Raw genomic sequence first — 55,769 nt, 5'->3', positions numbered from 1 at the left:
ACGCCGGGGTGGGCAAGACCCGGGTGCTGGACGAGGTCGCCGGGCGGGCGGCTCGGGACGGGATGGTCGTCCTCACCGGGCACTGTGTCGATCTCGGTGATGTCGGGCTGCCGTACCTGCCGTTCACCGAGGTGCTGGGAGTGCTCGCCGGTGACGAGCGGTTCGCGGACGTCCTCGCCGCGCATCCGGTGGTCGGACAGCTGTTGGGGGGCGGCACGGACGCCGTCAGTGACCGGCTGCGGTTGTTCGAGGGCGTCGCCGGACTGCTGGCCGATCTGGCGGACGTCGCGCCGGTGCTGCTGGTGCTGGAGGACCTGCACTGGGCCGACCAGTCGTCGAGGGATCTGCTGCGGTTCCTGCTGAGTCGTGGCCTCTTGCAGCGGCAGGCGGGTGGGGCGCCCGCGCATCGGTTGGCCGTGCTCGCGTCGTACCGCGCGGACGACCTGCACCGGCGGCATCCGCTGCGGCCGCTGCTGGCCGAACTGGTGCGCCTGCCCGTCGTGGAGCGGCTGGAGCTGCGCCCGATGGCCGACACCGAGGTGGCCCGGCTGGTGCGCGCCGTCCAGGAGCGGCCGCTGCCGGACAGCACGGTCCGGCGGATCGTCGAGCGGGCCGAGGGAAACGCCTTCTACGCGGAGGAACTGGTCGCGGCGACGGACACCGAGGCCGGCGGGGTGCCCAGCGGGCTGGCAGACGTCCTCCTCATCCGGTTCGAGCAGCTGTCCGACACCACCCAGCAGGTGCTGCGTACGGCCGCCGTGGCGGGGCGTCGCGTCGAGCACGACCTGTTGCGGGGTGCCGTGGGGATTCCGGAGGAGGAGCTGGAGTCGGCGCTGCGTGAGGCCGTGGGACGGCAGTTGCTCGTGTCCGGCGACGGCGACACCTACGCGTTCCGGCACGCGCTCGCGCGTGAGGCGGTGTACGCGGATCTGCTGCCCGGTGAACGGGCCCGGCTGCACGGTGCGTTCGCCCGGCTGCTCGCCGGACGCGGCCGGCCGGACGAGACGGCGGCGGAGCGCGCCCACCACTACCGCGAGAGCCACGATCTGGCCGAGGCCCTGGCCGCCTCGCTGGAGGCCGCCGACCAGGCGCACCGGGTCGGCGCGCCCGCCGAGGAGCTACGGCACCTGGAGAGCGCCCTGGACCTGTGGTCGTCGGTGGAGCCGTCCGCGCGCCCGTCGGGCGAGGGCACCGACCGGGTGACGCTCACGCTGCGCGCGTCGGCCGCCGCCGCGCACGCCGGGGAGTCGCACCGCGCGGTCTCCCTCACCCGCTCCGCGCTCGCGGGCGTCGGCCAGGACACGGACGCCGAACTCGCCGCCCGGGTGCGCTACACGCTCGCCGGGAACCTGCTCGGCGTCGACAGCCTGACGGCGGCCTTCGCCTACAGCAGCGAGGCGCTCGCCCTGATCCCGGCGGAGCCCCCGTCGCGGACGTGGGTGTGGGCGGCGGCCACGCATGTCCTGGCGGCCCGCCACGTCGGGGAGAAGGAGACCGCCCTGCGGGTCGCCCGCGAAGCCCTGCGCACCGCCGAGAAACTCCAGGTGACGGACGCCCGGGCGGACCTGCTCATCTCGCTGGCCGTGCTCGAGGCCGGTGGGCGACGCACACCGCAGGGGCGTGAACGGCTGCGCGAGGCCCGGGATCTGGCGCGGCGTTCGGGCAACGCCCCGGTGGAGATGCGTGCCCTCTTCAGCCTCGCCGTCGGCTGCTACGAGTCCGGGGACCTCGAGGAATCGCTGCCCTGGTTGACGGAAGGGCTGGACCGGGCCCGGCGTGCCGGGTTGCTGTCCTCGCTGTATCCGCTGGAGATGCGGTACCTGCGGCTGCTCGTGCTGTACACGCTGGGCCGTTGGGACGAGTGCCTGAGCGTGGCGGCGGCCGACGCCGCCGTGCTGCCCGCGGCGGGCGGATACACGGCCGGTCCCGCGCTGTACGTCGCTCTCGCGCGCGGTGACTTCGCGGCCGTCGAGCAGGCCCACGCCCTGCTGGCGGGTCCCTTCGACTGGATGGGCACCCTCATCGCGGGGATCGCGCTCACCGACGCCGCCGCGTGGCGCGGTGACGTGGAGGCGGCGGTGGAGCGGATGCGGTCCTCGGTCGCGGCGCTCACCGACGACGCGGGGTCGCTTCCCGACGCCACGGTCCGGCTGGCCGCCCTCGCGCTGTCCGCGGTCGGCGACCGGGCGGCCGAGCTGCGCCTGGCCGGTGACGAGGCGGGGCTGCGCCGCTGGGCGGACACGGCGACCGAACTGGTCGAGCAGGCGCGGGCGACGGCCGCACGCGGCGGGGACGGCAGGCCTCAGGGCCCCGAAGGCATGGCGTGGCTGGCCCGCGCGGAGGCGGAGTGGGCGCGGACGGTGTCCGGACCGGATGTGCGGGCGTGGGCGAAGGCGGTGGCGGCGTTCGACTACGGCGACGAGTACGAGCGGGCGCGCTGCCGGTTGCGTCACGCCGAGGCCCTGCTGGCGGCGGACGAGCGCGAGGCGGCGACCTCCGAGGCCCGGGCGGCCCGGGAGACGGCGGCCCGGCTCGGTGCGACGCTGCTGCTGGAGCGCGTGGACGCCCTGATCCGCCGGGGCCGCCTGGCGGACACCCCGGCCGACCGCTCTTCTGTGCTCACGGCACGCGAGCAGGACGTGCTGCGGCTCCTCGCCCTCGGCCGCAGCAACCGGCAGATAGGTGAGGAGCTGTACATCACCGGCAAGACGGCGAGCGTCCACGTCTCCAACATCCTCGCCAAGCTGGGCGCCGCGAGCCGTACGGAGGCGGTGGCGATCGCCTATCGGGAGGGCCTGATCACCCGCGAGGAGGCGGTGGGCTGACGCCCCTCGTGCACGTCAGCGGGTGGTGTCGTCGCAGTCCAGGGCGGTCAGGTCGACGGCGTCGGCCATCGCCTGCATGCCCTTGTCGTTGGGGTGGATGTGGTCGCCGCCGTCGAGGGCGGGCAGCATCCGCGCGGGGTCGTAGGGGCTGCGCAGGATGCGGTCGAAGTCGGTGACGGCGTCGAACTCGCCGCTGGTGCGTATGAATTCGTTGACCTCCTGGCGCACTGCCTCACCGGCCGGGTCCCATTCCAGCCAGCCCTTGTACGGGCCGACGGTCGCGCCGACGACGCACTTGCCGGCCGCGTGCGCCCGGTCGACGATCTCGCGGTAGCCCTCGATCAGGTCGTCGGCCGTGACACCGGTGTGGGCCTTGATGTCGTTCACACCTTGGAAGAGGAACACGGTCCGCACGCCCGGCTGGGACAGAACGTCCCGCTCCAGCCGGTTCAGCGCGCTCTCTCCGGGGCCGTCCTCAAGGACCTTGTTCCCGGAGATTCCCTCGTTGGCCACGCCCTTCACCGCCGAGTCCGAACGTTGCAGCCGGCGGGCGAGGTAGTCGGGCCAGCGGCGGTTCAGGTCGGTGGTGGACTGCCAGCCGTCGGTGATGGAGTCCCCGAGGGCGGCCACCGCTCCGGTGCCCGCGCGGGCGCGCACGGAGACGGCGTCGAGATAGAACCAGGAACCGGTCGGGATGGTCCAGGCGTCGCCGCCCTCCTCGGCGGTGCGGTCGCCCTGGGTCGCGTACGACGACTGCATGGCCATCCAGTGGCCGGTCGCCGGGCCGCCCGCGTCCGGGCTGTGCAGGCTGACGACGAGGTTGGTCGCGGCGGGCAGCCTGCCGGGCAGCGGGTCGCTCCACACGGTCTCGCCGGCCGGCACGGTGACCGAGCGCGCACCGCCGAAACTCAGCCGCCGGTTGCTGCCGCGCCGCAGCTCGGCGCCCTGCTTCTGGATGCCCGCGTAGACGTTGTCGAAGGTCGTCGGCCGGTCCCCGAAGGCGTTGGAGAGGCGGATCCGGGTGTCCGTTCCGCCCACGCTGGTGTGCACGACGAGCCGGTAGCTGCGGCCGGCGACGCCGTCCGCCATGCGGTCGGCGCTCGCCGCCCAGGTGACGACGCCGCTCGCGTCGGCGGTCGCCCCGGCGGGCGGTGACTGGCAGGCGACGACCGTCAGCAGGACGGCGGCCAGCGGAAGCCCGGCCCTCACTCGGCGAAGTCCCTCAGCGTGACCGAAGCGCCGGGCCGCAGGGTGACCGTGCGGGACACATCACCGTACGCGACCGTCGTCGTGCGGCCGCCGACGCTGTGGATCCGGGCCTCGACCGGGCGTCCGTCGCGCCAGCGCAGGTCGACCTCGAAGCCGCCCCGCGCGGGGACGCCCCGCACCTGGCCCGAGTCGGCCCAGGCGCCGGGGAGCGCCGGCAGGAGCTCGATGTGGCCCGGCCGGGAGTACAGCAGCATCTCCACCATCGCGGCCGGGGTTCCGAAGTTGGCGTCGATCTGGAAGATGCCCCGGCCGCGCTCCACCTCGTAGATGTCGAAGAGGTTGAACGCGGTGCCGTTGCTGCCGTCGGTCGACGGACGGAGGTTGTTGACGACCAGCTGGTAGGCGTTGTCCGCGTTCTTCAGGCGGGCCCAGCACAGGCTGCGCCAGGCGTTGGCCCAGCCGAAGCTCTCCATACCGCGCGCGGTGAGCAGGGCGGTGGCGCCGGCGACGATCTCGGCCGGGGTGGAGCCGTCGGGGCGGATGCGGTCGCCGGGGAACAGATTGATCAGCGGGGACAGGTGGCGGTGCGTGGTCTCACCGAGGTTGTCGGGCGACATCCACTCCTCCAGCCAGCCGGTGGTCGGGCTGACCTGCGGCAGGTACAGCTTTCTGCGCAGTGCGGCGATCGTATCCGCGTAGTCGGTGTCCCGCCGGAGCTCGGCGGCCGCGGTGCAGTAGTTCCCGAACAGTGTCCATACGACTTCCTGAGCATAGGTGATGCCCTTGGCGTCCTGCGGGCCGTGCTCGGGAGACCAGTCGCGGTCGTCCACGAGCACCTCCGTCGAGGTGCCGGGGAGGGTGACGGTGAGCAGCCGCGCCTCCCAGAACTCGCACGCGCCCTTGAGGAGCGGGTAGATCTTCTTCAGGTATGCGCGTGACCCGGTGTACTCGTAGTGCTCCCACAAGGTGGTGCACAGCCAGGCGTTGCCCGCCGGATGCCACCACCAGCCGCTGCCGCCGTAGGGGTTGGTGGAGAAGGCGACGGCCCAGCCGGCGTTCTTGCCGCTGGAGTTGCGGTAGCGGTTGCGCGGGTCGTTGAAGAGGCGACGGGTGGTGTCGGTCCAGGAGGAGAGCTGGGCGAGGCAGTAGTCCGTGAAGGCGTCGAAGCAGGGCGACAGGCCGGTGCGGTCGGCCATCCAGTAGTTCATCTGGATGTTGATGTCGGTGTGGTAGTCGCCCATCCAGTCCGGATCGTTGCCGTCCAGCCACAGGCCCTGGAGGCCCATCGGCAGGCTGTCGCGCGAGCTGGTGATCATGAGATAGCGGCCGTACTGGAGGTAGGCCGCTTCCAGTTCCGGGTCGGGTTCGGGATCGCGGGTGCGGGCGTGCAGGCGCTCCCAGGTGTCCAGTTTTCGCTGCGCGTCGGTGGAGGTGCCGAGGGAGAGGCCGAGTCGTCCGTACAGGGCGCGGTAGTCGGCGACGTGGGTGCGCCGCAGGGCGTCGGCTGATTCCGCGGCGGCGGCGCGGACCTTCGTACGGGCGAGTCCCTCCGGGTCGAGGGAGGGGTTGCGGAAGCCGGCCTCGGCGTCGGGGGCGTAGTTCGTGCCGGCGCTGACGACCACCGTGAGGTCCTTGCAGCCGGCGAAGTCGATCCGGGTGCCGTTGACGGAGACCCTGCCGCCGCTGCCGCGGGCCTTCACGGCGGCGCCGTAGCGCAGGCCGTTGGGGAGGGCCGCGCCGAACGACTCGGCGACGGTCGGCTTCTCCCCGTGGGTGCCGGTCAGGGTGATGGAGCCGGTGTAGCGGCCGCCGCCGCTCTGCGTGAAGCGCAGGACGATGACTTCGTCGGGGTGGCTGGCGTACATCTCGCGCCGGTAGGTGACGCCGGAGCGTACGTAGGAGCTGGTGACCAGGCCCTGGGCCAGGTCGAGGGTGCGGCGGTAGCCGGAGACGGCGCCGAGGTCGTGGTCGGGGATGTCGACGGTGAGCCTGGCGAGCAGCGTGAAGGAGCCGAAGTCGGAGCGGCCGTAGGGGAACTGGCCGTCCTGGTCGAGGGTGTCGTTGAGGCCGCCGGTCCACATGGTGGCGTCGGTGATCAGGAGGAGCTCACGGCCGGGGTCGTTGCTCGCGAGGGCGCCGATGCGGCCGTTGCCCAGGGGCAGGCCCTGTTCGATGAGTGAGCCCTCGTCGCCCGGGGCCCGCCACCACAGCCGCTCGCGGGAGGCGTCGGCGGGGAGCGGGACCTCGGCGGGGCGGACGGGGGCGGCGGAGGCGGTGAACGTGGGCAGCGTGCCGAGGGCGGCGGTGAGGCCCGCGGTGGTGGCGAGGGAGAGGAGGGCTCTTCGGCTCGGCTCGTTCGGGCTGGTGTTCATGCGGGGCTCCGGATGCGTCTATGCCGGGGCCCGGCGCGCGGCCGGGCCCCGGCGGAGGGAGGTCAGAGAGACTTCTGCACGTCGATCCGGTCGATGTCCGGCGCGTAGCCGGTCCCGCTGTCGAACGTGATCGTGTTCGCCCCGGCTTTCAGCCTCACCGGCACGTGGACGCTGTTCACCGTGCCCCAGTCGCCCATGGACGCGAACTTGTGCGAGTTGGCGCCGCCTCCGTTGGCCGAGACGGAGATCGAACGGGCGTCACCGCTGACGTAGGCGACCTTGATCTGGTAGGTGCCGGCCTTGGGGACCACGACGTCGCCGAGGGTCAGCTTGCCGCCGGTGTAGAGGTTGCCGACCTTGCGGCCGTCGGAGCAGGCGGAGCAGTCGGCGACTGAGGCGTTGCCGCTCAGGGTGCCCGCCTCGGCCTCGTGGGCGGTCCAGGCGAGATCGGTGCCGCGCGGGGTGACGGTGAACAGGCGGGAGCCGTGCGCGGGGAGAGCCTGGGTGATCTTGTCGGTGTGGAAGCCGAGGTTCTCCTTGTTCCACACGTCGCGCACCGAGGCCTTGCCCTTGAAGCCGAGGGTCGACCAGTTGGCGGTGACCGAGGCGGGAGCGTCGGAGAGGTTGAACAGCGCGACGGTGTAGGTGCCGTTCGGGTTCTTCGCGGCCCACACCTGCTGGGGGTCGGAGGCGGTGACGGGCTCGGCGGGCGGGGCGCTGCTCTGGTTGATCGCGATGACCTCACGGTTGGTCAGCAGCGACAGGCCGTAGGAGTCGAGCCTGGTGAGGTCGTCGCCGGTGAACAGCGGGGACTTGGCTATCGCCCACAGGGTCGCGTAGCTCTGCCGCTCGGCCTTGGTGAGGCCGTCCATCTCGCCGTTGCCGACGTTGAGGGAGTCGAGGTCGTTCCAGCCGCCGGGTCCGGCGTGGGCGGTCCAGGCCGGGGCGTCGTCCCAGCGGTCGTCGACCGAGTTCTCCCAGGTGACCAGGGTGTTGCAGTAGCACTCGACGTCGGTGTCGATGCGCCAGCCGTTGGAGTACTTCTTCCAGTCCTCGACGTGCCCGTGGTCGAGGGACCAGGACAGCTCCAGGTGGATCGGGCGGCCGGCGGTCTTGATGGCCTTCTGCCAGGCGGCGACGTCGGCGACGTTGTTGTAGTTGTCGCCGCTCTTGAAGGAGCCGGGGCCCACGCCGTCGAGCTTGAGGAAGTCGTAGCCCCAGTCGGCGAACATCTGCGCCTGGGAGTCGATGTACTTCTGGGCGCAGGGGTCCGAGAAGTCGATCTTGTAGGCGCTGTCCCAGCCGTTGGTGGTCCGCAGGTCGTCGTAGACGATGTCGCCGGTGGTGCAGCCGTCGGCGTTCCAGATCGGGTTCTTGCCGTCGTTGTACGCCCCCTTCTCCAGGCCGACCGGAAGGTAGATGCCGGGCTTGAGGCCCTTGGAGTGGATGCGGTCGGCGACGGCCTTCATGCCGCTGGGGAAGCGCACCGGGTCGGCCTTCTGGCGGCCGTACTCGTCGAACTGCGACTTCCAGGACCAGTCCATCCACCAGCCGGCGTCGATGTTGACGTACTCGTAGCCGTACTTCTTCAGCTTGGCGGCCATGGCGTCGGTCTGCTTGGTGACGTTCGCCTCGGACAGGTAGCTGTAGTCGCCCTTCGGGTTGAGGCCCGGGTACTTCGACGACTGCATGGTCCAGCTCGTCCAGCCCATGTAGGGCTTGGCGGCCACGGTGGAGGCCGAGGCGGCCGGAGGCGTGGGCGTCTCGGCCTGTGCCGCGGGGACGGCGGCCGTGACACCGGCGGTGAGGGCCAGGACCACCACGGCTCTCAGGGCGCGTGCGGGCATGACGGAGTACGAGGATGACCTCATGGGTCGTACCTCCCGGGGTTGGTTCAGCGGTTCTGGGGCTGGTCGTCGGCTCTGATGAAGGACTGGATCGCGGTGGCCGCGGCCCCGCGCGCCCACTCCTCGAAGGGCAGCGGGCGGGTCTGTACGTCGCACCGGTCGGCGGAGCCGAACGCGGCCGCGGCGAAGGCGTCGCGGATCTGTTCGGCGAACAGGTCGTAGGCGGCGAGTCCCTCGCCGGAGATGATCACCCGCTCGGGTCCGAGCAGGTTGGCCACGGTGGCGATGCCGCGTCCGATCGCCTCGCCGGCGCGCGCATAGGCCTCGCGCGCTCCGGCGACACCGCGGTGGGCGAGGGCCACGGCCTCCGCGGTGTCGGTGACCTCGACGCCGGTGGTCTCGCGGATCCGCCGGACGATCGCGGCGTCCCCCGCGATGGCCTCCACACAGCCGCGGTTGCCGCAATGGCAGGGCGGGCCGGCCGGGTCGACGGTCACGTGCCCGATCTCCCCGGCCACACCGTGCGCCCCTGCGACCACCCTGCCGTGCACCACGAGGCCGCAGCCGATGCCGGCTCCGACGGTCACCACGGCGAAGTCGGAGAGCCCCACACCGGCGCCGAACCACTGCTCGGCGACGGTCAGGGCCCGTACGTCGTTGTCGACGGTGACCGGCAATCCGGTGGTCGCGGCGGCGAGTTCGGCGAGGGGCACGTCCCGCCACTCCAGGAACGGGGAGTAGCGGACCACTCCGGCGCCGCGGTCCACGTCACCGGAGACGGCGATCCCGACGCCGAGGACCGGGACGCCCGAGTCACCGGCCTCCGCGAGCAGTCCGCCCGCCAGCTCGGCGACCGAGGCCAGCACGCGCTTGGGCTCCCGGTCCGGGAGCGGGGCGTGGCGGGCGACGCGGATGCGGCAGCACAGGTCGGTGAGGACGGCGATGACCTCGTCGCCGGTCACCTTGATGCCGATGAACAGCGCCCGTCCCCCGTCGACCCGCACGGGGTTCGCGGGGCGACCGAGCGCGGGCCGGGCCGGTTCGTCCGCGTCCTCCACCAGGTAGCCGGCCTCTATGAGGGGCCGGACCGCCTTGGTGACGGCGGCCGGGGACAGTCCCGCGCGCCGGGCCACCTCCAGGCGGGTGAGCGGCCCATGGCTCAGGACGGTGGTGAAGATCTGCGAGGCGGCCGGCGTGTTCGCCGGGAACGTCTCGGCACGGCGGATCGAGGACATGCCCGGAACCTAGAGGGGTTATTTTCCGCCGTCAATAAAAGAAGCAGGATTCCCTGAGGAACCCATGAAGGACTCCCACCCGGTGATCCCCGCCTGTCCAACTGTGCGTCGTCTGTGGCGATCTGACGTGATGCGAGAGGGTTGCCCCGCGCGAAGCTGATCGTTCTCGTATGAGCAGCACATCGACAGAAACGTGAGGAATCCGGATGGTCTCAACAACGGTGGTCACAGGTACGGCGGTGGCGGCCCTGGTGTCGCTCCTGGCGGTTCCCGCCCACGCCGCGCCCGGGCAGCCCGGCGCCGCCGCGGCCGACGCCAGGGCGGCGGCCCTGCCCGCCCCGGACGTCACCGGCATCTGGAAGGTCCTGCGCACGGCGCGGCAGCAGGGCGCACCCGGTGCGATCGCGCGCCTCGACGACGGCGACTCCGCCCACTGGGCGGCGGTGGGCGTCGCCGACCGCAAGTCGGGGCGGGCCATCAACAACGCCGACCGGTTCCGCATCGGCAGCGTCACCAAGACCTTCTCGGCCGTCGTCCTGCTGCAACTGGCCCAGGAGAAGAGGCTGCAGCTGGACGCCCCGGTCAACCGCTACCTGCCGGGGCTGCTGCCCGACGGCTCCATCACGGTGCGGCATGTGCTCAGCCACCGCAGCGGCCTGCACGACTACACCAACGAGATGTTCGCGCGGACGGTCCCCGGCTTCGAGGCGGTCCGCACCAAGGTGTTCACGTACCGGCAGCTGGTGAACCGGTCCCTGAGCAAGCCGCGGACCACGAAGCCGGGCGGCGCCTACTCCTACTCCAACACCAACTTCGTCGTCGCCGGGATGCTCATCGAGAAGCTGACCGGGCATTCCGTGGGCACCGAGTACCGGAACCGGATCATCGAACCGCTGAAGCTGCGCGACACCTTCTACGTGCACCCCGGCAGGAAGATCCCCGGGCGTCACACCCGCGGCTATCTCACGCCGGACACGGCCGGCGCGGCGCTCGTCGACGCCACCGAGCAGACGGCGTCCTGGGCGCAGAGCGCGGGCGCGGTCATCTCCAGCACGCGGGACCTCAACACGTTCCTGTCGGCGCTGCTCGGCGGCCGGCTCACCTCCCGGGCCCAGCTGGCCCAGATGCAGCGCTGGGTACCGGCGGGCGGCGTGCAGTCGTACGGGCTGGGGCTGCGGCGCCGCGATCTGTCGTGCGGGGTCTCCGTGTACGGCCACACGGGCGCCGTGCAGGGCTACTACACGTACGCGTTCGCCTCCGAGGACGGCAGGCGCAGCCTCGCCGCGCTCGCCAACACCTCCAACAACGGCACGGTCCTCAACTCCATGATGGGCACGCTGGAGTCCGCGTTCTGCGGCAAGAGGACGAAACCGCAGAAGCGTGCCGCCGTGGTCGAACGGCACGAGGACATCGAACCCGGGATCCGGCTCCCCCTGGGCCCGAACGCCGGCTGAGGACGCGGGCGGGTCGGGAACCCGCGAGATCCGGTGGACGTTTCCTGGACAACCCCACCGGCATCCCACCGGATCTCGTACGACCCACCAGGACGGCCCGATGAGCGAGTTGGTTCCCGGGGGCAATCTGCCCCTCCCGGGCGGCAGCGTGACCGTCCGGGTGCCCGGCCCGTTCGACGTGTCCGCGCTCATCACCGACGACAGCGGCAAGGTCCGCGGCGATGCCGACTTCGTGTTCTACAACCAGCCGTCCGCGCCCGGCGCCCGGCTCCGCGGCGACACCCTGACCGTCGACCCGCCACTCCTGCGCCCCGGGGCCACGCGGGTCACCGTGGTCGTCAGCCCCGCCGACCACGGCACTCCCCTGGGCCGTCTGCCGGCCCCCGTGCTCCAGGTGAGCGGCCGGGACGGACGCACGATCGCCCGGTTCGCCCCGCCGCGCCCACGGCAGGAGACCTTGCTGCTGCTCGCGGAGATCTACCGGCGTGGCGAGGGATGGAAGCTGCGGGCCCTGGGCCAGGGGTACGCGGACGGGCTGGCGGGGCTGGCGCGCGACTTCGGGGTGGACGTCATCGAGGATGCGACGCCGAGCCCGGCGGCCGCGGCACCCGCACCGATCACTCCGGCCGGACCGACGGCTCGGTCCGCGATGCACACCCTGTCCGCCGTAACCGTCCCGCACGCCCCCGATCGCGACGGCTTCCTCGGCCTGGTCAACTCCGCGCGCGCCAGTGCCGGTTCACCGCCTGTCACTCTCGACGCGCGTCTGGCCTTCGCCGCGCAGGCCCACGCCTCCGCCATGGCAGCGGCGGGACAGCTCGGCGTCGAGGGCCGCGACGGCGTCTCCGTGTACCAGCGCATCACCGCCGCCGGGTACGCGTATGTGACCGTCGGCGAGCACCTGGTCTCCGGCCCCCGCACCCCGGCCGAGTTCGTCGCGTACTGCCTGCGCACCGAACAGCTCCGCCGCACCCTGCACGACCCGGCCTTCACCCACGCCGCGTCGGCGCACGTCACGGGCGGCCGCTCGGGCGACACGTACTGGACGGCGCTGTGGGCCAGGCCGCTGACCCCCGGCGACCTGTCCCGTACGGCGGTGGAGGTCGTCGATCTCACCAACCGGGAGCGGGCCCTGGCCGGGCTGCGTCCCCTCGCCGTCGATGCCGCGCTCGGCACCGCGGCGCAGGCCTACAGCGCCGACATGGCGGTCCGGGCCTTCTACTCCCACACCTCGCCCGAGGGAAGCCAGCCCTGGGACCGGGCCGCCGCCGCGGGCTCCCGCATGCGCTCGATCGGCGAGAACATCGCGTGCGGCCAGCGCTCCCCCGCCGAGGTCGTGGAGGGCTGGATGAACAGCCCGGGCCATCGCGCCAACATCCTCAAGCCTGATTTCACCCACATTGGGATCGGCTTCGCGGGCGGCGGGCCCGCCGGCACGTACTGGACTCAACTCTTCGGCGCCTGAGGGTCCGGGGAATCCGACACGCCGCGATCTAGGCAGAACGGGAGCCTCCGGGACAGGATGCCCGCATGAAGGGTGACCTCTTTTCCAACGAGCACATGGTCCAGCCCGCCACGGCGCCGGGCATGACGATCGAGAACGCCAAATGCATCAAGTACGCGGTGAACGGCGAGATGCACGCCCGCCAGGGCGCGATGGTCGCCTACCGCGGCAACCTCCAGTTCGAGCGCAAGGGCCAGGGCATGGGCGGCATGCTCAAGCGGGCGATGACCGGTGAGGGGCTGCCGCTGATGGCGGTGCGCGGGCAGGGCGAGGCCTGGTTCGCGCACGAGGCGCAGAACTGCTTCGTCGTCGACGTGGACCCCGGCGACGAGTTCACGGTCAACGGCCGCAACGTCCTGTGTTTCGACGCCTCGTTGTCGTACCGGATAGCGACGGTGAAGGGCGCCGGCATCACCGGCGGCGGTCTGTTCAACAGCGTCTTCTCGGGGCAGGGCAGGCTGGGCCTGGTGTGTGAGGGCAATCCGCTGGTCATCCCGGTCTCGCCGCAGTACCCGGTGTACGTCGACACGGACGCCGTCGTCGGCTGGACCGCGGGCCTGGACACCTCGCTGCACCGCTCGCAGTCCCTCGGCTCGATGCTGCGCGGCGGTTCCGGGGAGGCCGTGCAGCTGATGCTGCAGGGCCAGGGCCATGTCGTCGTTCGGCCCAGCGAGGCGACACCGCAGAAGTCCCAGCAGCACTGATACCGCCGCCGTGAGGTGATCTGCGCCTCACGAGCAACCCCGTCCGTCTTGCCGACGTCTTGATCGACAACAAGTGAAGCCCTGGCCGCCCTTTCCGGCCAGGGCAGGTTTTCAACGCTCTATACACGCCATGTATACTCATCACGTATACGCATTGCGTATACATAGAGAGTAGAGATGGCGTGTATATCGATCGAGAGGCATCGATGTACGGCAAGGCATTCGCCCCGGAGTACCAGGGAGCCCTGACCAAGCTGTCCGTGAACTCCTCGCTGACCGACGTACTGGCCGCCGGCACCGAGCAGTTGAGAGCGGCCGAGCAGGCCGGGCAGCACGGCGAGGCGGCACGTTCGGGGCTCGCGGTCGCCGAGGCGCACCGCCGGCTGGGGCAGATCAGGGACGCGGACCAGGCGTGGAAGGCGAGCTACCGCGCCGCCCGGGAGGCCGACGACACCGCGGCGATGGCCTGGGCGCTGTGGAGCGGCGGCACGCTGGCCCGCCAGCGCGGGTCGTTCGCCCTGGCACGGCGGCTGCTGCAGATCGCGGCGGACTTCGGCGAGCGCGGCGGCGACATCGTCGTACGCGGCTACTCCCTGGCCGGTCTCGCCGAGACCGGCCGCATCCAGGGTGACTACGACGCCGTCCACAAGCTGCACGAGCAGCTGCTGGCCGAGGCCCGGCGGCGCGGCGAGGCGCGGCACACCGTGTGGGCCCTGGAGGGCATCGCCCAGATCCACCGCAACACCGGCTCGTACGACACCGCGTACGACCTGTTCGAGGAGGCGGCCGGGATCGCCGCGGGCGCCGAGGACCGGCGTGGCCATGCCTGGGCGCTGCGGGGGCTCGCCGACGTCGTCTCCGTGCGCGACGGCGACACGGAACGGGCACTGGCCCTGCTCTCCGAGGCGGAGACCACGTGCCGGGCGATGAAGCTGTCCAGCGCGCTGGCCTACAACCACAAGATGCGCGGCAACGTCCTCTACCGCGCCGGGCGTTACGCCGAGGCCCGGGACCTGTACGAGCAGGCGCTCGACGAGTTCCGCGCCATGAGCGAGCCGCGCGGGGAGGCGCTGTCCCGGCTGGGGCTGGCCAGGTCGCGCGCGCAGCTGGGGCGCGACCGTGTCGAGACGGCCGCCGAACTGGCCGAGCTGGCCGGGGTGCTGGAGCGGATCGGGCTGCGGCACGCGCGGGAGATGGTGGCGCGGGCGCAGGAGGAGTTCGGCGTCGGCGAGGATGCCATGGCGGGCGCCGGGACGGGGGTCGTACGGTGACGGCTTCCCCTTCCGCTCTTCGAGTTCCGTCCGGCATCGCGGAGCCCCCTTCGTCGGTTCAGGCTGCACCGGACGCGCGCCAAGTCCTCGACCGCTGCCGCACATTGGTGCGGCCCGCGCTGCGGGAGGCCGTGGGTCGGACGCATCCGTGGGTGGGTGAGATGGCCGCGTACTCCTTCGGCTGGTGCGAGGTGGGCGGGGCGCCCGCCGCCGCCGCCGGCGGGAAGGGCGTACGGCAGGCGCTGGCCGTGCTCGGTGCCGAGGCGGCCGGCGCGTCCGGGCGGCTCGCGGTGCCCGGGGCGGTCGCGGTGGAGCTGGTGCACGCCTTCTCCCTGCTGCACGACGACATCATGGACGGCGACACGTCCCGGCGCCGCCGCCCCACCGTGTGGAAGGCGTACGGCACCGGACCCGCCGTCCTCGCGGGTGACGCGCTGTTCGCGCTCGCCGTCGAGACGCTGGCCGCCGCACCGGCCGGACCGCGGGCCGTACGGCGGCTGTCCGTGGCGTTGCAGGACCTGGTGCGCGGGCAGGCTGACGACCTGCTGTTCGCCACCCGTCCGTGGACGGGGCCGGAGCGCGTGCGGCCGGACGAGTACCGGACGATGGCCGAACACAAGACCGGGGCCCTGCTGGGCTGCGCGGCCGCGCTGGGCGCCCTGCTCGGCGGTGCGCCGCCGGCGACGGTTGCCGCCCTCGACCGGGCCGGCCGGCATCTGGGCATCGCCTTCCAGGTGGTCGACGATCTGCTGGGCATCTGGGGCGACCCGGCCGTCACCGGCAAGCCCGTGTACGGCGATCTGCGGGAGCGCAAGAAGACGTTCCCCGTGCTGGCGGCCCTCGACTCGCCTGCGGGCGGGCGTCTCGCGGCGCTCCTGGACTCGGCCGCGGACCCCGCCGAGGTGGCCTCGCTGATCGAGGAGGCGGACGGCCGCTCGGCCGCGCTCGCGGAGGCCCGGCGCCATGTGACCGCCGTGGAGGCAGCTCTGGCCGACGTACCACTGAAGGCCGGGCCCGCCGGGGAGCTGCGGTCGCTGCTCGGCTTCCTGGTGCGGCGCGACCTGTGAGGGACCGGCTCGCAGCAGGGCGGTGATCGTTCGAGTCACCGTGCCGCCCGCGGCGAGCCCGAGTTGACCGGCGTCGCCTCTCGCGTCAGGGTGCCAACGGCGTGGACCCCGCCCCCACGCCGGAAGGGTGACTGCCTTGATCGGGATCTCCGACGTCGAAGCCGCGGCCGGCCTCATCGCCGGCCACGTCGTCCACACACCGACCGTACCCAGCCCCGGACTGTCGGCCCTGCTGGGCGTACCGGTGACGGCCAAGCTCGAACTGCTGCAGCGCACCGGCTCGTTCAAGGCCCGTGGGGCGACGGCGAAACTGCTGTCGCTGACCGAGGCCCAGCGCGCGGCCGGGGTGGTGGCGGTCAGCGGCGGCAACCACGGGATCGCCCTTGCGATGACGGCCGCCGTCCTCGATGTGAAGGCCACCGTGGTGATGCCGCGTTCGGCGCCGGCCCGCGCCGTGGAGATCGCCCGGGGCGCCGGGGCGTCGGTCCGGCTGACGGACGACATGGGCGGAGCGTTCTCCCTTGTCACACGGCTGCGGGACGAAGGGCTGACGCTCGTCCATCCCTTCGACGACCCGTTGGTGATCGCCGGCCAGGGCACCGTCGGGCTGGAGCTCGCCGACGACGCCGGGGAGCTCACGGACGTGATCGTCAGCGTCGGGGGCGGCGGACTCATCTCCGGCGTCGCGGTCGCGCTGCGGGCCCGCCGTCCGGACGTACGGATCTGGGGCGTGGAGACCGAGGGCGCCGAGGCGATGTCCGAGGCACTGGCGGCGGGCGGGCCGGTACCGGTGGCGCTGTCGTCGATCGTGTCCACGCTGTGTGCTCCGGCCGCGTCCCGGCTGACGTACGACCATGTGTCCGCCCTGGTCGACGAGGTGCTCGTGGTGCCGGACCGGGAGGCGGTGCGGGGTGTGCTCGACCTCGCCGAGCACGCCAAGGTGTGGACCGAGCCGGCCGCCGGCTGTCTGCTGCCCGCGGCCCGGCGCGTCCTGGAGCGCGTCGGGGACGGCGCGCGGCTCGGGCTGGTGGTGTGCGGGGGCAACGCGACGACGGGGGATGTGCTGCGTTGGGCGGCGGATTTCGGTGTTCACTGAAACGCCGGCTCGAATTCCTTACTTTTTCGTCAGGTTACTCACGCGTAAGAAGCAAAGGAAAGGAGAGGCCCTTTAGTTGAGGTTTTCGTTGAACGCTTCCTGTCCCGTCTCTCGTACTTCCTGTGAGAAATGAGAATCAGGGGTTCAGCGAGGGATGGCCATGGTCAAGGCGCGCGTCTCCACTTCCGAGTTGGTCGCCGGGAGGTACCGGCTCGTCGATGTCGTGCATCGCGAGACGAACCGCGTCAGTTACTACGGCGAGGACATCGAAACCGAACGCCCGTTCCTCCTGATGCAGATCGGGCTCCCCGACGACCCCAATCCGGACGACAGTCGCCGGACCACCTCGCGCCTCCTGCGCACGTCCGAGCGGATAGGACTGTTGCGCCCGGACGCGGTCGCCACGGTCGTGGAGGCCATCGAGGACGGCGGGAACCTGTGGATCGTCACCGAATGGATCGACGGCACGCCCCTCGGTGAACTCCTCACCCAGCAGGGCACGTTCAACTATGTGCGGGCCGCGCGCATCGGCCTCGAACTGCTCGACGTACTGGAGGCGGCGCACGTCGCCGGCATCACGCACGGCGAACTGAGCCCCGGCCAGGTGATCGTGCGCGGCGACGGCACCGTGGTGGTCACCGGCTTCGGACTGGCCGGCGCCACGCTGGCGCCCCGGGTCGCCGCACCGTCGTACGCCTCACCGGAGCAGGCCCGCGACGAGCGCATCGGACCGGCGTCCGACCTGTGGGCGCTCGGCGCGATCCTCTACGCCATGGTCGAGGGGCGCCCGCCGTATCGCGAACGGGACCGGCCCGAGGCCACCTTGAAGGGCGTGGACCGGCTTCCGCTGCGCGCCCCGGTGCGCGCCGGACCGCTCACCCAGGCCGTGCAGGGACTGCTGCGCAAGGACTCCCGGGAGCGGCTGAGCAGACCCGTGGTCCGCGACGCGCTCGTGCGCGCCCTCAACGAGGATCCCGAGACGCCCCTGCCGGCCGAGCCGCGCCCCCGGCTGCGCGGTCTGTACGCCGTCGGGCCGGGCTGGGGCAGGCGCGCCATGATCGCCGGCACCGCGCTCGCCGTCGTCACGGTCGCCGCGGCCGTCCTGCTGGTGACCAGCGACGGGCCGGACGACTCGGACCCCTCGGCGGCCGGTACGGCACCCAGCCCGTCGGCCTCCGCCGAGGAGCCCACGACTCCGGCTCCGACCGCTGCCCCCACGAAGAGCGCGCCGGAGACCGCATCGCCCACCCCGACCCCCTCGGACACGGGGCTGCCCTCCGGCTTCCGGACGTACACCTCACCGGAGGGCTTCACCCTCGCCCTTCCCCAGGACTGGAAACCCCTGAGCACCACGCGCGCCTCGGACCTGGCGTACCGGGTCGTGTTCGGGGCGGAGGGCGATCCGCGTACCCTCGCTGTCACCTACAGCGAACGCGTCGGCCCGGACCCCGTCGCCGTGTGGCGCGACGACGTCGAGCCCGGACTGAAGCAGGCCGATGCCGACTACGAACGCATCGGCGACATCGAGGCGACCACGTACCAGGGGTACAAGGCCGCCGACATCGAGTGGCTCGCCGACGTGGACGGCACCCGGGTGCGCACCTTCGGCCGCGGCTTCCTCATCGGCGACCACCTGGGCTACTCGCTGCGCTGGACGACCCCGGCGGACGACTGGAACGACGCCGACAACCAGGAGGCCCTGGACACCGTCCTGCGCACCTTCCGGGTGCCCGAAGCCTGATCAGGCCGGCACGCGGGGTGCGGACATCGCCCGCAGCGGCAGGCGGTGCAGCGGTTCGGTCCGCCAACGCGTCGTGAAGGTCCGCTCCTTGAGCGAACACGTCACCTCCAGGTGATGCGGGGTCTCCAGGAACGCGATGTCCACGACGAGGGTGTCCGCGTCGGTCCAGCCACCGCTGACTGCGGCGGGCACCGCCCCCTCGGTGACGGTCCAGCCGGCCTCCCCGAGCCGCAGCCGAAGCGGATGGCCGCCCTCGGTGAGCGTCAGAGCCCAGCCGTCTCCGTCCGGCGCGAGGTCGATCGCGGTCAGCCTGGACAGGTTCCCGTCGACCTCGCCGTACGGGGTGAACGCGGCGGCGGACCAGGCCTCCGCCGGCTGGGGTGGCGCGGGCTCGCCGGCAGCGGGCGGCAGCGCCAGACCCGCCAGCCGCTCGGCCAGGGCCACGTCCGCCGCCTCGCCGCCCGTCAGGGGAGCGGGGCGGAACGCGGGCAGCAGATGCTCCCAGACCAGGTCCAGGAGACCCTGCATGTTCCAGGTGTCCGCGGTCGTCGCGATCACGGCGTCCTGCTCGGGCAGCACCAGGCAGAACTGACCGAACGCCCCGTCGCCGCGATAGCCGTGCCGGGACATCCAGAACTTGAAGCCGTACCCGTGCTGCCAGTCGTCCCCGGGCATGACACCGGAGTTCGAGATCTGCGGGCGGGTCGCCTCGGCCACCCACCACTCGGGCAGCAGCCGCTTGCCGTCCCACACCCCGCCCCGCAGGTACAACTGGCCGAGCCGGGCGATCGCGTCAGTCGTGGCGTGCAGTCCGCTGAACCCGAGCTCCCGGCCGTCGCGGTAGCGCAACCACGCGACCTCGCCGATGCCGAGCGGGTCCAGCAGGCGCGGCCGGAGATACTCGGTCAGCGACTGACCGCTCGCACGCTGGACGACGGCGGCGAGCGTGAAGGTCGCGGGCTGGTTGTAGGCGAAGACCGTGCCCGGGTCGCGGGTCGGCGCTGTCAGCAGGAACCCGCGGACGAGGTCCTCACGGTCCTGTGCGCGCGCCTCGTCGAGTGCGTCGGCCTCGTGCCCGCTGGCCATGGACGCCACATGTCGCACGAGCATCGCGCGGCTGCGCGGATCGGTGATGTCGGCGTCGAACTCGGGGAAGTACGAGATCACCGGGTCGTCGAGGCGGATGAGCCCCTCGCCGGCGGCGATCCCGGCCGCGGTCGAGGTGAAGCTCTTGCTGATCGAGTAGAGCAGGTGCGGGCGTTCGGGGGTGTACGGCGCCCACCAGCCGGAGGCGACGAGCCGGTCGTGGCGCAGGATCATCAGGCTGTGCGGCTCGATGTCGGGGGCGGCGTCGAGGGCGTCGAGGAAGGCGAGGACACCGGAGGCGTCGACGCCCTGGGCGGCGGGCGTACTCGAAGGCAACGGGCGAACACTCATACGAGCATCCTCTCCGATACCGAGGCTATGGCAGAGGCATTCCCGCCCGGAGTCCGCACCCCGTCCCGTCCGTCCCGTCGATCCCGTTTTCACCACCCGTGTCCGGGGACTCGGGCCGCATGGTGCAGATCGGATACACGATGATGACCGAGCAGGCCTCCCCTCGTGACCTGGTGGACCACCTGGTCCGTGCCGAGAAAGCCGGCTTCGACTTCTCTGTGACCTCGGACCACTACTTTCCGTGGCTGCGTTCACAGGGTCACTCCCCGTACGCGTGGAGTCTCCTGGGCGCGGCCGCCCAGGCCACGTCGCGGATTCCCCTGATGACCTACGTGACGTGTCCGACGTTCCGGTACCACCCGGCGGTGGTCGCGCAGAAGGCGGCCACGATGCAACTGCTGTCCGAGGGAAGGTTCCGGCTGGGCCTCGGCTCCGGCGAGAACCTCAACGAGCATGTCGTGGGCGGTGGTTGGCCGTCCGTGGACGTGCGGCACGAGATGTTCGAGGAGGCCGTGGAGATCATCCGCGCGCTCTTCCAGGGCGGCCATGTGAACCGTCGCGGCACGCATTTCGACGTGGAGTCGGCCCGCCTGTGGGACCTGCCGGAGCAGCCGCCGCCCATCGGTATCGCCGTCTCCGGTGAGCAGTCCTGCGAACTCGCGGGCCGGCTCGGCGATCTGGTGATCGCCACGGAACCCAAGGCGGAACTGCTGGCGGCGTTCGAACGGCACGGTGGCGCGGGCAAGCCGCGCGTGGGGCAGCTGCCCGTGTGCCACGACCCCGACCGGGACACCGCGATCAAGCGCGCCCACTCCCAGTTCCGCTGGTTCGGCGGCGGCTGGAAGGTCAACGCTGAGCTGCCGCACCCGGACTCCTTCGAGGCGGCGACCCAGTTCGTCACGCCGGACGACGTCGCCGACGCGATCCCCTGCGGCGACGACGTGGATTCCTTCGTCGAGGCCGTCCGTCCGTTCGCCGCGGCCGGCTTCACCGAGGTCGCCCTCGTCCAGATCGGCGGCGCGGAGCAACGGCCCTACATCGACTGGGCGGAGACAACACTGCTCCCCGCGCTGCGGGACGCGCTCGGCTGACGCGCGCGAGCACACGCGCACCGCACCCGGCGGCACCGGGGACCGCGCGAGTCTCGTCCGCGGGTGCCATAGGCTGCCGGTCGGCACCTGAGCCTTCCCGGCGGTGCCTTCCGAACAGCCCCAACAGGAGAGTCATCCGTGACACTGGCGTTCGTCCCGCCCGAGACGTCCCCCGCGCCCCAGCCCCCGCTGTCCGATCTCGTCGCGCGGGACGCGCGTGAGTTCGGCGTCTACGCGCGGACCGGAGGGTGGGCCTTCGGCCTCATGGTGGCGCGCAGCGTACGGCCCGGCGGGCAGGGCGCGGGCGAGACGCCGAAGGTCTCCGCGAAGGAGTTCGCCGAACTCGCCGGGTGCTCCCCCGACCGCGTCATGCGCTACTACAAGGCCTGGGACCGCGCCGCCGACGACGGTCTCGTCCCGCACTTCGAGACGCTGACGCCGGGCGACGAGGTGGAGCTGCCCGACGCCGAGGTGTGGCTCAGCTACTACGTCTCCCGCAACAGCGCCACCTCGGAGCGGGGCACCGCCATCACCGAGGCCGCCGAGGCCGAGGGCATCCGTCCGACGAAGGCGCTGGAGGTCGCCGAGAACCCCACCGCGCTGCGGGCCGCGATCCTCGCCGACCCCTCGACGGCCCGCGCGGCCCGCCAGGCGCTCCTCGACCGGGTCCGCGAGGACCCCGATCTGCAGGCCGAGTTGGCACGGGACGTCGTCCGCACCGACGACCTCAAGAAGGCCGTCGCCACCGAGAGCCGGGCGGCCGACCGGATCGGGTACGTCCGCCAGATCGCCGAGTCCGGCCAGTTCAGGACGCCGGCCGGGCAGACCGTGGACGCGCCCGTCGACCTGCGCCAGGAGGCCGAGCGGCACCTGTCGCTCATCGACGAGCTGGAGGACGAGCAGGACACCGGTGAGTGGGCCACCGAGGCCTACGACACCATGAAGTCCCTCGTCGCCGAGACCGTGGAGGCCGACCCCGAGCTGCGGGTGCAGGAGCGGCGGACGAAGTTCTACAGCAGCCTCCAGCGGGCGACGAAGGTCTTCGAGGAGCTGACCTTCGACGATGTGCAGGAGTTCGTCGAGGACGACATGGTCCAGCAGCTGGAGGACCTCCAGCAGGCCATCACCACGTGCATCACCGCGCTGCGCGGGGCCCGGTCGGCCCCCGGGCCGGAGCAGTAGCCGCTCACGTCTGCGTGCCGCCGCCGCTTCACTCCGTGTGGCGGCGGCGTGCCCACAGCGGCAGCACGAACCAGCACAGCAGATACCAGAGGACCACGCCCGTGACCAGCCAGGGGACGTAGTCGTCGTGGGTGGCGACCCGCAGGATGAGCAGGAGCGAGGACGCCGTCGTGGCGAGGAGCAGGAGCAGGCCGACGAAGGTCAGCCGGGAGGCCCACTGCACGGCCTGCGGCTTGATGCGGCGACCCGACACCAGACGGTGCAGGGACACCGGGCCGATCAGGGCTCCGGTGGCGGTGGCGCCCAGCACGACCGTCACGATGTAGATCGTCTGGTCCGTGTCGCTCAGCGTGTCGTACTTCGACGTGAAGACCACGGTGAGCAGGAAGCCGAACAGGATCTGGACGCCCATCTGGGCCACCCGGACCTCTTGGAGGAGCTCGCCCCACATCCGGTCGGCGCGCTCCTCCTCGCTCTCGTCGCGTCCCGTCCGTCTTTCATGCTCGGTCATGCGCTACGAGTAACCGCAGCGTCGAGCGCTCAAACGGCGTGGTTCCGGGAGCAGTCGGGTGGTCACCGCCGCCGCAGCGCGTCTACCAGCGGCCCGCCACCTGGTCCTGGATCCGCCGGTCGTAGAGGTCCCGGATGGCGGTGAGCGTGTCCCGGGACAGCTCCGGCAGTGCGGCCGCGGCAGCGTTGGCTCGGGCCTGGTCGGGCGTCCGGGCGCCCGGGATCACGGTGGTCACCCCCAGCTGCTGGATGATCCAGCGCAGCGCCAGCTGGGCCGGGGTACAGCCCTCCGGGGCCAGCTCGGCGAACTCGGCGGCGGCCTCGACGCCGGTGGCGTAGTCGACGCCCGAGAAGGTCTCGCCCTGGTCGAAGGACTCGCCGTGCCGGTTGTAGGTGCGGTGGTCGTTCGCGGCGAAGACGGTGTCCTTGGTGTACTTGCCCGACAGCAGGCCGGAGGCCAGCGGCACCCGGGCGATGATGCCGACGCCGGCCTCCTGCGCGGCGGGCAGCACCTCGCGCAAGGGCTTCATGCGGAACGGGTTGAGGATGATCTGCACGCTCGTGACACCCGGGCGGGCGATCGCGGTCAGCGCCTCCTCACAGGTCTCCACGCTGACGCCGTACCGGGCGATGCGCTCCTCCGCCACCAGGGTGTCGAGGGCGTCGAAGACCTCGTCCGTCGAGTAGACGGGGGTCGGCGGGCAGTGCAGCTGGACCAGGTCGAGGCGGTCGACGCCGAGGTTGCGCCGCGAACGGTCGTTCCAGGCGCGGAAGTTGTCGAGGACGTAGTTCTCGGGGATCTGGTCGACGCGGCGGCCCATCTTGGTCGCCACGAAGATGTCCGGCTCGGGCCTGGCGCGCAGGAACGTGGCGATGGTCTGCTCGCTGCGCCCGTCGCCGTACACGTCGGCCGTGTCGAAGAAGGTCACTCCCGACTCGACCGCCGCCTCCAGCACCGCCAGGGCTTCCTTGTCGTCGACGTCTCCCCAGTCGGCGCCCAGCTGCCAGGTACCGAGACCGACGACGGATGCCCGCTGACCCGACCTACCGATTACGCGCTCGTCCATGGCGTCAGTGTGTCATTCGTCATCCATGTGCGCGGAACGGGCCCCTCCGCCTCGTTACCTGTGAATCCATCACTCACACGGGTGAATCAAATCGACAGGCGAGCGGTGCCTGTCAAGGCGGTCCCTAGCGTGAGCCCGTGACCGACGACTTCAGCCGCAGGGGCTTCCTGCGCACGGCAGCCGCGCTGACGGCCGTACCGACTCTTCTGCCGGCGGATCCGGCCGCCGCGGCACAGGAGTTGCCCGACTTCCCGGCCGATGTTGCGCTCTACCGCTCGGCGTACCGCAACTGGGTCGGCGAGATAGCCGCCGACGGCCTGTGGGCCTGCGCACCGGCCCGCGCCGAACGGGTGGTCGCCGTCGTCAACTGGGCCTGGCGGCACGGTTGGAGAGTCCGTGCCCGAGGTGCGTCGCACGGCTGGTCGCCCCTGACGATCACGCAGGGCACCCCGTCGGACGCGCCGGTCCTCCTCGTGGACACCGCCTCCCATCTCACCGGCCTGTCCCTGGAGTCGCCGACGGCCGTCCGCGCCGGCACCGGCGTCACCCTGGAGGCCCTGCTCACCTACCTCGAGGAGAACGGCCTCGGCGTCACCGCCGCGCCCGCGCCCGGCAACCTCACCCTGGGCGGCGCCCTGGCCGTCGACGCGCACGGCACCGCCGTACCGGCGCACGGCGAACAGCCGCTGCCCGGGCACACGTACGGTTCGCTGAGCAATCTCGTGCTGTCGCTGACGGCCGTCGTCTGGGACGAGGCCAGTAGTGCGTACGTGCTGCGGACGTACGGCCGTGACGAGGCGGACTGCGCCGCCCTGCTGGCCCATCTCGGCCGCTCTCTGGTCACCGAGGTCGTGCTGCGCGTGGGCGCGAACACCAACCTTCGATGCGTCAGCCGTACGGACATCCCGGCGAGCGAGCTGTTCGCGGCGCCCGGCACCGACGGACGCACCTTCGCGAGCTTCCTGGACCGGTCCGGGCGGGTAGAGGCGATCTGGTTCGCCTTCACCGAGTTCCCCTGGCTGAAGGTGTGGAGCGTCTCCCCCACCCGGCCGCCGGCCTCGAGGCGCGTGACGAGGCCGTACAACTACCCCTTCTCCGACAGCGTCCCGACCCCCGTCGCGGACCTGGTGGGACACATCGTGTCGGACGGTGCCTGGTATCTGGCACCGGTGCTCGGCAACGCGCAGTACGACGTGGCCGCGCTCGGACTGGTGGCGACGCTGTCGGCGGACATCTGGGGGCCGTCGAAGAACACGCTGCTGTATCTGCGGCCGACGACGCTGAGGATCGCCACGAACGGCTACGCGGTGCTCACCGGCAGGGCGCAAGTACAGCGTGTCGTGGCCGAGTTCACGGCCTTCTACCGGGAGCGTCTCGCGGCGTACGCCGACCGGGGGCAGTTCCCCGTCAACGGGTCGGTGGAGATCCGGGTGACCGGCCTCGACGATCCGGCGGACGCCGGCCCGGACGGGGCCCGGACCCCGCTGCTGTCGGCGCTGCGCCCACGCGACGACCGCCCCGAGTGGGACACCGCCGTCTGGCTGAACATCCTCACGTTGCCCACGACGCCGTACGCGGAGGCCTTCCTGAGCCAGATCGAGCGGTTTCTGCTGCGCACCTTCGACGGCGAGTACGCCATGACCCGCGTCGAGTGGTCGAAGGGCTGGGCCTATACCAAGGAGGCCGCCTGGAGCGACGGCGAGGTGCTGGGCACGGTCGTGCCCGGCACGTTCGGAGAGGGCGTGTGGGGCGAGGCTTCCGGTGTCCTGGACCGCCTCGACCCCCACGGGGTGTTCGGCAACGCCTTCCTCGACCGGCTGTTCCGGTGAGGCCCTAGCTGCGTGATGCCAGGGCCCTGGCGTGCACGGTGCGTGCGACCTTCGGCCCGAGCCAGCGCTTGAGGCGGCGCATGGTCTCCAGTTGTCCCGCGGCCCTGTCGATCTTGTAGTACAGCTGCGGCGGCACGTGCGGCAGCAGGGGTGAGTGGCGCTGGCCGAGCAGGGCGAACATCTGCTCCGGAGGCAGCTGGAGGTAGCGGTCCAGGTCCTCGTACCACTGGGCGCTGTAGCGGGCCGCGCTCTGGATGGACAACAGGGCCTGCTTGCGCTCCCGTTCGTAGTGGGCGAGCGCCTGCGCGAGGACCGGGTGCTCGTGCAGGGCGTCGGCGAGGGCGATGGCGTCTTCCAGGGCGAGGGTGGTGCCGGCCCCGATGGAGTAGTGCGTGGTGTGGGCGGCGTCGCCGAGCAGGACGAGGTTGTCGTGGTGCCAGGTGTCGTTGGCGAAGGTCCGGAAGGGCCGCCACCGGTCGCCGCCGTCGGCGCCGGAGCGGCCGATGAGGGGGTGGCCGTCGAGGACGCCCGCGAAGAGCCTCTCCAGCAGGGCCACTCCGTCGGCCTCGCTCGTGGTGTCGAAGCCCAGGCCGGTCCAGGTCTCGGGGGCGCATTCGACGACGCAGGTGCTGGCGTCGGGGCCGTAGCCGTACCCGTAGCACCAGATCCAGCCGTGGGCGGTCTCGACGAAGGCGAAGGTGAACGCGTCGAAGACCTTGCTGGTGCCGAGCCAGAGGTAGCGGTTGCGGCCCGCTCTGGCCTGGGTACCGAAGTGGTCGGCGTACTGGGTGCGCAGGGAGCTGTGGACGCCGTCGCCCGCGACTACCAGGTCGGCGGCGGGAAGGTTCTCCGGCGTGATCTCGTGCTCGTAGTCCAGCCGTACACCCAGTGCCCGGGCGCGTTCGGCGAGGATCTCCAGCAGCCGGTGGCGGCCGATGCCGTGTCCCGAGTCGCTGGGCCGACGGGTCGTCACGCCCCGGACGTGGGCGACGCCTTCGTCCCAGCGGACCGAGCTCTCCTCGATGGCGCGAGCGGACACGGGGTCGTGCTCGTACAGCTTGACGAGCAGTCCGCGCCAGTACGTGACGCCCCAGCCGTAGGTGGAGCCCTCCGGATTGCGCTCGTGGACGGTGATGTCGTGCGACGGGTCCCGCAGCTTCAGCAGGATCGAGAGGTAGAGGCCGGCGGGCCCGCCACCGACACAGGCGATCTTCACACATACCCCTTGAAAATACGCAAATCGGCCATATCTGCTCGGCAGAGTAGCAGGAGGAACACCCCATCCCGCGGCATTGCGGATCGCGCCACTTTCCGCGCGTGAGGTGGACCACGCGCGCCGGCTCCGCCGACGAAGGACCATCCGGAATGCGATCTCCCGGGGGAGGAATTTCCCGTTCCGGGGCGTCACGGCCGCCGCCGCGGCAAGATCACCTTCATTCAACCTTGCACGACATGTAGTTACTTGTCCGGATCGGGGCCAACCACCGCCGAGCGATTTCTTCCGCTCTCGTCCGGCCCGATAGGCATGCGGAGTCGTCAACCCAACGAACTCGGGAGGTCCGCATGCCGGAACTCAGCCGTCGCCGTGCGCTCACCGCCGCGGCCGCCCTCGCCACCGTGGCCGGTGTCCAGACGGTCACCGCCCCCACCGCCACGACCGCGTCCGCCACCCCCACCGCGTCCACCGGGTCCCCTGGATCCACCGCCGGACACGACCACCACGCCCCGGCCCCGTCGCCCTTCGACGAGGTCTACAAGGGCCGCCGGATACAGGGCGGGCCGGCTTCGGGCGGCGGTCACGAGCACCATGGCGCCGGATACGCCGTGCTCGTCGACGGGGTGGAACTGCATGTGATGCGCAATGCCGACGGCAGCTGGATCAGCGTCGTCAGCCACTACGACCCCGTGCCCACGCCTCGCGCCGCGGCCCGCGCCGCCGTGGACGAACTGCAGGGCGCCGCCCTCCTCCCCTTCCCCACCGGCTGACCCGTCGGCTGACCCGCCGACCGACACACCGGCCGACCGCCGACCGACCCGCCCCACCCGCACTTTGGAGCACCAGCAACCATGACCGTCCGCAAGAACCAGGCCCTGCTCACCGCCGACGAGAAGCGGCGATTCGTCTCCGCGCTCCTGGAGTTGAAGCGCAGCGGCCGCTACGACGAGTTCGTCACGACCCACAACGCCTTCATCGTCGGCGACACCGACAACGGCGAGCGCACCGGACACCGTTCGCCGTCCTTCCTGCCCTGGCACCGCAGATTCCTGCTCGATTTCGAGCGCGCGCTGCAGGAGGTGGACGCCTCGGTCGCGCTGCCGTACTGGGACTGGAGCACCGACCGCTCGATACGGTCCTCGCTGTGGGCGCCCGACTTCCTCGGCGGCACGGGGCGCAGCCGCGACGGCCAGGTGGCGGACGGGCCGTTCGCGGCGTCGACGGGCAACTGGCAGATCAACGTACGCGTCGACGGGCGTACGTTCCTGCGCCGGGCGCTCGGCGCCGGCGTCCGGGAGCTGCCGACCCGGGCCGAGGTGGAGTCGGTGCTCGCCATGCCTACGTACGACATGGCGCCCTGGAACAGTGGGTCGGACGGCTTCCGCAACCACCTGGAGGGCTGGCGCGGCGTCAATCTGCACAACCGGGTGCATGTGTGGGTCGGCGGACAGATGGCGACCGGCGCCTCGCCCAACGACCCGGTGTTCTGGCTGCACCACGCCTACATCGACAAGCTGTGGGCGGACTGGCAGCGCCGGCACCCCGGCTCCGGCTATCTGCCGACGGCCGGGACGCCGAACGTGATCGATCTCAACGACACGATGAAGCCGTGGAACGACGTGCGCCCCGCCGACCTGCTGGACCACACCGCGCACTACACCTTCGACGCGGCCTGAGCCCCGTAGGGCTCATCGTCATGCCTCGGCGGTCCGGCACTCCGGATGGCCCCAGCCCTGGGCGTTCTTGGCGATGGACTCGCCCGCCGCATAGCCGCGGCCGCAGAGGCAGCGGCCGGGGAACTTGGCCTTGATGGTGCGCGAGGAGCTGCCGTTCTTCCGCGGCGCCGCAGCCTTGCGGCGCGGCGCCGACTTGGCCTTCGGGGTGTCCGGGGAGGACGGCGGCACCGGTGAGCCGAGTCCGCTGCCCGCGGCCTCCTGCACGGTCGCGGCCTGGCTTGCGGCGCGGTCGGCGAAGTCGTTCAGCGGGTCGCCGTCGACCTGGTGGGCGGGAACGTAGCGGAACTCGACGGTGCGGCCGTCGAGCAGTTCGTCGATGCGTACGACCAGATCCTGGTTGGCGACCGGCTTGCCGGCGGCCGTCTTCCAGCCGTTGCGCTTCCAGCCCGGCAGCCAGGTGGTGACGGCCTTCATGGCGTACTGCGAGTCCATGCGGATCTCCAGCGGTACGCCGGGGTCGGTCGCGGTGAGCAGCTGTTCCAGGGCGGTGAGTTCCGCCACGTTGTTGGTGGCCCTGCCGAGCGGTCCCGCCTCCCAGCGGGCCGGGGTCTCCGTCTCGTCCGCGACCACCCAGGCCCAGCCCGCCGGTCCGGGGTTTCCCTTCGAAGCCCCGTCGCACGCGGCCACTACACGTTCACGCATGGGCCCGATCATGCCATGGGCGGGCCGGGTGCCCGGTCGCGGAGTCGGTCAGGAGACGTCGCTGATCTTGGGCATGTCGCCCTCGGTCGTGCCGGTGTCGATCACCGAGAAGTTCGCGCCCTGCGGGTCGCTCAGCGCCGCGAACCGGCCGAACGGGCTGGTCATCGGGCCGAAGCGCAGCACACCGCCGAGCTTGGTGGCCTTGGCGACGGCGTCGTCGCAGTCGGGGACGTTGAAGTAGACGTTGATCCACGGCGGGACCTCGGGCGGGAAGTCGTCCGTCATCTTCATCCGGCCCAGGGCCATGTCCCCGCCGAGGGTGTAGAGGCGGAAGTCCATCTCTCCGTCCTCCATCTGCTGCTGCCCATAGCCGAACAGGGCGGGGAAGAAGGCGTCGGACTTCTCCGGCTCGCGGGTGAAGATCTCCGACCAGCAGAAGGCGCCGTGCTGGTCCATCTCCGTCTCGAAGCCCTTGTGGGTGCCGGGCTGCCAGACACCGAAGACGACACCGCCGGGGTCCCGGGCCAGGCACATGCTGCCGAACTCGCCGACCGCCATCGGCTCCATCAGGATCTCGCCGCCGTTCTCACGGATCTTGGCGGCGCTCGCGCCTGCGTCGGAGGAGGCGAAGTACAGGCACCACTGCGACTGGCCCTCCTGGCCGGGCATCGGCGGCACCACCGCGGCGGCCGCCTTGCCGTTCGCGTAGGCCTGGGTGTAGTTGCCGAACTCCGTCGACTCCTCGCCGAACGTCCAGCCCAGGACGTCGCCGTAGAAGCTCTTCGCTCCCTCGATGTCACTGAACATCGCGTCGGCCCAGATCGGGGTTCCTTCAGGTTTCACGGCCATGGTTGCGGCCCTCTCCCGGATCGCTGAGTTGTCCGGATTCTTACGCTAGCCACCCGGTCCTCCTGCCGCGCGCCGAATGGCCGCTTCCGCTCCAGACTGGGGTGGACGGCAGCCGGTCGGCGAACGGGACACGGTATGGCGGACAGGACGATGCGCGCGTGGTCCGTGGTCGAGCCGGGCCCGGTCGAGTCGGGGTCCCTGCGGCCGGTCGAGAAGCCGGTGCCGGTGCCGGGGGACGAAGAGCTGCTAGTGCGCGTGCTGGCGTGCGGGGTGTGCCGTACGGATCTGCATGTCGCCGAGGGTGATCTGGAGGTGCACCGGCCGGGCGTGACGCCGGGGCACGAGGTCGCCGGGGTGGTCGCGGGCTTCGGGGCGGCCGTGAGCGGCTTCGGCATCGGGGAGCGGGTCGGGGTGGCCTGGCTGCGGCGGACCGACGGCTCGTGCGGATACTGCGCGCGGGGCGCCGAGAACCTGTGCCCGGCGTCGGCGTACACCGGCTGGGACGCCGACGGGGGGTACGCCGAGTACACGACCGTGCCGGCCGCGTTCGCGTACCGGCTGCCCGCCGGCCTGGACGACGTGGCGTGCGCGCCGCTGCTGTGCGCCGGGATCATCGGGTATCGCGCCCTGCGACGGGCCGCGCTGCCACCGGGCGGGTGGCTCGGGCTGTACGGCTTCGGGGGCAGCGCCCATCTGTGCGCGCAGGTGGCGATGGCCGAGGGCGCCACCGTGCACGTCCTCACGCGCGGGACGGCCGCGCGGCGGCTGGCGCTCGATCTGGGCGCCGCCTCGGCGCGCGACGCGCAGGAGATGCCGCCGGAGCCGTTGGACAGCGCGATCCTGTTCGCGCCGGTCGGCGAGCTGGTCCCGGTCGCGCTGCGCGCCCTCGACCGGGGCGGCACGCTGGCCGTCGCGGGCATCCACCTCTCCGACGTCCCGGCTCTGCACTACGAGACCGAGTTGTTCTACGAGAAGCAGCTGCGCAGCGTCACCTCCAACACGCGCGCGGACGGCCGTGCGTTCCTGGCGCTCGCCGCCGAGCACGCCGTGCGCGCCACGACGCACACGTATCCGCTCTCCCGTGCGGACGAGGCGCTGCGTGATCTCAAGGCCGGGCGCTTCGACGGGGCGGCCGTGCTGGCGAACGACGTCTCCTGAGCCTCGTGCGGCCCGCGCGCCGGGCGGGACACGAAGCGAGAGCCGGCAGGTCGCGCGCCCCTCGCGCCCGCACGTCGGGGCGAACGCGACCGGCGTGCAGGCACCGGCGCGTGTGCCCTCTGCTTCCAGGGAGAGTTTGCGCCACCCAGGTGATCAAACCGCCCCCTTCACGCCGTACCGACCCCACCACCTGCGCTGTTTGGCTTGTCCCTGCGGCGCGTGCGGCTCACCAGTTCCACTGGGCAGCCCTCATCACGCGCCCGCGGTTGCCGTCGTCACCGACCACTTCGCTCACGCCCGATCACCCTCTAGGGAGATACGTGTCCGTACCCGACAACGCCACCGGACCCGCCACCGACGACTCCGCCCTCTCCGCCGACGGACAACTCACCAGTCTCAGCACCCATGCGGCGCGCCAGCTCACCACGACCACCAAGTCCGAACCGCAGATGCAGGCCATCTCCTCGCGATGGCTGCTGAAGATGCTGCCGTGGGTGGACGTCAAGGGCGGCACCTACCGGGTCAACCGGCGCCTCCAGCTGCGCGTGGGCCGTGGCCGGGTGCAGTTCGAGCAGAACGGCGCCGACGACATCAAGGTCATCCCGCAGACGCTCACCGAACTGCCCACCCTGCGCGGCTACTCCGACATCGATGTCCTCAAGGAGATCGCGAGCCGTTTCCGGGTGCGCGAGGTCCGGGCCGGCCAGGTGCTCGTCGCGGCCGGGCAGTCGGTCACCGAGGCCTACCTCGTCGTGCACGGCCGCTTCACCCGCTTCACCGAGGGCAAGTACGGCGAGGAGGAGATCGTCGGGGTCGTCACCGACGGCGACCAGCTCGGCGACGAGGCCATCGGTCAGTCCGAGCCGCTGTGGCGGAGCTCGGTGCGCGCGGAGACGGCGGGCGTACTGCTGGCCCTCCCCTGGTCCGTGGTCGCGGAGATCGTCGACCGGGTGCCGTCCCTCGCGGCGCACCTGGAGGCGTACGGCGAACGCCAGAAGCTGCCCATGAACCGCAAGGGCGAGGCCCACGTTCCGGTGCAGGCCGGCCACATCGGCGAGCCGACGATCGACGGCGGCTTCGTCGACTACGAACTCGCCCCGCGCGAGTATGAGTTGTCCCTCACCCAGACGGTGCTGCGCGTGCACACCCGGGTGGCCGACCTCTTCAACGACCCGATGAACCAGACCGAGCAGCAACTGCGCCTCACCATCGAGGAGATCCGCGAACGGCAGGAATGGGAACTGGTCAACAACCGGGAGTTCGGACTGCTGGCCAACGCCGACCACGGGCAGCGCGTCAGCACCTTCACGGGGCCGCCGACCCCCGACGACATGGACGAACTGCTGTCGATGCGCCGCAAGACCAAGCTGTTCATCGCCCACCCGAAGGCGATCTCGGCCTTCTTCCGGCAGTGCAACCGGCGTGGTCTGGTGCCGGGCACGGCGAACGTCGACGGGCACGAGATCCCCGCCTGGCGCGGTGTGCCGATCTTCCCGTGCAACAAGATCCCGATCAGCCCGCAGCACACCAGCAGCATCATCGCGCTGCGCACCGGGGAGGGCGACCAGGGCGCCGTCGGGCTGTATCAGACGGGCATTCCGGAGGAGTACCAGCCGGGCCTGAACGTGCGGTTCATGGGCATCGACGCCAACTCGATCATGCGCTACCTGGTCACCGCCTACTACTCGATGGCGATCCTCGTCCCCGACGCGGTCGGAATCCTGGAGAACGCCCAGATCGGCCGGACGGCCGAGTGACCGCGTGGAGCACCCGATGAGCACGCCCTCCCCCGCCTCCGGCTTCGCACTGCCGGGACCGCCGAACATCGCGGGCTCGTTCCGCACCCAGCGGCGCACCGGGGCGATCCCCGGACTCCGGTACCGGCAGGTGGCGCCCGCCGACCCCGTGAAGGCCGCGGAGGTCGACCGCAGGCTGGAGGAGTGGGCCCGGCAGCTCGATCTGTTCCCCGAGGCGTGGAAGGGCGACTTCTCGGGGTTCCAGTTCGGACGGGCCGTGGTGCTCCAGCATCCGGAGGCGCTCGATCTGGAACGACTCACGGTCGCGGGCGAGTTGCTGCTCGCCGAGAACGTCGTCGACTCCTGCTACTGCGAGGAGGACGAGGGCCGGGGCGGCGCGCGCCGGGGCCTCGGGGGCCGGCTGATCATGGCCCAGTCGGCGCTCGACCCGTACCACGGCATTCCCGAGCTGGAGGAGGAGTGGCGGCACGGCGTGCGGGCCGACGGTCCACTGCGCTCGTACCACTTCGCACTCCAGGACTACGCGGCCTTCGCCACCCCGAGCCAGACCGACCGCTTCGTCCACGACATCGCCCGGCTGCACCTGGGCTATCTCGCCGAGGCGGCCTGGGCGGAGACCCGGTACGTCCCGCAGATCTGGGAGTACCTGGTGATGCGGCAGTTCAACAACTTCCGCCCCTGTCTGTCGATCGTGGACGCCGTCGACGGCTACGAACTGCCCGAGGTGGTCTACGCCCGCCCCGAGATCCAGCGGATCACGGCGCTGGCCTGCAACGCCACCACGATCGTCAACGACCTGTACTCCTTCACCAAGGAGCTGGCCAGCGACCCCACCCATCTGAACCTGCCGCAGGTCATCGCCGCGAACGAGCACTGCGGTCTGAAGGCCGCCTACCTCAAGGCCGTCGAGATCCACAACCGGATCATGGAGTCCTTCGAGGAGGAGTCGGCCCTGCTGTCCGCCACGTCACCGCTGGTCGAGCGGTACGCCCGAGGCCTGTCCGACTGGGTGGCCGGCAACCACGAGTGGCACTCCACCAACACCCACCGCTACCACCTGCCCAACTACTGGTAAAGCGCGATCGAATGACAGAGCGTCACAAGCACCAGCACGAGGAGTCACAGTTGACCATCGCCCCCGACGCAGGCACCAAGGCAGCATCGGTGCCGACCCAGTCCACGTACCAGACCCGCGTCGCGGACTACTGGAACGCCGAGGAGAACCCGGTCAACCTCGAACTCGGAAAGCTCGACGATCTCTACCACCATCACTACGGCATCGGAGCCGCCGACCGCTCCGTGCTCGACGAACCCGACCCGGACCTGCGGCGGGAGCGCATCACCACCGAACTGCACCGGCTGGAGCACGCCCAGGCCGAATTCCTCGCCGAGCGGCTCGGCCCCCTCTCCCCCACCGACCGCGTCTTCGACGCCGGCTGCGGGCGCGGCGGCGGCAGCGTCACGGCGCATCTGCGGTACGGCTGCCACGCCGACGGCGTCACCATCTCGCAGAAGCAGGCCGAGTTCGCGAACGCGCAGGCCCGCAAGCGGGGCATCGACGGCCGGGTGCGCTACCACCACCGCAACATGCTGGACACCGGGCTGCAGACCGGGGCGTACGCGGCCTCCTGGAACAACGAGTCGACCATGTACGTCGAGCTCGACCTGCTGTTCGCCGAGCACGCCCGGCTGCTGCGCCGCGGCGGCCGCTACGTGACCATCACCGGCTGCTACAACGACACCTACGGCCGCGCCTCCCGCGAGGTGTCCCTGATCAACGCCCACTACATCTGCGACATCCACCCACGCTCGGAGTACTTCCGCGCCATGGCCCGCAACCGGCTCGTCCCGGTCCATGTGGAGGACCTCACCGAGGCGACCATGCCGTACTGGGAGCTGCGCCGTGAGGCCGAGCACCTGGTGACGGGCATCGAGGACACGTTCCTGAGCGCGTACCGCAACGGCAGTTTCCAGTACCTGCTGATCGCGGCGGACCGCGTCTGACCGACCGTCGGGCTCGCGTCGGCCATGGGTGGGTCATGGCCGACGCGCGTCTTCCGCCTTGCGTCCGGCTGTGCTTGCCTGGGGAACCGTTTTCGGTGCCCGGGGCGGGAGTTGCCGTATGCGCAGGCCGTGGATCGTGGGACTACTGCTGGCCGTCGTGCTGCTCGGCGCGTGCGGCGATCCGGCGTCCGAGCCGGAGGCAGCGGCTCCGCCGGTCGTACCGCAGGCGTCGGTGACCACGCAGCAACGGGCGCCGGCCTCGCCGAGCGCGAGCACCGCCACGGACACCGGCACCGGCACCGGCACCGGCACCGGCAAGAGCGCCCCCGCAAAGGGGCCCACCGTGCTGTACCTGGGCGACTCGCTGGCCATGGAGGCCCAGGACGTGCTCGGGCAGGAGCTGCGGCGCGAGCTGAGGGCGACGTACACGAGCGCCCCGTACTCGGGGACGACCCTGTGCGACTACCTGGAGGGCACCGGCGAGCGGTCCCTCGTGCCGGTCGCGGACAAGGCTGCCGCCCTGGTACGCAAGGTGCGGCCGGACTTCGTGGTGCTGCAGTTCTGGGGCAACGCGTGGGGCTACACACCGTGCATGGACGGGATCACCCATGACGCCTCGCCCGAGAAGTACTTCAAGCGGTACGAGGCCGACCTGAAGCGGCTCACCGACCAGATCGCCGCGGCCGGTGAGACACGGATCGTCTGGGTGCTGCAGGGCCCGGACCCGATCACTCCCGACCGGGTCCGGCGCGTCAACGCCCTGTACGAGGTGCGGGCCGGCGCCTCGGGCGGCCTGCTCGCCGACGCGGGCAAGGCGCTGAGCGCTGCGGGGGCCCGCTACTCCTGGGTCCAGTACCTGCCGTGCACGGCGTACGAGCGCGAGCACGCCGAGTACTGCACCCAGCCGGACCGCGACCGCACCGCCCTGCACCGCGACGACGACTATCTGCACTTCTGCCTGGCGCCCACGACCTCGAAGCCGAAGCCGTGCCCGGCCCGCTCGCCCGGGATCCTGCGGATCGCCCGGGAGATCACCCGGGTGATCGGCACGCACGCCGCCGGTTGATCGCGGGGCCGGTTCCCTAGCCGACGTAGGCCTTCTCCAAAGCGGCGATGTCGAACTTGCTCATCTCCATGAAGGCCTTGGTCACGCGGGCCGCCTTCGCCGGGTCCGGGTCGGTGACCATGGCGTCGAGACGGTCGGGGACGACCTGCCAGGACAGCCCGAACCGGTCCTTGAGCCAGCCGCAGGGGCCGGGCTCGCCGCCGCCCTCGGTGAGCTTGGCCCAGTAGTAGTCGATCTCCTCCTGGTTCTCGCAGAAGATCATGAACGAGGTCGCCTCGGTGAACTTGAACTGGGGGCCGCCGTTGAGCGCGAGGAACCTGTGGCCGTTGGCCGTGAACTCGACGGTCATGACGGAGCCGGCCGGCTGGAACGAGCCCTCGGGGTAGCGCGCGATCTTGCCGATGGCGGAGTTCTTGAACACGGAGACGTAGAAGTTGGCGGCCTCCTCGGCCTGGCCGTCGTACCAGAGACACGTCGTGAATCCGTCGGTTGCCATGGGTACCTCCTGGGCGTGCGGAACGCTGTCACCTGTACCGACCGATCCTCGCCCCGGAACTCATCGGTCGCGCGGCCGGCCAATCCACGTGGCCGTTACACCGTTCGGAACTAGCATCGCCGCCATGACGCCTTCGTCCGCCGCCAACGGCATCCACCCGTTCCGCATCGACATTCCGCAGAGTGACCTGGACGACCTGCACGACCGCCTCGACCGCGCCCGGTGGCCCGACGAACTGCCCGGGGTCGGATGGACCTACGGTGTGCCGACGGAGTACCTGCGCGAGCTGGTGCGCCACTGGCGGCACGAGTACGACTGGCGGGCGGCGGAGGCGCGGCTGAACGAGTGGCCGCAGTTCACGACCGAGATCGACGGCGCGCATGTGCACTTCGCGCACATCCGCTCACCCGAACCCGACGCCACCCCGCTGATCGTCACGCACGGCTGGCCGGGTTCGATCGTGGAATTCATGGACATCGTCGGTCCGTTGACGGACCCGGCCGCGCACGGCGGCGATCCCGCCGACGCCTTCCACGTGGTCCTGCCGAGCATTCCCGGGTTCGGGTTCTCCGGGCCCACCCGGGAGCCCGGCTGGGAGGCCCGCCGGATCGCCGACGCGTGGGTCGAGCTGATGACACGCCTCGGCTACGAGCGGTTCGGCGCCCAGGGCGGCGACTGGGGTGCGGCCATCTCCCGCGAACTGGGCCGCGTCCACCCCGACCGGGCCATCGGCATCCACCTCAATCTCCTGCCCGGCGCTCAGGCGGCCACCGAGCCGACTGCGGAGAAGCTGGCGGCGCTGAGCCCCGAGGAGCGGGAGCGGACGCTCGCCTCGTGGCGCCGGTGGGCCAAGTGGTTCCGGGACGGGACGGGCTACTTCCACCTGCAGTCCACCCGGCCGCAGACCCTGTCGTACGCGCTCACGGACTCGCCGGTCGGGCAACTCGCCTGGATCGTCGAGAAGTTCCAGGAGTGGACCGACTCGGAGCAGTTGCCGGAGGAGGCCGTCGACCGGGACCTGATGCTCACCAACGTGATGCTGTACTGGCTGACGGGCACGGCGGGTTCGTCCGCGCGGGTGTACTACGAGCGCGCCCATGCCAAGGGTGACCGGGTGGCCGCACAGCACGAGCCCTCGACCGCCCCGACCGCGGTGGCGTGCTTCCCCGGCGACCCACAGATCCCCCTGCGGCACAAGGCGGAGCGGACGGAGAACATCGTGCGCTGGACGGAGTTCGACCGGGGCGGGCACTTCGCGGCGATGGAGGAGCCGGATCTACTCGTCGGGGATGTACGGGCGTTTTTCCGGCAGGTGCGCGAGAAGGGCTGACGCCCGCTCTGCCGGTAGCGAATCTGCCGCGGGCAGAGAATCCGCATTCCGGCATCATCCGAGGTCAAGAGTGGAGTCGAAGGCATTCCCGCCACCACGAGGAGAACCGATGACTCCACTCACGACGCTCGCGCCGCGGGCCGAGGAGGGCGACACCGCGCCCACCCGCTTCGACGACCAGTTGGCCGCCCAGCTCCTCGGCCAGCGCATCGTCCTGCTGGGCACCCAGGTCGACGAGGTCTCCGCGAACCGGGTCTGCGCGCAACTGCTGATCCTGTCCGCGGAGGACCCGCGCACCGACATCAGCCTGTACATCAACAGCCCGGGCGGCTCGGTGCACGCCGGCCTGGCCATCTACGACACGATGCGGCTGATCCCGAACGATGTCGCGACGCTCGCGATGGGTTTCGCGGCCAGCATGGGCCAGTTCCTGCTGAGCGTGGGCAGCGCGGGCAAGCGGTACGCGCTGCCGAACGCGCGGATCATGATGCACCAGCCGTCGGCGGGCATCGGCGGCACCACCGCGGACATCGAGATCCAGGCGGAGAACCTGGAGTTCACGAAGCGGACCATCGAGCGGATCACCGCCGAGCACACCGGCCAGACCCCGGAGACCATCTCCCGGGACGGTGACCGCGACCGCTGGTTCACGGCGGAGGAGGCCAGGGAGTACGGCATGGTGGACCAGGTCGTGGAGTCCCTCACGGATGTCCGCCCGGCCGCCTCCAAGCGACGGATGGGGCTGTGACATGGGGAACTACACGATTCCGTACGTCGTCGAGCGGACCGCGCACGGCGAGCGGTCGTCCGACGTGTTCAGCCGGCTGCTGTCGGAGCGGATCATCTTCCTGGGCACGGAGATCGACGACGGCGTGGCCAACGTCGTCATCGCGCAACTCCTGCATCTGGAGTCTTCGGCTCCGGAGAGCGAGATCGCGATCTACCTCAACTCCCCCGGCGGCTCGTTCACTTCGCTGATGGCGATCTACGACACGATGACGTTCGTGCAGGCGCCGATCTCCACGTTCTGCGTGGGGCAGGCGGCGTCCACGGCGGCCGTGCTGCTGGCCGGCGGGGACCCGGGGCGGCGGTTCGTGCTGGAGCACGCGCGGGTGCTGCTCGGTCAGCCCGCCTCCGGCGGCAGCCGTGGGGTGGTGTCCGATCTGGCCCTCCAGGCCAAGGAGATGGTCCGGATCCGCTCGCAGGTCGAGGAGGTGCTGGCCCGGCACACCCACCACGACATCACGACGCTGCGCGCGGACATGGACCGCGACAAGGTGTTCACCGCCGAGGAGGCCGTGGCGTACGGCCTGGCCGACGAGGTGCTGAGCCGGCGCCTGGTGGGGGTCTGAGGCGCCGGCGCGACCTCACGCCGCGAGGCACATCCCGTCGTGGCGTGAACCGGCCCTGGTCCGGCTGCCGGTCGGAGCCCGGTGGCCGGTGAGCCGGACGAGCTCGCCCTGCGCCTGCGACAGCAGGTCGGCGAGGCCGAGGCCGAGGGCGTGTGCGGCGGCCGCGAGGACCTCCGAGGAGGCCTCCTTGCGGCCGCGCTCCACCTCCGAGAGATACGGCATGGAGATCCGGGCCGCGTCGGCCACGTCCTTCAAGGTGCGCTCCTGGGCGAGGCGCTCGCGGCGCAGGACGTCGCCGACGAGGTCGCGCCACAGGGGTTCCCTGGGCGCCGGGGCGGGCTGTGTGGCTGCGGGCGCGGGTGCCGGGGTGGCAGGGCGTTCGGACGCGGGGCGGGTCGTTCCCGGGCGGGCGGCGGGCGGCCGCAGAGGAATGACGCGGGCTTCGTTCGGCGCTTGTTTGCTCACCTTCCCAGCCTATGAGCGTGCGGCGGCAGGGGAAGGGGCCGGCGTTCCGCCCTGGGGGAAACCGGGGTTACGAACCGGCACGGAACTCCCGGCCGGCCGTCACTCGTCGGCCAGCCGCATTACCGCCCGCACCCGCTTGCCGACCGGCACCCGTTCCACGGCGACTTCGGCGGCCAGCGCGTGGACGATCTCCAGTCCGTGCCGGCCGACCCGCTGCGGATCCCTGGGGTAGCGGCGGGGCAGCGCGGCGCTGCTGTCGTACACGCAGACCGTCACCGCGTCGTCGGTGCCCTCCAGATCCAGGATGTACGGGCCGTTGCTGTGCCGGTCGGCGTTGGTGACCAGTTCGCTGACCACCAACAGCACCTTGTCCTCGGCCGGCTGCCCGATCGTGGCGCACCACTCGGTCCTAAGTCGCCCGAGGAACAGCGCCGCGAAGGACCGCGCCTCGGCGATGCATCCCTGTTCGCCGCTGTAGTGCGCCGCCCGCCGAAGCGGTTCCACGGGCACGTCGAAACCAGTCGGAATCACTGCCCCGTCCACGTGCTCGATCATGCGTTTCTCTCTCGGAAGCCGGCCCCGGCCGGACGCTGCTGCACCAGTCCTGTTACCCAGCGCGGCGCCGCGCAGTCCCCGTGCAGGTCGCGCCGTACGTCACAGCGGCGGCGACTGCGATGTGTCCTCCGCGGGCGCCGACTGGGACGTCGTGGTCGTGTCCTCGTCGGGCGGCGGGACGGAGGTCTCCGACGGCTCGGGCTCGGTGGTCGGAGGTTCGGAGGTCGAGGTTTCCGGAGTGGGCGATTCCGGGGTTGACGTCGGCGGGCTGGACGGGGAACTCGGCGACGTCGGCGTCGAGACGCTCACCGTCGGGGAGGGCTTCACCGGCCGGTCGGTCTTCCTGTCCTTGTCGCCGTCGTCGCCGCGCTCGCGGGCGACCCACTCGTCGCGCTCGTCGTCGAAGATGACGAACACCTCGACGATCGTCGTCGAGGGCACGACCACGACGACGTTCGAGGAGCGGTACGACGGCCAGGAGTCTCCCGTCCGCTTGAGTGTGCCCTGCTGGGCGACCGGCGGGGTCAGCGGGTTACCGCAGGCGCAGCGCACCCGGGGCACCCCGCGGTCGTCGACCATGACCGCCGTGCCGCTCTGGAGGACGGCCTGGTAGCCGTCGGCGGCGCCGTCGCGGTAGCCGTGGTTGGTGACACGGGTGTCCATGCGCAACTGGACCGGCGTGAGCGAGCGCAGATGGGCGGGGACGTCGGAGGGGGCGACACGGGCGACCGAGGCGAACGCCCTGTTCTTCTCCGGAGCGGCCTGAAGGTACTCGATCTGCTTCTCGACGTCGCATGCGGCGGCGTTGCGGCTGCCGCCGTACAGGCCGGGCGCGCCGCCGTCGACCCCGCGTACCGCGTTCGACGGTGCCGACTCGGTGGCCGCGGTAGGGGTGGCGGGCGGGGCGGAGCTGTCCGTGGCGGTGGATTCGGTGAACGGGTCGGGTCCCGTCTTGCCGGCGGCCTGGAGGAAGACCTCGCCGTCGGCGGTCGTGCCGTTGCCGCCGTCACCGCGGGAGAGGACGACGGCGAGAATCACTGCCGCCACGACCACGACGGCGATCGCCGCGATGCGGGGCGCGGACCGCCACCAGGGGCGGCGCGGTTCGGGGCCGGGTGCTCCGGTGCCGTCGGCAGGCGGGGGCTGCGAGGGCGGGCCGGAGGGTGGCTGGGAGGGGCCCGACAGGGGGCCCGAGGGCGGTCCTGTGGGGCGGCCGGACGACGGAGGTTCGACGCTCACGAAGCCTTCTTCCCAGCGTGCTGGATGGCGCTTTCGCCGCGCACCCTTGTCTCTGGTGCCTGTCTCTTTTGTCGCTTCTCTGCGTTGAACCCATTCTGTGCTCCGGTGCCGCGCCGCCCGCAAGCCGACGCGGACGGACCTCCCGGCGGGCGGGGCGGTGAGGCGCTGCTTAGCGTGGGCAGGGTGAGCGCGCTGACCCCCTCCCGTCCGGCCGTGGCCGCCCATGGCTGGGTGCATGCCCTCCTCGCGGTGCTGGCCGGGCTGGTGGCGATGGGGGTGGTCGCCACGCTCGGGCTGTGGGCGGCCGGGGCCGCCGACCTCCCGGACAACGCCTTCCCCCGTGTCGTCGCGGCGACCGTCGTCACGGCGGTCGGCGGCACGATCGAGCTCTCGGGGAACGCCGGGGGGCTGGCCGAGTCCGACGCCGGTCTGACCGTGATCCCGCTGTCCGTCACGCTCACCGGTGCGCTCGTCCTGGCCGCCGGTTTCCTGCGTCCGCTGCGGCACCGGGCGGTCGCCGGCGCCGGGGAGCTGGCCGGCTGGGCCGCCAGGATCGCCGCACTGTGGCTGGTCGCGCTCCTGGCGCTGTCCCTCGCCGCCAGCCAGACCTTCACCCTCTCCCTGCGTGACCTCGGGGAGGACGCGCTCGGCGACCTCGGCGACCTGTTCGGCATCTCGCCCGAGGTCGGCTTCACCACCCACGTCCCGGCGACCTTGTTCTTCGGCCTGCTGTGGCTGGCGGGCGTGCTGGTGCTGGCCCTGCTGGTCTCGCGCGGGGCTCCGCTGCCGGGCCGGCTGCTGCGTTTCCAGGAGTCGGTACGGCCGGCCGCGTACGCCATGGTGGCGCTGCTGCTCGCCTATGTGGTGCTGGGTGTCGTCATCGGCCTGGTCGTGGCGGCGACGCGCGGGCACGCGGCCGAGACGTTCGCGGTGATGCTGCTCGGACTGCCGAACCTGGTGTGGCTCGCCCTGACGATCGGTCTCGGCGCGACCTGGAACGGGCGGGTGGACGGGCCGTTCGGGCTGCCCATGCCGCATGTCCTCGACGAAGTGCTGCGCGGCCGGGAGGCGGCCGAGCTCAATCTGGGCACGCTCACCGAGCACGACGGCAGGGTGTGGTGGCTGGTCGTCGTCGACGCGGTGCTGCTGCTGGCCGCCGCCTTCGTGATGGCGAGACGTTCACCGGCCCGGATGCGCGCCTGGCAGCACGCCGTGCACATGGCGGTCGCGCTGGCGCTGACGGTACTGATGATCTGCCTCGTCGGCCGGACGTCCGCCCACTACGGCCTGTCGGTGCTGGGCATCGGTGACCTCGGCGGGGATCTGGGCGGCGAGCTGTTCCTGCGGCCCGAGGTGTGGGGCGCCATCGGCCTGGCACTGCTGTGGGGGCTGGTCACCGGTTTCCTCGGCGGGCTGTCGGCGAAGCGGGTGCGGCACCGGGGCGAGGTGCCGACGCGCGCGGAATGATGAGCCGCCGCACCGGCCCCGGTCACCGCCGGAAGACCGGCTCGGCCCAGCGGGGCGGCGGTTTCGGCTCGCCCTTCGCGGACTCCTTCGCCCGCTCCACGACCCTCAGGTCCACCTCCGTCGGAGCGTGCCCCTGTGCCGTACCGCCCGCGACCGCGGCGCGCAGGTCGGCGACGAAGGCGAGGCAGGAGTCCTGCCGGTCGTCGGGGCTCTTGGCCAGCGCTCTGGCGAACACGGCGTCCACGGCCGCAGCGAGGTCCGGGCGTGCCTCGGTCAGGGGCGGTGGTTCGTCGTACTGGTGGGCCCACAGCAGGGCCATGTCACTGTCGCGACGCAGCGGCGGGTGGCCCGCAAGGCACTCGTACACCACGCAGGCGAACCCGTAGACGTCGCAGCGTGCGTCGACCGGCTTGCCCGAGATCTGCTCAGGGGCGACGTAGTCGAGGGTGCCGACGAACTGTCCGACGGTCGTGAAGCCGGTCAGGGACAGCGACTTCTTCGTCAGACCGAAGTCGGTGAGGTACACGTGCTCGGGGTGATCGCTGTCGGTGCCGCGCGCGACGAGGATGTTGCCGGGCTTCACGTCCCGGTGGACCAGGCCGTGATCGTGCGCCGCGTCGAGGGCGGAGGCGACCTGCGCGGCGATGCGCAGGGCCGTCGGCGGCTGCAAGGGGCCCTGGCGGTCGAGGAGATGGCGCAGGTCGCTGCCGGAGACGTAGCGCATGGCGATGTAGAGGACGCCGTCCGTCTCGCCCGCCTCGAAGACGGGCACGATGTGCGGATGGTCGATCGCGGCGGCGGCCCGGGACTCGTGGGTGAAGCGGCTCCGGAAGGTGTCGTTGCGGGAGAGTTCGGGAGCGAGGAGCTTCAGGGCGACGGTGCGGTCCAGGCGGAGGTCGCGGGCGCGGTAGACGACCGCCATCCCGCCGCGGCCGATCTCGCGCTCGATGCGGTAGCCCGCGATCTCCCGGCCGATCAGCTCCGAGGGACGGCCGGAGAAGAGGCTGGTGTCACGGACCATCGGGTGTCACGACCTGGGTCGGGGCGTGGCCGGGATCGGTGGCGGCGCTGGGGCCGTCGTCCGTGGCGTACGTGCTCAGCCGGGTGCCGTCCGCGTACGCCCACCGGCCGTGCTCGGCGTCGTAGAGCCACATCGACTCACCGTCGACGACGACCCCGATGCGCAGCCCCGACGTACGGACGCGGAAGGACTCGCCGTCCAGGCCGCCGGCCGCGAGGTCCTCGACCGCGGACCGGTAGCCGGCCAGCACCCGCTCGACGCGGGTGAGCAGTGGGCGCGGGTCGGCGGTATTTGTGAGCGGGCCGCCGTCGGCGGTGGGCGGGTCCCGCGGTACGGCGACCAGGTGGCGGCTGTCGACCCAGGCCGACCAGCCGTTGGCGCACAGGATGTGCCCCCAGTCGCCCTGCCGCTCGACGAGCTGGACCGGCAGGAACGCGTCGAGGGGCACGGTGGGCCGGGCGGGGTCGGGTGTTTCCCAGGCGGGCATGCCGTGCTGGGGGACGACGTGGGTGGGCCGGAAGCCGGGGGACGCCATGGGCTCTCGCCTACTTCCGCATGACGACGGGTTCGCGGCGGCGCAGCAGCCGGGTGACGACGTAGCCGAAGACCGCGGAGAGCGCGACGAGCATGGCCACGTTGAGCAGCCACACGCCGGCCGAGTGCTCGAACAGCGGATCGCCGGTCAGGTCGCCGGGGACGAGCCGGGACAGCTCCAGGGTGCCGGCCATCGCGCCGAGCGCCCACCGGGAGGGCACGACCCAGGACAGCTGCTCCAGGCCGGGTACTCCGTCGAGTTTGAGCAGTGCTCCGCAGAACACGACCTGGACGATGGCGAGCAGCACCAGCAGCGGCATCGTCACCTCCTCCTTGCGCACCAGCGCGGAGACGACCAGACCGAGCATCATCGCGGTGAACGCCAGCAGGGCGACGGCGACGGTGATCTCGACGAGCGGCGGCATCAGCACACCCTCGCCGCCGGGGGCGTTGAGGTCGACGCCGAGCAGGGCCACCAGGGTCAGTACGACCGCCTGGAGCACGGTGATCGTCCCCAGGACCACCACCTTGGACATCAGGTACGCCGATCTGGACAGGCCGACCGCGCGCTCGCGCCGGTAGATGACGCGCTCCTTGACGAGCTCGCGCACGGCGTTCGCCGCGCCCGTCAGGACGCCGCCGACGCACAGGATGAGCAGCGCGTTCATCGCCGTCTCCTGGGTCAGCCTGCTGCCGGCCAGGGCCCGGGCCATCGCGCCCATCACGAACGGCAGGGCGATCATGATCGCGATAAAGGTGCGGTCGGCGGCGAGCGCGGTGGTGTAGCGGCGGATCAGTGTGCCGAGCTGGGCGCCGCGGCTGCGCGGCCGGGGCGGCCGGGCGATCACGACCGGGCCGGTGCGGGGCTGCCGGGGCTGCCCGGTCGCGTCGGAGATGTACTGCCGGTGGTAGAGCGAGCCTCGGTAGTCGCCCGCCCAGTCCCGCTCCTGGTCGCGTTCGAACGCCTCGAAGGCCTCCGGCCAGTGCTCGAACCCGAAGAAGAGCAGGGCCTCCTCGGGCGGGCCGTAGTAGGCGATGCGTCCGCCGGGGGCGAGCACGAGGAGCCGGTCGCAGATGTCGAGGCTGAGCACGCTGTGGGTGACGACGATGACGGTGCGGCCGTCGTCGGCCAGGCCGCGCAGCATGTTCATCACCGAGCGGTCCATGCCGGGGTCGAGCCCGGAGGTCGGCTCGTCGAGGAACAGCAGCGACGGCTTGGTCAGCAGTTCCAGGGCGACGCTCACGCGCTTGCGCTGCCCGCCGGAGAGGCTGTGCACGGGCTGCCCGGCGCGCTGCCCCAGGCCCAGTTCGTGGATGACCTCGTCGACCCGGGCCCGGCGCTCGGCCTTGGCGGTGTCCTGGGGGAAGCGCAGTTCGGCGGCGTAGGACAGGGCGCTGCGGACGGTGAGTTGTGCGTGCAGGATGTCGTCCTGCGGGACCAGGCCGATGCGCTGGCGCAGCTCGGCGTAGTCGCGGTAGAGGTCGCGGCCGTCGTAGAGCACGGTGCCGTGGTCGGCGGGGCGCTGGCCGGTGAGGGCGTTGAGAAGCGTGGACTTCCCGGCGCCGCTCGGGCCGACGACGGCGAGCAGGCACTTCTCCCGCACCGGGAAGGAGACATGGTCGAGGAGGGTCTTGCGGCCGTGGTCGACGGCGACCGCGAGATCCTGCACCTCCAGGGAGACCTCGCCGGTGTCGACGTACTCCTGCAGTTGGTCCCCGACCAGGCAGAACGCGGAGTGGCCGATGCCGACGATGTCGCCGGGGCCGATCGGCGCGGTGGTGACCGGACTGCCGTTGAGGTAGGTGCGGTTGTGGCTGCCCAGGTCGGCGATCTCGTAGGTCCCGTCGGGCAGGGCGTGCAGTTCGGCGTGGTGGCGGGAGACGACCAGGTCGTCGATGACCAGGTCGTTGTCGGCGGCGCGGCCGATGCGGACGGCGCGGGTGGGCAGGGGTCGGACGGAGGTGGGCCGGCGGAAGGTGCCGGTGAGGCCGGGCATGGAGATCGCCGAGGGGCGTTCCGGCGCGGCGGGCGGGCCCGGGCGGTCCAGCAGCACCGCGCGGGGGCCGTCGGACGGGTTGCCGAAGCGGATGACGGTGCCTGGTCCCACGTCCCGCTCGCGGATGCGGTGGCCTTCGGTGTACGTGCCGTTGGTGCTGTTCTCGTCCGCGAGGGTCCAGTGGTCGGCGCCGGGCCGCAGTACCGCGTGGTGCCAGGAGACACGGGCGTCGTCGATGACGATGTCGCTGAGCGGGTCGCGTCCGACGCGGTAGTGACGGCCGGGGGTCATCACGGTGGAGCCCGACTCGGTCTCCAGGACCAGTACGGGCGCAGTCGGTGCGACCGGCCGCTCCGCCATGCCAGGATTCTATCGATCTGCCCATGTATGTGCTGCCCGCGCTCACGGCGTCCGTCCGCGCTCGGGACGCGTTCCTTCGGCAGCCGGGGGTTCAGCCGACGGGGACGACCAGCGCCGGGACGGTCCGCTGCATCCGCAGGGCGTCGATCGACTCGGCGAGCAGTTCGTACTCGGTGGTCTCGTCGCTCACGGCGATCCGCACCAGCCGCCCGGCCGCCAACTCGTCGGCCACCAGCTCCTGTTGATCGTCGTCGCCGCACCATGCGCGCAGCACAGCCGGCACGTCGGGCACATTGTCCGCGACCGGGACGAGCGCACTCGCGGGGAAGTGCGCGGCATCCGGTCGCGGGTCTAATCGCTCGGCCATCCAGGAGGCCCGGTCACGTAACCACCACAGCGCGAGGGCCAGGGTGGGTGCCCGGTAGGTTCCCAGAGGTACACCGATGCGCCGACCTCCGCAGACGCCGTATGCGGTGACATGGCAAAGGAACTCGTCGTGCACGTGACCTCCCCCGTGTTGCCGTGTTCGCCTGTCGGCGGACCTCGCTTTCCATACGGCTCGTGAGCGGTGCGTAAGGGCGCCGTCGCCCCATGTGAGGCACCCTCGTAGTTGAGTATGTTCACTACTGAAACACTGTCACCATGACTTTCCGGCCAGTCTCCTGGCATATTCACAGCCGGTGTTGGCCGAAACGCGGCGGGAACACGTCAACCAGGTGCGTGACCGGGCATTACCTCGGGAGTAATCGAGCTTTCCGCCGTCGGCGGGCATCGTTGCGGTACCGGGTCACCGCGAGCGGGATCCGGTTTCCACCCGTGCCGACCTCGTTGGAGGCTGATCGCCCATGTCCGCGTCCGTGCCCGTGACCACCGACCGCTACGAGATCGCCGTCGCCCGCTACTTCGACGCCTGGAACACCCGCGAGCCCGATGCGCTGGCCCGGGCGGTCGCCATCGCGTGGTCCCCGCAGGGCGGCTACACCGACCCGCTCGCGGACGTCCGGGGCTATGAGGGGATCGTGGCCGTCGTCGCGGCGGCGCACGCACAGTTCCCCGGCTTCGTCTTCCGCCGGACCGGCTCCGTCGACGGCCACCACGACACGGCGCGCTTCTCCTGGGAACTGGTGAGCGAGGTCGACGGGGCGGCGCCGGTGGCCGGGTCCGACGTGATCACGCTGGACGCCGAGGGACAGATCCAGTCCGTCCTCGGATTTCTGGACCGGGTGCCGGCCGGGGCGTGAGTTCCGCGATGAGTTTTCGGGCTCGCGGTGGTCTCTTCAGTACGTGACCACCGCGAGCGGAGGGACCATCATGACCACCACCGCCAAGCTGGACGAGGAGTTCACGGCCGTCCTGCGCAAGAGTCCGAGCGAGGGCGGCTGGACGTATCTCGTCTGGCCGAGGAGCGTCGAGTTCTTCGGCACCCGCGGGCTCGTCAAGGTCCGCGGCACGATCGACGGGCAGCCCTTCCGCAGTTCGTTCATGGCCATGGGCGACGGCACGCACAAGCTGCCCGTGAAGGCCGACATCCGCAAGGCCATCGGCAAGGCGGAGGGCGACACCGTGACCGTGCGTCTGGAGGAGCGGATCAGCTCCCAGCGGCCTCCCGACAGCGCCGGGGCGCGACGCCCACCGCCCGCCTGAAGGCGGGCCACTTCCAGCTGGTCGCCCGCCTGTGGCCCGCCCTGGCCGCCGCCGGGGCGCGGGTCGTGGCCGTGTCCTCGCGGGGCATCCGATTCGGCGACGTCGACTTCGACGACCTGCACTTCGAGCACCGCCCCTACGAGCCGTTCGCCGCCTACGGCCAGTCCAAGACGGCGAACGCGCTCTTCGCCGTGGAACTCGACCGGCGCGGGCGGGCCCAGGGGGTGCGGCCCTTCGCCGTGCACCCGGGCACGATCATCGAGACCGGCCTCGCCAAGCACGTCTCCGCGGACGTGGTCCGGGCGGCGGGTGTCCTCGACGACCACGGGCGGCCCGTACGGGACCCGTCCCGCCAGCTGAAGACGCTCGAGCAGGGAGCCGCCACCGGCGTCTGGTGCGCCACCAGCCCGCAGCTGACCGCAGTGGGCGGGTCTACTGCGAGAACTGCGACGTCAGCCCCCTGGTGGCCGAGGCCGACGAGGCCGAGTGGCGCGCCGGAGCGGAGACGCCGGGCGTGCTGTCGTACGCCGTGTACCCAGAGGCGGCGGCCCGCCTCTGGGAGGTCAGCGAAACGCCTTACGGCTTGAGGATCGCCTCGATACGGGCCAGCTCGTCGGCGTCGAAGTCCAGGTTGCGGGTGGCCGCGACGCTGTCCTCGATCTGCTGCGCGCTGCTCGCACCGACGAGCGCCGAGGTCACCCGGCCGCCGCGCAGCACCCAGGCCAGGGCCAGCTGGGCCAGGGTCTGGCTGCGGGACTTGGCGATCTCGTCGAGGGCCCGGAGCCTGCCCAGCAGCTCGTCGGTGATCGAGTCGGCGTTCAGGAACGGGCTGCCGCTCGCGGCCCGCGAGTCCTTCGGAATGCCGTCGAGGTAGCGGGAGGTCAGCTGGCCCTGTGCCAGCGGGGAGAAGACGATCGAGCCGACCTGGAGCTCGTCGAGGGCGTCGAGGAGTCCCTCCTCCTCGGGGCGGCGGTTCAGCATCGAGTAGGCCGGCTGGTGGATGAGCAGCGGCGTGCCCAGCTCTCCCAGGATGCGGGCGGCCTCGCGGGTCTGCTCCGCCGAGTAGTTGGAGACGCCTACGTACAGCGCCTTGCCCTGCTGCACCGCCGAGTGCAGGGCGCCCATCGTCTCCTCGAGCGGAGTGTCCGGGTCGGGGCGGTGCGAGTAGAAGATGTCGACGTAGTCCAGGCCCATCCGCTTCAGGCTCTGGTCGAGCGAGGACAGCATGTACTTGCGCGAGCCCCACTCGCCGTACGGGCCGGGCCACATCAGATAGCCGGCCTTGGTGGAGATGATCATCTCGTCCCGGTAGGGCGCGAAGTCCGCCTTCAGCGCCTCGCCGAAGGCCGACTCGGCGGCGCCGGGCGGCGGGCCGTAGTTGTTGGCCAGGTCGAAGTGGGTGACGCCGAGGTCGAAGGCTCGGCGCAGGATGGCCCGCTGGTGCTCGACCGAACGGTCCGCCGGGCCGAAGTTGTGCCACAGGCCGAGGGACAGCGCGGGAAGCTTGAGTCCGCTGCGGCCGGTGCGCCGGTAGGGCATGTCCGCGTAGCGGTCGGTGTGTGCGGTGTACAACGCGACTCCAGAGGGGTTGGCACAGGGAGGACGGCTCCGAGGAACCGGTGTTCCAGTCGCCGTCCACTCTGTCGTGACCTGCTGGCAGTGGTCCAACAGGTAAATCAGATGGGATTCAGCGGCTACGCTGCTCAATCATGGAACTGCGCCATCTCCAGCATTTCGTGGCGGTCGCCGAGGACCAGCACTTCACCCGGGCGGCCGAGCGCCTCCTGGTGTCCCAGTCGGGCCTGTCGGCCTCGATCCGGGCCCTGGAACGGGAGTTGCAGACCCCGCTGTTCGTGCGGACGACCCGCCGGGTGACGCTCACCCCTGCCGGCCGGGCGCTGCTGTGCGAGGCGGAACGGATCCTGGCGCAGGTGCGGGCCGCCCACGAGGCGGTGGCGGCGGTGCAGGGCGTGCTGCGCGGGATGCTGGCGCTCGGGTCCGAGCAGTGCATCGCCGGGGTGCATGTGGCGGGACTGCTGGCGGCCTTCCGGCGGGCACATCCGGACGTGGAGATCTGTCTGCGTCAGGCGGGCTCGGGCGCCCTCGCGGAGGAGGTCGCGGCCGGACGCCTCGATCTGGCCTTCGCCGTACGGACCGCGCAGGAGGACACCGACCAGCTGCGGGTCGTGCCGCTGACCGGCGAGCCGATGACCGTCCTGTGCCATCCGAGCCACCGGCTCGCCACCGCCGGCGCCGCCGTCACTCCGGAGGAGCTGGGCGGCGAGGTCTTCGTCGACTTCCACCCGGACTGGGGGCCGCGCCGCACCACCGACGCCGTCTTCGCCGCCGCGGGCGTACGCCGGACCGTCGCCCTGGAGGTCAACGACGTGCACAGCCTCCTGGACCTGGTGGACGAGGACCTCGGCATCGCCGTCGTACCGCGCCACTTCCGGGACAAGCGGCGCTCACTGACGGCACTGCCGGTGAAGGGCACCGGCGAGACGGTCTACGAGACGGTCGCCCTGCTGCCGCCCGCGCAGGCCACCAGCCCGGCGGCCCGGGCGCTCATGGCGCTGCTGGAAACGGAGGGCGCATGACGGACGGGTGCGCGATGGTGGAGCCATGCATGCGAAGGACATCCTCATCGACGGGTACAACCGCATCCAGGAAGAAGTCCACGCCGCCGTCGAGGGCCTCGACCCCGACGACCTGCACGCCCGCCCCTCCCCCGACGCCAACTCCGTCGCCTGGCTGATCTGGCATCTCACCCGGGTCCAGGACGACCACATCGCCGACGCCTTCGGCCTCGACCAGGTGTGGCTGACGCAGGACTTCCAGAAGACCTTCGGGCTCGACCTGCCGCGCCACGACACCGGCTACGGCCACACCTCGGCGAAGGTCGCCAAGGTACGGGTCGACTCGGGCGACATGCTGACCGGCTACTACGACGCCGTGCACGCCCAGAGTCTGGGGGCGCTGCGGGAGGTGGCCGCCAAGGATCTGGAGCGCATCGTGGACGAGCGCTGGGATCCACCGGTCAGCCTGGGCGCACGGCTGGTCAGCGTCCTGTCCGACGATCTCCAGCACGTCGGACAGGCCGCCTACGTCCGCGGGCTGGTCGTGGGCTCCTAGCCCGCGGACCAGTCCGGACCGGCGCTCAGAGCGCGGACGCGTAACCGGGCAGGACGACGTCCTCGATGAGGGCCTTGCGCTCGTCGAACGGGATGAACGCGCTCTTCAGAGCGTTCACCGTGACCGTGCGCAGGTCCTCGACCGTCCACCCGGCCTGCTCGACCAGCAGGGACATCTCGCGCGTCATCGTCGTACCGGACACCAGACGGTTGTCGGTGTTGAGGGTGACGCGGAAGCCGAGGTCCTTCAGGGCGGTGATCGGGTGCTCGGCTATGGACGTGGCGGCGCCGGTCTGGAGGTTGGAGGTCGGGCACATCTCCAGCGCGATACGGCGGTCGCGCACCCAGCCGGCGAGGCGGCCGAGCTTGCCGTCCACGATGTCGTCGGTGATGCGCACGCCGTGCCCGATGCGCTGGGCGCCGCACACCTGGAGGGCCTGGTGGATGCTGGACAGGCCGTCGGCCTCACCGGCGTGGATGGTGAAGGGCACGCTCTCGCGGCGCAGGTGTTCGAAGGCACCGACGTGGTCGGCGGCGGGGAAGCCGGCCTCGGCACCGGCGATGTCGAAGCCGACGACACCGGCGTCCCGGAAGGCGACGGCCAGGTCGGCCGCCTCGCGCACCCGGTCGAACATCCGCATCCCGCACAGGAGAGTGCCGACGCGCACCGGGGTGCCGGCGGCCGCGGCCTTGGCCATGCCCGCCGCGAGGCCCTCCTGCACGGTCTCGACGACCTCTGCGAGGGCCAGCCCGCCGTTGGTGTTCAGCTCGGGGGCGTAGCGCACCTCGCCGTAGACGACGCCGTCCGCGGCCAGGTCGAGGACGTACTCCTCGGCGGTGCGCAGCAGCCCCTCGCGGCTCTGCATCACCGCGAGGGTGTGCTCGAAGGTGGCGATGTAGCGGACCAGGTCGCCGGAGTTCGCGGCCTCGAAGTACCAGGCGGCGAGCTCGTCCGGGTCGGTGGTGGGCAGGGTGTGGCCGACCGCCTCCGCGAGCTCCACCACGGTGGCGGGGCGCAGGCCGCCGTCGAGGTGGTCGTGCAGTACGGCCTTGGGGAGGCGACGGATGACGTCGGCGTCTACGCGCGTAGCAGTCATGGCGGAGTCTTTCCTTGAGCGGGGCGGTTCGAAGCGGCGGGCGGCGGTCGGCCCGGGAGGTGGATCAGCCGGCGGGCTGGAGCAGGTCCCAGCGATTGCCGTACAGGTCCTGGAAGACGGCGACCGAGCCGTAGGGCTCGTGCCGGGGCTCCTCCAGGAAGGTCACGCCCGCGGCGAGCATGCGGGCATGGTCGCGGGCGAAGTCGTCGGTGTGCAGGAAGAACCCGACGCGCCCGCCGGTCTGGTCGCCGACCCGGGCCCGCTGCTCGTCACCCTTGGCGCGGGCCAGCAGCAGGGCGGTGCCCTGGTCACCCGCCGCCACGACGACCCAGCGGGAGCCGTCCGGGCGCGGGGTGTCCTCGACCAGTCGGAAGCCGAGGGCTTCGGTGTAGAAGCGGATCGCCTCGTCGTAGTCGTCGACGACGAGGGTGACCAGGGCGATGTGTCTCATCGGGACCTTCCTGGAGGTGCGATTGACGGGAGAGGTTATACGTAAAACGTCCAGGACGCCAGTCCCGACCGGGACCGCGGTCCTAGGCCCGGCGCCCGAGGTGCGGCAGGCGTTCGGCGACTAGCGTTCCGGGAATGACGATCATGGATGGGGCGCGCAGCCCCGAGCGCCGCAAGCAGGACGTTCTGGACCGGCTGGGACGGGAGACGGACATCTGGGTGGCCTCGGCGGACAGCGACGGGGTGCCGTGTCTGGTCGCCCTGTGGTTCGTCTGGGACGGTGCGGCGCTGTGGATGGCCACCCGCCCCGGCAACCCGACAGGGCGCAACCTCCGCATCGGCCGTCGGACCCGGCTGGCCTTCGGGGACACCAGGGACGTGGTTCTCATCGACGGCGACGTGGAGGTCCACGACGCCGACGAGGTGCCGGCCGCGGCTGCCGAGGCGTTTCACGCGAAGACGGGTTGGGATCCACGCAACGACACGGCGACGTACGCCTTCTACCGGGTGCGGCCGCGCTCCGTACAGGCATGGCACGGGGTGCGTGAACTGCCCGAGCGGCATCTCATGCGAAACGGAACGTGGCTTGTCTGAACAAGTTTCACGCGTACGTCCCCACGCCATCCATTTCCCGCACAGGTGTTACCTGGTAGTAACTCCTGATGGTTTGATGTGCGGCGCCACACAACCCCCTTCAACCACAGGGAGATCCAGTGACGCTCTCCGCACACCGCCGCGCACAGGGCTCGATCGTGCTCGCGCTCTCGCTCGCCGGTGCCGGTCTTGCCTGCTCGGCGCCCACCGCGGCGGCCGCCGAGCAGGCGCCGCCGCTCAAAGTGCTGTCGTACAACGTCTTCCTCTTCAGCAAGACCCTGTACCCGAACTGGGGCCAGGACCACCGGGCCGCCGAGATCGCCAAGGCACCGTTCGTGCAGGGCAACGACGTGGTCGTGTTCCAGGAGATGTTCGACAACTCCTCCTCGGACGCGCTGAAGAGCTCCCTCGCCGACCGCTACCCGCACCAGACGCCGGTGGTCGGGCGCAGCAAGAGCGGCTGGGACGCGACCGGTGGCGCCTACTCGGCGACCACGCCCGAGGACGGCGGGGTCACGATCCTGAGCAAGTGGCCGGTGCTGCGCAAGGAGCAGTACGTGTTCAAGGACGCGTGCGGGGCGGACTGGTGGTCCAACAAGGGCTTCGCGTACGTGGTGCTGAACGTGAACGGCACCAAGGTGCACGTCGTGGGCACACACGCGCAGTCGACCGACCCGGGCTGCGACGCCGGTGAGGCCGCCGCGATGCGCAGCCGGCAGTTCAAGGCGATCGACGCGTTCCTGGACGCGAAGAACATCCCCGCGAGCGAGCAGGTCCTGGTCGCCGGTGACATGAACGTCGACTCGCACACGTCCGAGTACGGCTCGATGCTCGCCGACGGCGGCCTGGTCGGGGCGGACGCGCGGACCGGGCACCCGTACTCCTTCGACACGGCCGACAACTCCATAGCCCGCGACCGCTACCCCGACGACCCGCGCGAGGATCTGGACCACGTCCTGTACCGCGCGGGTCACGCCCGTCCCACCGTCTGGAAGAACGATGTCGTCAAGGAGCAGAGCGCGCCCTGGACGGTGTCGAGCTGGGGCACCGACTACACGTACACGAACCTCTCCGACCACTATCCGGTGACCGGGTTCGCCGGCTGAGGCGTGCCGCGGTGGCTGCGGCTCAACCGGTCGGCTGTCGCGCCGTGTTGAGCCGGGCCAGCTCGTCGCCCGTGAGGCGGACAGCTCCCGCGGCCACGTTCTCGGCGAGGTGGTCGGGGTTGCCGGTGCCGGGGATCGCGAGGACGTGCGGGCCCTGGTGCAGGGTCCAGGCGATGCGCACCTGGGCGGGGCTCACGCCGTGCGCCTGCGCGACGGCGAGCACCTCGTCGTCGTGGGCGCCGGTGGCACCCCGCTCCCCGGTGTCGCCCGCGACGGCGTAGAACGGCACGAAGGCGATGCCCTGCTCGCCGCACAGGCGCAGGAGTTCGTCGGCCTCGGGGTCGGGCCGGTCGAGCGCGTACCGGTTCTGCACACTGACCACGGGCGCGATGGCCTGCGCCTCGGCGAGGTGCCGTGGCTCCACGGCGGAGATGCCGAGGTGCCTGATCAGGCCCGCCTCACGCAGTTCGGCCAGGGCGCCGAAGTGCTCGGCGATGGAGTCCTGCCGCATGCGGCGCAGGTAGACGACGTCCAGGTGGTCGCGGCCGAGCTGGCGCAGGTTCTCCTCGACGTGGCCGCGCAGCTGGTCGGGGCGGGCCGAGGTACCCCATTCCCCGGTGTAGTCGCGGAACGGGCCGACCTTCGTCGCGATGACCAGGTCGTCGGCGTACGGCGCCAGCGCGGTGTTGATGAGTTCGTTGGCCGCGCGCAGGGCGGAGAAGTAGAAAGCGGCCGTGTCGATGTGGTCGACTCCCAGCTCAACCGCCTTGCGCAGAACGGCGATCGAGCGTCCCCGGTCGCTGGGCGTCCCGTTGTGGAAGGCGGCGCTTCCCGTGAGCCGCATCGCGCCGAAGCCGACGCGGCTCACGGACAGGTCGCCGAGTTTCCAGGTGCCCGCGGCGCGCGCGGTGATCATCTCTGAGGTCATCGGCGGAGTCTCGCACACGCCTGGGGCACAGGGAGGGCGTCAGCAGTAGAGGTTGCCGCCCGGCGAGACGCCGAGGATCGAGGTGAACCGGTTGTAGGCGTCCACGCGGCTCTGGACCTGCGCAGGGTTCTTGC

Annotated in this window: 51 protein-coding genes and 1 pseudogene (1 of these 52 running past the window's edge); 29 read left to right on the top strand and 23 right to left on the bottom strand. The window is 71.4% G+C overall.

Annotated features, from left to right (window positions below; all coding sequences use genetic code 11):
* Positions 1–2,825 carry the 3' portion of a helix-turn-helix transcriptional regulator gene (locus ACWGDB_RS35520; RefSeq protein WP_453826231.1) on the top strand. The gene continues 118 nt to the left of window position 1, outside the view, so the window shows 2,825 of its 2,943 coding nt (coding positions 119–2,943); the start codon falls outside the window, past its left edge; the stop codon is at positions 2,823–2,825.
* Positions 2,826–2,840: 15 nt separating this feature from the next.
* Here ACWGDB_RS35520 and ACWGDB_RS35515 read toward each other — a convergent pair whose 3' ends face one another.
* The 4 genes from ACWGDB_RS35515 to ACWGDB_RS35500 form a co-directional block, all read right to left on the bottom strand.
* On the bottom strand, positions 2,841–4,034 hold the full coding sequence (locus tag ACWGDB_RS35515; protein WP_453826230.1) for an SGNH/GDSL hydrolase family protein: 1,194 nt from the start codon (positions 4,032–4,034) through the stop codon (positions 2,841–2,843).
* Entirely contained in the window at positions 4,031–6,406 is a 2,376-nt protein-coding gene (locus ACWGDB_RS35510; RefSeq protein WP_453826229.1) for a glycosyl hydrolase family 95 catalytic domain-containing protein, read from the bottom strand. Before ACWGDB_RS35510 ends, ACWGDB_RS35515 begins: the two co-directional genes overlap by 4 nt.
* A gap of 62 nt (positions 6,407–6,468) precedes the next feature.
* Positions 6,469–8,277 (bottom strand): alpha-galactosidase D, encoded by a 1,809-nt coding sequence (locus ACWGDB_RS35505; RefSeq protein WP_453826228.1) that lies wholly within the window; start codon positions 8,275–8,277, stop codon positions 6,469–6,471.
* 23 nt (positions 8,278–8,300) lie between these two features.
* The gene (locus ACWGDB_RS35500) at positions 8,301–9,488 is read right to left on the bottom strand and encodes an ROK family transcriptional regulator (RefSeq protein WP_453826227.1); all 1,188 of its coding nucleotides are present in this window, start codon (positions 9,486–9,488) and stop codon (positions 8,301–8,303) included.
* A 206-nt stretch (positions 9,489–9,694) separates the two neighbouring features.
* Here ACWGDB_RS35500 and ACWGDB_RS35495 point away from each other — a divergent pair, with 206 nt between their 5' ends.
* The 7 genes from ACWGDB_RS35495 to ACWGDB_RS35465 all read left to right on the top strand — a co-directional run bounded on the left by ACWGDB_RS35495 (position 9,695) and on the right by ACWGDB_RS35465 (position 18,325).
* Positions 9,695–10,942, top strand: coding sequence for a serine hydrolase domain-containing protein (locus ACWGDB_RS35495; RefSeq protein ID WP_453826226.1), 1,248 nt, complete (start codon positions 9,695–9,697; stop codon positions 10,940–10,942).
* Between the two features lie 100 nt (positions 10,943–11,042).
* Entirely contained in the window at positions 11,043–12,407 is a 1,365-nt protein-coding gene (locus ACWGDB_RS35490; RefSeq protein ID WP_453826225.1) for a CAP domain-containing protein, read from the top strand.
* Between the two features lie 65 nt (positions 12,408–12,472).
* Positions 12,473–13,150, top strand: a complete 678-nt coding sequence (locus ACWGDB_RS35485; protein WP_453826224.1) for an AIM24 family protein — start codon at positions 12,473–12,475, stop codon at positions 13,148–13,150.
* A 206-nt stretch (positions 13,151–13,356) separates the two neighbouring features.
* A complete protein-coding gene (locus tag ACWGDB_RS35480) occupies positions 13,357–14,421 on the top strand; it encodes a tetratricopeptide repeat protein (protein WP_453826256.1) in 1,065 nt (354 codons plus the stop codon).
* The gene (locus ACWGDB_RS35475) at positions 14,418–15,488 is read left to right on the top strand and encodes a polyprenyl synthetase family protein (protein WP_453826223.1); all 1,071 of its coding nucleotides are present in this window, start codon (positions 14,418–14,420) and stop codon (positions 15,486–15,488) included. Before ACWGDB_RS35480 ends, ACWGDB_RS35475 begins: the two co-directional genes overlap by 4 nt.
* A gap of 136 nt (positions 15,489–15,624) precedes the next feature.
* The gene (locus ACWGDB_RS35470) at positions 15,625–16,584 is read left to right on the top strand and encodes a threonine/serine dehydratase (RefSeq protein WP_453826222.1); all 960 of its coding nucleotides are present in this window, start codon (positions 15,625–15,627) and stop codon (positions 16,582–16,584) included.
* A 154-nt stretch (positions 16,585–16,738) separates the two neighbouring features.
* Positions 16,739–18,325 carry a serine/threonine protein kinase gene (locus ACWGDB_RS35465; RefSeq protein WP_453826221.1) on the top strand — a complete coding sequence of 529 codons (1,587 nt, stop codon included), beginning with the start codon at positions 16,739–16,741 and terminating at the stop codon, positions 18,323–18,325.
* Here ACWGDB_RS35465 and ACWGDB_RS35460 read toward each other — a convergent pair whose 3' ends face one another.
* On the bottom strand, positions 18,326–19,762 hold the full coding sequence (locus tag ACWGDB_RS35460; RefSeq protein ID WP_453826220.1) for a serine hydrolase domain-containing protein: 1,437 nt from the start codon (positions 19,760–19,762) through the stop codon (positions 18,326–18,328).
* Positions 19,763–19,881: 119 nt separating this feature from the next.
* Between ACWGDB_RS35460 and ACWGDB_RS35455 the strand changes: the two genes are divergently transcribed.
* On the top strand, positions 19,882–20,853 hold the full coding sequence (locus ACWGDB_RS35455; protein ID WP_453826219.1) for an LLM class F420-dependent oxidoreductase: 972 nt from the start codon (positions 19,882–19,884) through the stop codon (positions 20,851–20,853).
* A gap of 138 nt (positions 20,854–20,991) precedes the next feature.
* Positions 20,992–22,035, top strand: a complete 1,044-nt coding sequence (locus tag ACWGDB_RS35450) for a hypothetical protein (RefSeq protein ID WP_453826218.1) — start codon at positions 20,992–20,994, stop codon at positions 22,033–22,035.
* A 28-nt stretch (positions 22,036–22,063) separates the two neighbouring features.
* Here the strand turns inward: ACWGDB_RS35450 and ACWGDB_RS35445 are convergent, their stop codons facing one another.
* Both ACWGDB_RS35445 and ACWGDB_RS35440 read right to left on the bottom strand, forming a co-directional pair.
* The gene (locus ACWGDB_RS35445; RefSeq protein WP_383611298.1) at positions 22,064–22,546 is read right to left on the bottom strand and encodes a DUF6328 family protein; all 483 of its coding nucleotides are present in this window, start codon (positions 22,544–22,546) and stop codon (positions 22,064–22,066) included.
* Between the two features lie 82 nt (positions 22,547–22,628).
* On the bottom strand, positions 22,629–23,612 hold the full coding sequence (locus ACWGDB_RS35440; protein ID WP_453826217.1) for an aldo/keto reductase: 984 nt from the start codon (positions 23,610–23,612) through the stop codon (positions 22,629–22,631).
* A gap of 137 nt (positions 23,613–23,749) precedes the next feature.
* Between ACWGDB_RS35440 and ACWGDB_RS35435 the strand changes: the two genes are divergently transcribed.
* Positions 23,750–25,441 (top strand): cholesterol oxidase substrate-binding domain-containing protein, encoded by a 1,692-nt coding sequence (locus ACWGDB_RS35435; RefSeq protein ID WP_453826216.1) that lies wholly within the window; start codon positions 23,750–23,752, stop codon positions 25,439–25,441.
* A gap of 4 nt (positions 25,442–25,445) precedes the next feature.
* Here ACWGDB_RS35435 and ACWGDB_RS35430 read toward each other — a convergent pair whose 3' ends face one another.
* Positions 25,446–26,657 carry an FAD-dependent monooxygenase gene (locus ACWGDB_RS35430; RefSeq protein WP_453826215.1) on the bottom strand — a complete coding sequence of 404 codons (1,212 nt, stop codon included), beginning with the start codon at positions 26,655–26,657 and terminating at the stop codon, positions 25,446–25,448.
* A 347-nt stretch (positions 26,658–27,004) separates the two neighbouring features.
* On the opposite strand from ACWGDB_RS35430, the gene melC1 reads away from it, so the two are divergent.
* Both melC1 and melC2 read left to right on the top strand, forming a co-directional pair.
* Positions 27,005–27,427: an apotyrosinase chaperone MelC1 gene (gene melC1, locus ACWGDB_RS35425; RefSeq protein ID WP_453826214.1), complete on the top strand. Its 423-nt coding sequence runs from the start codon at positions 27,005–27,007 to the stop codon at positions 27,425–27,427.
* Positions 27,428–27,508: 81 nt separating this feature from the next.
* Positions 27,509–28,333 (top strand): tyrosinase MelC2, encoded by an 825-nt coding sequence (melC2, locus tag ACWGDB_RS35420; RefSeq protein ID WP_453826213.1) that lies wholly within the window; start codon positions 27,509–27,511, stop codon positions 28,331–28,333.
* An 18-nt stretch (positions 28,334–28,351) separates the two neighbouring features.
* Here the strand turns inward: melC2 and ACWGDB_RS35415 are convergent, their stop codons facing one another.
* Both ACWGDB_RS35415 and ACWGDB_RS35410 read right to left on the bottom strand, forming a co-directional pair.
* The gene (locus ACWGDB_RS35415; RefSeq protein ID WP_453826212.1) at positions 28,352–29,047 is read right to left on the bottom strand and encodes a ribonuclease H family protein; all 696 of its coding nucleotides are present in this window, start codon (positions 29,045–29,047) and stop codon (positions 28,352–28,354) included.
* 36 nt (positions 29,048–29,083) lie between these two features.
* On the bottom strand, positions 29,084–29,884 hold the full coding sequence (locus ACWGDB_RS35410) for a VOC family protein (RefSeq protein WP_453826211.1): 801 nt from the start codon (positions 29,882–29,884) through the stop codon (positions 29,084–29,086).
* Between the two features lie 150 nt (positions 29,885–30,034).
* Between ACWGDB_RS35410 and ACWGDB_RS35405 the strand changes: the two genes are divergently transcribed.
* From ACWGDB_RS35405 to ACWGDB_RS35385, 5 genes are all read left to right on the top strand, one after another.
* Entirely contained in the window at positions 30,035–31,042 is a 1,008-nt protein-coding gene (locus tag ACWGDB_RS35405; protein WP_453826255.1) for a zinc-binding alcohol dehydrogenase family protein, read from the top strand.
* Between the two features lie 320 nt (positions 31,043–31,362).
* Complete coding sequence (locus ACWGDB_RS35400; RefSeq protein WP_453826210.1) at positions 31,363–32,799, top strand: family 2B encapsulin nanocompartment shell protein; 1,437 nt, start codon at positions 31,363–31,365, stop codon at positions 32,797–32,799.
* A 16-nt stretch (positions 32,800–32,815) separates the two neighbouring features.
* Complete coding sequence (locus tag ACWGDB_RS35395; protein WP_453826209.1) at positions 32,816–33,874, top strand: family 2 encapsulin nanocompartment cargo protein terpene cyclase; 1,059 nt, start codon at positions 32,816–32,818, stop codon at positions 33,872–33,874.
* Between the two features lie 50 nt (positions 33,875–33,924).
* Positions 33,925–34,803: a geranyl diphosphate 2-C-methyltransferase gene (locus ACWGDB_RS35390; RefSeq protein WP_453826254.1), complete on the top strand. Its 879-nt coding sequence runs from the start codon at positions 33,925–33,927 to the stop codon at positions 34,801–34,803.
* 118 nt (positions 34,804–34,921) lie between these two features.
* Positions 34,922–35,869, top strand: coding sequence for an SGNH/GDSL hydrolase family protein (locus tag ACWGDB_RS35385; protein WP_453826208.1), 948 nt, complete (start codon positions 34,922–34,924; stop codon positions 35,867–35,869).
* Positions 35,870–35,885: 16 nt separating this feature from the next.
* On the opposite strand, the gene ACWGDB_RS35380 is transcribed toward ACWGDB_RS35385, so the two are convergent.
* On the bottom strand, positions 35,886–36,365 hold the full coding sequence (locus tag ACWGDB_RS35380; protein WP_453826207.1) for a VOC family protein: 480 nt from the start codon (positions 36,363–36,365) through the stop codon (positions 35,886–35,888).
* A 124-nt stretch (positions 36,366–36,489) separates the two neighbouring features.
* On the opposite strand from ACWGDB_RS35380, the gene ACWGDB_RS35375 reads away from it, so the two are divergent.
* The 3 genes from ACWGDB_RS35375 (at position 36,490) to ACWGDB_RS35365 (ending at position 39,047) form a co-directional block, all read left to right on the top strand.
* The gene (locus tag ACWGDB_RS35375) at positions 36,490–37,695 is read left to right on the top strand and encodes an epoxide hydrolase family protein (protein ID WP_453826206.1); all 1,206 of its coding nucleotides are present in this window, start codon (positions 36,490–36,492) and stop codon (positions 37,693–37,695) included.
* Between the two features lie 109 nt (positions 37,696–37,804).
* Positions 37,805–38,443: an ATP-dependent Clp protease proteolytic subunit gene (locus tag ACWGDB_RS35370; RefSeq protein ID WP_453826205.1), complete on the top strand. Its 639-nt coding sequence runs from the start codon at positions 37,805–37,807 to the stop codon at positions 38,441–38,443.
* A gap of 1 nt (position 38,444) precedes the next feature.
* Positions 38,445–39,047, top strand: coding sequence for a ClpP family protease (locus tag ACWGDB_RS35365; protein WP_383611339.1), 603 nt, complete (start codon positions 38,445–38,447; stop codon positions 39,045–39,047).
* A 15-nt stretch (positions 39,048–39,062) separates the two neighbouring features.
* Here the strand turns inward: ACWGDB_RS35365 and ACWGDB_RS35360 are convergent, their stop codons facing one another.
* From ACWGDB_RS35360 to ACWGDB_RS35350, 3 genes are all read right to left on the bottom strand, one after another.
* Positions 39,063–39,512 (bottom strand): helix-turn-helix domain-containing protein, encoded by a 450-nt coding sequence (locus tag ACWGDB_RS35360; protein ID WP_453826204.1) that lies wholly within the window; start codon positions 39,510–39,512, stop codon positions 39,063–39,065.
* A 99-nt stretch (positions 39,513–39,611) separates the two neighbouring features.
* Positions 39,612–40,067 (bottom strand): ATP-binding protein, encoded by a 456-nt coding sequence (locus tag ACWGDB_RS35355; protein ID WP_453826203.1) that lies wholly within the window; start codon positions 40,065–40,067, stop codon positions 39,612–39,614.
* 99 nt (positions 40,068–40,166) lie between these two features.
* Positions 40,167–41,306: a DUF6777 domain-containing protein gene (locus ACWGDB_RS35350; protein WP_453826202.1), complete on the bottom strand. Its 1,140-nt coding sequence runs from the start codon at positions 41,304–41,306 to the stop codon at positions 40,167–40,169.
* A gap of 183 nt (positions 41,307–41,489) precedes the next feature.
* Here ACWGDB_RS35350 and ACWGDB_RS35345 point away from each other — a divergent pair, with 183 nt between their 5' ends.
* Positions 41,490–42,773, top strand: coding sequence for a streptophobe family protein (locus ACWGDB_RS35345; protein ID WP_453826201.1), 1,284 nt, complete (start codon positions 41,490–41,492; stop codon positions 42,771–42,773).
* A 22-nt stretch (positions 42,774–42,795) separates the two neighbouring features.
* Here ACWGDB_RS35345 and ACWGDB_RS35340 read toward each other — a convergent pair whose 3' ends face one another.
* The 4 genes from ACWGDB_RS35340 to ACWGDB_RS35325 form a co-directional block, all read right to left on the bottom strand.
* The gene (locus tag ACWGDB_RS35340) at positions 42,796–43,794 is read right to left on the bottom strand and encodes a serine/threonine-protein kinase (protein WP_453826200.1); all 999 of its coding nucleotides are present in this window, start codon (positions 43,792–43,794) and stop codon (positions 42,796–42,798) included.
* Positions 43,784–44,329, bottom strand: a complete 546-nt coding sequence (locus ACWGDB_RS35335; RefSeq protein ID WP_453826199.1) for a hypothetical protein — start codon at positions 44,327–44,329, stop codon at positions 43,784–43,786. The genes ACWGDB_RS35340 and ACWGDB_RS35335 overlap by 11 nt, the downstream gene beginning before the upstream one ends.
* A 10-nt stretch (positions 44,330–44,339) precedes the next feature.
* The gene (locus ACWGDB_RS35330; protein ID WP_453826198.1) at positions 44,340–46,685 is read right to left on the bottom strand and encodes an FHA domain-containing protein; all 2,346 of its coding nucleotides are present in this window, start codon (positions 46,683–46,685) and stop codon (positions 44,340–44,342) included.
* 91 nt (positions 46,686–46,776) lie between these two features.
* Positions 46,777–47,187: a hypothetical protein gene (locus ACWGDB_RS35325; RefSeq protein ID WP_427842864.1), complete on the bottom strand. Its 411-nt coding sequence runs from the start codon at positions 47,185–47,187 to the stop codon at positions 46,777–46,779.
* Between the two features lie 355 nt (positions 47,188–47,542).
* Between ACWGDB_RS35325 and ACWGDB_RS35320 the strand changes: the two genes are divergently transcribed.
* The 3 genes from ACWGDB_RS35320 (at position 47,543) to ACWGDB_RS35310 (ending at position 48,916) form a co-directional block, all read left to right on the top strand.
* On the top strand, positions 47,543–47,926 hold the full coding sequence (locus tag ACWGDB_RS35320) for a nuclear transport factor 2 family protein (protein WP_427843439.1): 384 nt from the start codon (positions 47,543–47,545) through the stop codon (positions 47,924–47,926).
* Between the two features lie 70 nt (positions 47,927–47,996).
* Positions 47,997–48,329, top strand: a complete 333-nt coding sequence (locus ACWGDB_RS35315; RefSeq protein WP_453826197.1) for a DUF1905 domain-containing protein — start codon at positions 47,997–47,999, stop codon at positions 48,327–48,329.
* A 65-nt stretch (positions 48,330–48,394) separates the two neighbouring features.
* A complete protein-coding gene (locus tag ACWGDB_RS35310) occupies positions 48,395–48,916 on the top strand; it encodes a hypothetical protein (protein WP_453826196.1) in 522 nt (173 codons plus the stop codon).
* Here the strand turns inward: ACWGDB_RS35310 and mgrA are convergent.
* Positions 48,906–49,901: an L-glyceraldehyde 3-phosphate reductase gene (mgrA, locus tag ACWGDB_RS35305; RefSeq protein ID WP_453826195.1), complete on the bottom strand. Its 996-nt coding sequence runs from the start codon at positions 49,899–49,901 to the stop codon at positions 48,906–48,908. The two genes, ACWGDB_RS35310 and mgrA, sit on opposite strands and share 11 nt — an antisense overlap.
* A gap of 137 nt (positions 49,902–50,038) precedes the next feature.
* On the opposite strand from mgrA, the gene ACWGDB_RS35300 reads away from it, so the two are divergent.
* Together ACWGDB_RS35300 and ACWGDB_RS35295 are read left to right on the top strand one after the other, a co-directional pair.
* Complete coding sequence (locus ACWGDB_RS35300) at positions 50,039–50,926, top strand: LysR substrate-binding domain-containing protein (protein WP_363040617.1); 888 nt, start codon at positions 50,039–50,041, stop codon at positions 50,924–50,926.
* Between the two features lie 25 nt (positions 50,927–50,951).
* Positions 50,952–51,461 carry a mycothiol transferase gene (locus ACWGDB_RS35295; RefSeq protein ID WP_453826194.1) on the top strand — a complete coding sequence of 170 codons (510 nt, stop codon included), beginning with the start codon at positions 50,952–50,954 and terminating at the stop codon, positions 51,459–51,461.
* 25 nt (positions 51,462–51,486) lie between these two features.
* On the opposite strand, the gene ACWGDB_RS35290 is transcribed toward ACWGDB_RS35295, so the two are convergent.
* Both ACWGDB_RS35290 and ACWGDB_RS35285 read right to left on the bottom strand, forming a co-directional pair.
* The gene (locus ACWGDB_RS35290; protein WP_453826193.1) at positions 51,487–52,557 is read right to left on the bottom strand and encodes an adenosine deaminase; all 1,071 of its coding nucleotides are present in this window, start codon (positions 52,555–52,557) and stop codon (positions 51,487–51,489) included.
* A gap of 64 nt (positions 52,558–52,621) precedes the next feature.
* Positions 52,622–53,008, bottom strand: coding sequence for a VOC family protein (locus ACWGDB_RS35285; RefSeq protein WP_453826192.1), 387 nt, complete (start codon positions 53,006–53,008; stop codon positions 52,622–52,624).
* 134 nt (positions 53,009–53,142) lie between these two features.
* Here ACWGDB_RS35285 and ACWGDB_RS35280 point away from each other — a divergent pair, with 134 nt between their 5' ends.
* Together ACWGDB_RS35280 and sph are read left to right on the top strand one after the other, a co-directional pair.
* Entirely contained in the window at positions 53,143–53,601 is a 459-nt protein-coding gene (locus ACWGDB_RS35280; RefSeq protein WP_453826191.1) for a pyridoxamine 5'-phosphate oxidase family protein, read from the top strand.
* A gap of 119 nt (positions 53,602–53,720) precedes the next feature.
* Positions 53,721–54,707 carry a sphingomyelin phosphodiesterase gene (gene sph, locus ACWGDB_RS35275; protein WP_453826190.1) on the top strand — a complete coding sequence of 329 codons (987 nt, stop codon included), beginning with the start codon at positions 53,721–53,723 and terminating at the stop codon, positions 54,705–54,707.
* Between the two features lie 22 nt (positions 54,708–54,729).
* Here sph and ACWGDB_RS35270 read toward each other — a convergent pair whose 3' ends face one another.
* Entirely contained in the window at positions 54,730–55,635 is a 906-nt protein-coding gene (locus tag ACWGDB_RS35270; RefSeq protein ID WP_453826189.1) for an aldo/keto reductase, read from the bottom strand.
* A 39-nt stretch (positions 55,636–55,674) separates the two neighbouring features.
* Positions 55,675–55,769: pseudogene (locus ACWGDB_RS35265) on the bottom strand (chitinase); the annotation flags it as partial.

The sequence above is a fragment of the Streptomyces sp. NPDC055013 genome, assembly GCF_053608645.1.
Note: the sequence above shows the minus strand (reverse complement) of the source record. Positions and strands in the feature narration are given on the sequence as shown.

What these genes read in the sequence shown, in the direction of transcription:
- ACWGDB_RS35395 (WP_453826209.1), top strand. Translation starts at nt 32,816, where the DNA reads ATGAGCACGCCCTCCCCCGCCTCCGGCTTCGCACTGCCGGGACCGCCG.
- ACWGDB_RS35300 (WP_363040617.1), top strand. Translation starts at nt 50,039, where the DNA reads ATGGAACTGCGCCATCTCCAGCATTTCGTGGCGGTCGCCGAGGACCAG.
- ACWGDB_RS35415 (WP_453826212.1), bottom strand. Translation starts at nt 29,047, where the DNA reads ATGATCGGGCCCATGCGTGAACGTGTAGTGGCCGCGTGCGACGGGGCT.
- melC2 (WP_453826213.1), top strand. Translation starts at nt 27,509, where the DNA reads ATGACCGTCCGCAAGAACCAGGCCCTGCTCACCGCCGACGAGAAGCGG.
- ACWGDB_RS35485 (WP_453826224.1), top strand. Translation starts at nt 12,473, where the DNA reads ATGAAGGGTGACCTCTTTTCCAACGAGCACATGGTCCAGCCCGCCACG.
- ACWGDB_RS35380 (WP_453826207.1), bottom strand. Translation starts at nt 36,365, where the DNA reads ATGGCAACCGACGGATTCACGACGTGTCTCTGGTACGACGGCCAGGCC.
- ACWGDB_RS35465 (WP_453826221.1), top strand. Translation starts at nt 16,739, where the DNA reads ATGGCCATGGTCAAGGCGCGCGTCTCCACTTCCGAGTTGGTCGCCGGG.
- ACWGDB_RS35405 (WP_453826255.1), top strand. Translation starts at nt 30,035, where the DNA reads ATGCGCGCGTGGTCCGTGGTCGAGCCGGGCCCGGTCGAGTCGGGGTCC.
- ACWGDB_RS35290 (WP_453826193.1), bottom strand. Translation starts at nt 52,557, where the DNA reads ATGACTGCTACGCGCGTAGACGCCGACGTCATCCGTCGCCTCCCCAAG.
- ACWGDB_RS35340 (WP_453826200.1), bottom strand. Translation starts at nt 43,794, where the DNA reads ATGGTCCGTGACACCAGCCTCTTCTCCGGCCGTCCCTCGGAGCTGATC.
- ACWGDB_RS35355 (WP_453826203.1), bottom strand. Translation starts at nt 40,067, where the DNA reads ATGATCGAGCACGTGGACGGGGCAGTGATTCCGACTGGTTTCGACGTG.
- ACWGDB_RS35410 (WP_453826211.1), bottom strand. Translation starts at nt 29,884, where the DNA reads ATGGCCGTGAAACCTGAAGGAACCCCGATCTGGGCCGACGCGATGTTC.
- ACWGDB_RS35365 (WP_383611339.1), top strand. Translation starts at nt 38,445, where the DNA reads ATGGGGAACTACACGATTCCGTACGTCGTCGAGCGGACCGCGCACGGC.
- ACWGDB_RS35495 (WP_453826226.1), top strand. Translation starts at nt 9,695, where the DNA reads ATGGTCTCAACAACGGTGGTCACAGGTACGGCGGTGGCGGCCCTGGTG.
- ACWGDB_RS35385 (WP_453826208.1), top strand. Translation starts at nt 34,922, where the DNA reads ATGCGCAGGCCGTGGATCGTGGGACTACTGCTGGCCGTCGTGCTGCTC.
- melC1 (WP_453826214.1), top strand. Translation starts at nt 27,005, where the DNA reads ATGCCGGAACTCAGCCGTCGCCGTGCGCTCACCGCCGCGGCCGCCCTC.
- ACWGDB_RS35455 (WP_453826219.1), top strand. Translation starts at nt 19,882, where the DNA reads ATGGTGCAGATCGGATACACGATGATGACCGAGCAGGCCTCCCCTCGT.
- ACWGDB_RS35315 (WP_453826197.1), top strand. Translation starts at nt 47,997, where the DNA reads ATGACCACCACCGCCAAGCTGGACGAGGAGTTCACGGCCGTCCTGCGC.
- ACWGDB_RS35440 (WP_453826217.1), bottom strand. Translation starts at nt 23,612, where the DNA reads ATGGACGAGCGCGTAATCGGTAGGTCGGGTCAGCGGGCATCCGTCGTC.
- ACWGDB_RS35370 (WP_453826205.1), top strand. Translation starts at nt 37,805, where the DNA reads ATGACTCCACTCACGACGCTCGCGCCGCGGGCCGAGGAGGGCGACACC.
- ACWGDB_RS35510 (WP_453826229.1), bottom strand. Translation starts at nt 6,406, where the DNA reads ATGAACACCAGCCCGAACGAGCCGAGCCGAAGAGCCCTCCTCTCCCTC.
- ACWGDB_RS35295 (WP_453826194.1), top strand. Translation starts at nt 50,952, where the DNA reads ATGCATGCGAAGGACATCCTCATCGACGGGTACAACCGCATCCAGGAA.
- ACWGDB_RS35335 (WP_453826199.1), bottom strand. Translation starts at nt 44,329, where the DNA reads ATGGCGTCCCCCGGCTTCCGGCCCACCCACGTCGTCCCCCAGCACGGC.
- ACWGDB_RS35270 (WP_453826189.1), bottom strand. Translation starts at nt 55,635, where the DNA reads ATGACCTCAGAGATGATCACCGCGCGCGCCGCGGGCACCTGGAAACTC.
- ACWGDB_RS35445 (WP_383611298.1), bottom strand. Translation starts at nt 22,546, where the DNA reads ATGACCGAGCATGAAAGACGGACGGGACGCGACGAGAGCGAGGAGGAG.
- ACWGDB_RS35330 (WP_453826198.1), bottom strand. Translation starts at nt 46,685, where the DNA reads ATGGCGGAGCGGCCGGTCGCACCGACTGCGCCCGTACTGGTCCTGGAG.
- ACWGDB_RS35490 (WP_453826225.1), top strand. Translation starts at nt 11,043, where the DNA reads ATGAGCGAGTTGGTTCCCGGGGGCAATCTGCCCCTCCCGGGCGGCAGC.
- ACWGDB_RS35505 (WP_453826228.1), bottom strand. Translation starts at nt 8,277, where the DNA reads ATGAGGTCATCCTCGTACTCCGTCATGCCCGCACGCGCCCTGAGAGCC.
- ACWGDB_RS35480 (WP_453826256.1), top strand. Translation starts at nt 13,357, where the DNA reads ATGTACGGCAAGGCATTCGCCCCGGAGTACCAGGGAGCCCTGACCAAG.
- ACWGDB_RS35460 (WP_453826220.1), bottom strand. Translation starts at nt 19,762, where the DNA reads ATGAGTGTTCGCCCGTTGCCTTCGAGTACGCCCGCCGCCCAGGGCGTC.
- ACWGDB_RS35500 (WP_453826227.1), bottom strand. Translation starts at nt 9,488, where the DNA reads ATGTCCTCGATCCGCCGTGCCGAGACGTTCCCGGCGAACACGCCGGCC.
- ACWGDB_RS35280 (WP_453826191.1), top strand. Translation starts at nt 53,143, where the DNA reads ATGACGATCATGGATGGGGCGCGCAGCCCCGAGCGCCGCAAGCAGGAC.
- ACWGDB_RS35285 (WP_453826192.1), bottom strand. Translation starts at nt 53,008, where the DNA reads ATGAGACACATCGCCCTGGTCACCCTCGTCGTCGACGACTACGACGAG.
- ACWGDB_RS35375 (WP_453826206.1), top strand. Translation starts at nt 36,490, where the DNA reads ATGACGCCTTCGTCCGCCGCCAACGGCATCCACCCGTTCCGCATCGAC.